The sequence below is a fragment of the Rhodococcus gannanensis genome, assembly GCF_042681175.1.
GTDB classification, from domain to species: domain Bacteria; phylum Actinomycetota; class Actinomycetes; order Mycobacteriales; family Mycobacteriaceae; genus Rhodococcus_G; species Rhodococcus_G gannanensis.
Map to the genome: position 1 here is coordinate 115,785 of NZ_JBHUFB010000007.1, position 48,793 is coordinate 164,577.

At 69.6% G+C, this 48,793-nt stretch carries 43 protein-coding genes (1 of these 43 running past the window's edge); 21 read left to right on the top strand and 22 right to left on the bottom strand.

Features of this window, described 5'->3' with window-relative positions:
• Both ACFSJG_RS04160 and ACFSJG_RS04165 read left to right on the top strand, forming a co-directional pair.
• Positions 1-803 carry the 3' portion of a glycosyltransferase family 2 protein gene (locus ACFSJG_RS04160; protein ID WP_378483945.1) on the top strand. 46 nt of this gene lie to the left of the window's left edge, so the window shows 803 of its 849 coding nt (coding positions 47-849); its start codon lies off the left edge, out of view; it ends in the stop codon at positions 801-803.
• Entirely contained in the window at positions 800-2,182 is a 1,383-nt protein-coding gene (locus ACFSJG_RS04165; protein WP_378483946.1) for a lipopolysaccharide biosynthesis protein, read from the top strand. Before ACFSJG_RS04160 ends, ACFSJG_RS04165 begins: the two co-directional genes overlap by 4 nt.
• Here the strand turns inward: ACFSJG_RS04165 and ACFSJG_RS04170 are convergent.
• From ACFSJG_RS04170 to ACFSJG_RS04195, 6 genes are all read right to left on the bottom strand, one after another.
• Positions 2,161-3,108, bottom strand: coding sequence for a glycoside hydrolase family 16 protein (locus tag ACFSJG_RS04170; protein WP_378483947.1), 948 nt, complete (start codon positions 3,106-3,108; stop codon positions 2,161-2,163). The genes ACFSJG_RS04165 and ACFSJG_RS04170 overlap by 22 nt on opposite strands.
• Positions 3,105-3,308 carry a hypothetical protein gene (locus ACFSJG_RS04175; protein WP_378483948.1) on the bottom strand — a complete coding sequence of 68 codons (204 nt, stop codon included), beginning with the start codon at positions 3,306-3,308 and terminating at the stop codon, positions 3,105-3,107. The genes ACFSJG_RS04170 and ACFSJG_RS04175 overlap by 4 nt, the downstream gene beginning before the upstream one ends.
• The gene (locus ACFSJG_RS04180) at positions 3,305-5,551 is read right to left on the bottom strand and encodes a hypothetical protein (RefSeq protein ID WP_378483949.1); all 2,247 of its coding nucleotides are present in this window, start codon (positions 5,549-5,551) and stop codon (positions 3,305-3,307) included. The genes ACFSJG_RS04175 and ACFSJG_RS04180 overlap by 4 nt, the downstream gene beginning before the upstream one ends.
• Positions 5,548-7,545, bottom strand: coding sequence for a glycosyltransferase family 2 protein (locus ACFSJG_RS04185; RefSeq protein ID WP_378483950.1), 1,998 nt, complete (start codon positions 7,543-7,545; stop codon positions 5,548-5,550). Before ACFSJG_RS04185 ends, ACFSJG_RS04180 begins: the two co-directional genes overlap by 4 nt.
• Positions 7,546-7,635: 90 nt before the next feature.
• Positions 7,636-8,868, bottom strand: a complete 1,233-nt coding sequence (locus ACFSJG_RS04190; RefSeq protein WP_378483951.1) for a hypothetical protein — start codon at positions 8,866-8,868, stop codon at positions 7,636-7,638.
• Positions 8,869-8,875: 7 nt separating this feature from the next.
• Positions 8,876-9,835 (bottom strand): NAD-dependent epimerase/dehydratase family protein, encoded by a 960-nt coding sequence (locus tag ACFSJG_RS04195; RefSeq protein ID WP_378483952.1) that lies wholly within the window; start codon positions 9,833-9,835, stop codon positions 8,876-8,878.
• Positions 9,836-10,192: 357 nt separating this feature from the next.
• On the opposite strand from ACFSJG_RS04195, the gene ACFSJG_RS04200 reads away from it, so the two are divergent.
• Both ACFSJG_RS04200 and ACFSJG_RS04205 read left to right on the top strand, forming a co-directional pair.
• The gene (locus ACFSJG_RS04200) at positions 10,193-11,446 is read left to right on the top strand and encodes a ricin-type beta-trefoil lectin domain protein (RefSeq protein WP_378483953.1); all 1,254 of its coding nucleotides are present in this window, start codon (positions 10,193-10,195) and stop codon (positions 11,444-11,446) included.
• 78 nt (positions 11,447-11,524) lie between these two features.
• The gene (locus ACFSJG_RS04205; RefSeq protein WP_378483954.1) at positions 11,525-12,463 is read left to right on the top strand and encodes a glycoside hydrolase family 16 protein; all 939 of its coding nucleotides are present in this window, start codon (positions 11,525-11,527) and stop codon (positions 12,461-12,463) included.
• A 32-nt stretch (positions 12,464-12,495) separates the two neighbouring features.
• On the opposite strand, the gene ACFSJG_RS04210 is transcribed toward ACFSJG_RS04205, so the two are convergent.
• Both ACFSJG_RS04210 and glpX read right to left on the bottom strand, forming a co-directional pair.
• Positions 12,496-13,908, bottom strand: coding sequence for a class II fumarate hydratase (locus tag ACFSJG_RS04210; protein WP_378483955.1), 1,413 nt, complete (start codon positions 13,906-13,908; stop codon positions 12,496-12,498).
• 93 nt (positions 13,909-14,001) lie between these two features.
• Positions 14,002-15,036, bottom strand: coding sequence for a class II fructose-bisphosphatase (gene glpX / locus ACFSJG_RS04215; RefSeq protein ID WP_378483956.1), 1,035 nt, complete (start codon positions 15,034-15,036; stop codon positions 14,002-14,004).
• Positions 15,037-15,251: 215 nt separating this feature from the next.
• Between glpX and ACFSJG_RS04220 the strand changes: the two genes are divergently transcribed.
• A complete protein-coding gene (locus ACFSJG_RS04220) occupies positions 15,252-15,818 on the top strand; it encodes a DUF4245 domain-containing protein (protein WP_378483957.1) in 567 nt (188 codons plus the stop codon).
• 21 nt (positions 15,819-15,839) lie between these two features.
• Here the strand turns inward: ACFSJG_RS04220 and ACFSJG_RS04225 are convergent, their stop codons facing one another.
• From ACFSJG_RS04225 to ACFSJG_RS04235, 3 genes are read right to left on the bottom strand one after another with little or no spacing between them, the layout of a single operon-like run.
• Positions 15,840-16,055 carry an exodeoxyribonuclease VII small subunit gene (locus ACFSJG_RS04225; RefSeq protein WP_378483958.1) on the bottom strand — a complete coding sequence of 72 codons (216 nt, stop codon included), beginning with the start codon at positions 16,053-16,055 and terminating at the stop codon, positions 15,840-15,842.
• Positions 16,052-17,332, bottom strand: a complete 1,281-nt coding sequence (xseA, locus tag ACFSJG_RS04230) for an exodeoxyribonuclease VII large subunit (RefSeq protein WP_378483959.1) — start codon at positions 17,330-17,332, stop codon at positions 16,052-16,054. Before xseA ends, ACFSJG_RS04225 begins: the two co-directional genes overlap by 4 nt.
• Entirely contained in the window at positions 17,329-17,946 is a 618-nt protein-coding gene (locus tag ACFSJG_RS04235; RefSeq protein WP_378483960.1) for a lipid droplet-associated protein, read from the bottom strand. The genes xseA and ACFSJG_RS04235 overlap by 4 nt, the downstream gene beginning before the upstream one ends.
• Positions 17,947-18,032: 86 nt before the next feature.
• Here ACFSJG_RS04235 and ACFSJG_RS04240 point away from each other — a divergent pair, with 86 nt between their 5' ends.
• On the top strand, positions 18,033-19,040 hold the full coding sequence (locus tag ACFSJG_RS04240; protein ID WP_378483961.1) for a 4-hydroxy-3-methylbut-2-enyl diphosphate reductase: 1,008 nt from the start codon (positions 18,033-18,035) through the stop codon (positions 19,038-19,040).
• On the opposite strand, the gene ACFSJG_RS04245 is transcribed toward ACFSJG_RS04240, so the two are convergent.
• Positions 19,031-20,119, bottom strand: a complete 1,089-nt coding sequence (locus ACFSJG_RS04245) for a DUF6542 domain-containing protein (RefSeq protein WP_378483962.1) — start codon at positions 20,117-20,119, stop codon at positions 19,031-19,033. The two genes, ACFSJG_RS04240 and ACFSJG_RS04245, sit on opposite strands and share 10 nt — an antisense overlap.
• Positions 20,120-20,307: 188 nt before the next feature.
• Here ACFSJG_RS04245 and ACFSJG_RS04250 point away from each other — a divergent pair, with 188 nt between their 5' ends.
• Together ACFSJG_RS04250 and ACFSJG_RS04255 are read left to right on the top strand one after the other, a co-directional pair.
• Entirely contained in the window at positions 20,308-21,489 is a 1,182-nt protein-coding gene (locus tag ACFSJG_RS04250) for a metallophosphoesterase family protein (protein WP_378483963.1), read from the top strand.
• Positions 21,486-24,467 carry an AAA family ATPase gene (locus ACFSJG_RS04255; RefSeq protein WP_378483964.1) on the top strand — a complete coding sequence of 994 codons (2,982 nt, stop codon included), beginning with the start codon at positions 21,486-21,488 and terminating at the stop codon, positions 24,465-24,467. The genes ACFSJG_RS04250 and ACFSJG_RS04255 overlap by 4 nt, the downstream gene beginning before the upstream one ends.
• Positions 24,468-24,479: 12 nt before the next feature.
• On the opposite strand, the gene ACFSJG_RS04260 is transcribed toward ACFSJG_RS04255, so the two are convergent.
• Positions 24,480-25,184 carry a CGNR zinc finger domain-containing protein gene (locus ACFSJG_RS04260; protein WP_378483965.1) on the bottom strand — a complete coding sequence of 235 codons (705 nt, stop codon included), beginning with the start codon at positions 25,182-25,184 and terminating at the stop codon, positions 24,480-24,482.
• Positions 25,102-25,407: a hypothetical protein gene (locus ACFSJG_RS04265; protein WP_378484266.1), complete on the bottom strand. Its 306-nt coding sequence runs from the start codon at positions 25,405-25,407 to the stop codon at positions 25,102-25,104. Before ACFSJG_RS04265 ends, ACFSJG_RS04260 begins: the two co-directional genes overlap by 83 nt.
• Positions 25,408-25,457: 50 nt before the next feature.
• Between ACFSJG_RS04265 and ACFSJG_RS04270 the strand changes: the two genes are divergently transcribed.
• From ACFSJG_RS04270 to ACFSJG_RS04320, 11 genes are read left to right on the top strand one after another with little or no spacing between them, the layout of a single operon-like run.
• A complete protein-coding gene (locus ACFSJG_RS04270; protein WP_378483966.1) occupies positions 25,458-26,525 on the top strand; it encodes an LLM class flavin-dependent oxidoreductase in 1,068 nt (355 codons plus the stop codon).
• Positions 26,526-26,569: 44 nt separating this feature from the next.
• A complete protein-coding gene (locus ACFSJG_RS04275; RefSeq protein ID WP_378483967.1) occupies positions 26,570-27,877 on the top strand; it encodes an NtaA/DmoA family FMN-dependent monooxygenase in 1,308 nt (435 codons plus the stop codon).
• A gap of 41 nt (positions 27,878-27,918) precedes the next feature.
• A complete protein-coding gene (locus tag ACFSJG_RS04280; RefSeq protein WP_378483968.1) occupies positions 27,919-29,526 on the top strand; it encodes an ABC transporter substrate-binding protein in 1,608 nt (535 codons plus the stop codon).
• A gap of 13 nt (positions 29,527-29,539) precedes the next feature.
• The gene (locus tag ACFSJG_RS04285; RefSeq protein WP_378483969.1) at positions 29,540-30,571 is read left to right on the top strand and encodes an ABC transporter permease; all 1,032 of its coding nucleotides are present in this window, start codon (positions 29,540-29,542) and stop codon (positions 30,569-30,571) included.
• Positions 30,568-31,461: an ABC transporter permease gene (locus ACFSJG_RS04290; protein WP_378483970.1), complete on the top strand. Its 894-nt coding sequence runs from the start codon at positions 30,568-30,570 to the stop codon at positions 31,459-31,461. Before ACFSJG_RS04285 ends, ACFSJG_RS04290 begins: the two co-directional genes overlap by 4 nt.
• Positions 31,462-31,464: 3 nt before the next feature.
• Positions 31,465-33,135, top strand: a complete 1,671-nt coding sequence (locus ACFSJG_RS04295; RefSeq protein ID WP_378483971.1) for a dipeptide ABC transporter ATP-binding protein — start codon at positions 31,465-31,467, stop codon at positions 33,133-33,135.
• Positions 33,132-34,319 carry an acyl-CoA dehydrogenase family protein gene (locus ACFSJG_RS04300; RefSeq protein WP_378483972.1) on the top strand — a complete coding sequence of 396 codons (1,188 nt, stop codon included), beginning with the start codon at positions 33,132-33,134 and terminating at the stop codon, positions 34,317-34,319. The genes ACFSJG_RS04295 and ACFSJG_RS04300 overlap by 4 nt, the downstream gene beginning before the upstream one ends.
• Positions 34,316-35,329, top strand: coding sequence for a ketopantoate reductase family protein (locus ACFSJG_RS04305; RefSeq protein ID WP_378483973.1), 1,014 nt, complete (start codon positions 34,316-34,318; stop codon positions 35,327-35,329). Before ACFSJG_RS04300 ends, ACFSJG_RS04305 begins: the two co-directional genes overlap by 4 nt.
• Positions 35,326-36,051, top strand: a complete 726-nt coding sequence (locus tag ACFSJG_RS04310; RefSeq protein ID WP_378483974.1) for an alpha/beta hydrolase — start codon at positions 35,326-35,328, stop codon at positions 36,049-36,051. Before ACFSJG_RS04305 ends, ACFSJG_RS04310 begins: the two co-directional genes overlap by 4 nt.
• The gene (locus ACFSJG_RS04315) at positions 36,048-37,421 is read left to right on the top strand and encodes an FAD-binding oxidoreductase (RefSeq protein ID WP_378483975.1); all 1,374 of its coding nucleotides are present in this window, start codon (positions 36,048-36,050) and stop codon (positions 37,419-37,421) included. Before ACFSJG_RS04310 ends, ACFSJG_RS04315 begins: the two co-directional genes overlap by 4 nt.
• Before the next feature lie 24 nt (positions 37,422-37,445).
• Positions 37,446-38,300, top strand: a complete 855-nt coding sequence (locus ACFSJG_RS04320) for a sulfurtransferase (RefSeq protein WP_378483976.1) — start codon at positions 37,446-37,448, stop codon at positions 38,298-38,300.
• A gap of 69 nt (positions 38,301-38,369) precedes the next feature.
• On the opposite strand, the gene ACFSJG_RS04325 is transcribed toward ACFSJG_RS04320, so the two are convergent.
• The 6 genes from ACFSJG_RS04325 to ACFSJG_RS04350 all read right to left on the bottom strand — a co-directional run bounded on the left by ACFSJG_RS04325 (position 38,370) and on the right by ACFSJG_RS04350 (position 45,827).
• Positions 38,370-39,599, bottom strand: coding sequence for an AI-2E family transporter (locus ACFSJG_RS04325; RefSeq protein ID WP_378483977.1), 1,230 nt, complete (start codon positions 39,597-39,599; stop codon positions 38,370-38,372).
• A 37-nt stretch (positions 39,600-39,636) separates the two neighbouring features.
• Positions 39,637-40,140: a methylated-DNA--[protein]-cysteine S-methyltransferase gene (locus ACFSJG_RS04330; protein WP_378483978.1), complete on the bottom strand. Its 504-nt coding sequence runs from the start codon at positions 40,138-40,140 to the stop codon at positions 39,637-39,639.
• Entirely contained in the window at positions 40,137-41,621 is a 1,485-nt protein-coding gene (locus ACFSJG_RS04335) for an AlkA N-terminal domain-containing protein (protein WP_378484251.1), read from the bottom strand. The genes ACFSJG_RS04330 and ACFSJG_RS04335 overlap by 4 nt, the downstream gene beginning before the upstream one ends.
• Positions 41,622-41,695: 74 nt before the next feature.
• Complete coding sequence (locus tag ACFSJG_RS04340; protein ID WP_378483979.1) at positions 41,696-41,866, bottom strand: YbdD/YjiX family protein; 171 nt, start codon at positions 41,864-41,866, stop codon at positions 41,696-41,698.
• The gene (locus ACFSJG_RS04345) at positions 41,866-44,163 is read right to left on the bottom strand and encodes a carbon starvation CstA family protein (protein ID WP_378483980.1); all 2,298 of its coding nucleotides are present in this window, start codon (positions 44,161-44,163) and stop codon (positions 41,866-41,868) included. The genes ACFSJG_RS04340 and ACFSJG_RS04345 overlap by 1 nt, the downstream gene beginning before the upstream one ends.
• A gap of 89 nt (positions 44,164-44,252) precedes the next feature.
• Positions 44,253-45,827, bottom strand: a complete 1,575-nt coding sequence (locus tag ACFSJG_RS04350) for an FMN-binding glutamate synthase family protein (RefSeq protein WP_378483981.1) — start codon at positions 45,825-45,827, stop codon at positions 44,253-44,255.
• A gap of 52 nt (positions 45,828-45,879) precedes the next feature.
• Here ACFSJG_RS04350 and ACFSJG_RS04355 point away from each other — a divergent pair, with 52 nt between their 5' ends.
• Together ACFSJG_RS04355 and ychF are read left to right on the top strand one after the other, a co-directional pair.
• Positions 45,880-46,461 carry a class I SAM-dependent methyltransferase gene (locus tag ACFSJG_RS04355; protein ID WP_378483982.1) on the top strand — a complete coding sequence of 194 codons (582 nt, stop codon included), beginning with the start codon at positions 45,880-45,882 and terminating at the stop codon, positions 46,459-46,461.
• Between the two features lie 68 nt (positions 46,462-46,529).
• Positions 46,530-47,609 carry a redox-regulated ATPase YchF gene (gene ychF, locus ACFSJG_RS04360; RefSeq protein WP_007532457.1) on the top strand — a complete coding sequence of 360 codons (1,080 nt, stop codon included), beginning with the start codon at positions 46,530-46,532 and terminating at the stop codon, positions 47,607-47,609.
• A gap of 84 nt (positions 47,610-47,693) precedes the next feature.
• Here ychF and ACFSJG_RS04365 read toward each other — a convergent pair whose 3' ends face one another.
• Both ACFSJG_RS04365 and ACFSJG_RS04370 read right to left on the bottom strand, forming a co-directional pair.
• Positions 47,694-47,897 (bottom strand): hypothetical protein, encoded by a 204-nt coding sequence (locus ACFSJG_RS04365; protein ID WP_378483983.1) that lies wholly within the window; start codon positions 47,895-47,897, stop codon positions 47,694-47,696.
• A gap of 207 nt (positions 47,898-48,104) precedes the next feature.
• The gene (locus tag ACFSJG_RS04370) at positions 48,105-48,359 is read right to left on the bottom strand and encodes a hypothetical protein (RefSeq protein ID WP_378483984.1); all 255 of its coding nucleotides are present in this window, start codon (positions 48,357-48,359) and stop codon (positions 48,105-48,107) included.
• Positions 48,360-48,793 lie beyond the last annotated feature (434 nt).

Below are 48,793 nucleotides of genomic sequence, written 5' to 3' on the forward strand. Positions count from 1 at the left end.
CGACCGTTGTTCCCCCCGTCGACGACAACGCGGGCCGTGGTGGCCGACCCACCGTTTCGGTCATCATCCCCGCCATGAACGAGGCGAAGAACCTGCCGTTCGTCGCCTCCCGGATGCCCGACGGCATCGACGAGATCGTCTTCGTCGACGGCAATTCCGTGGACGACACCGTGGCCGTGGCCCGCTCGCTGTGGCCGGCCGCCACCTTCGTCACCCAGACCCGCGGCGGCAAGGGCAACGCCCTGGCCTGCGGCTTCGCCGCGGCGACCTGCGACATCATCGTCATGATCGACGCGGACGGCTCGACCGACCCGGCCGAGATTCCCCTGTTCGTCGAGGCGCTGGTCGGCGGCGCCGACCTCGCCAAGGGCAGCCGCTTCGTCGGCCGCGGCGGCAGCTCCGACATCACCGCCCTGCGCAACCTCGGCAACAAGGGTCTCAACGGGCTGGTGAACCTGGTGTTCCGCACCGAGTTCTCCGACCTCTGCTACGGCTACAACGCCTTCTGGCGCAAGCACGTTCCGCTGATCGAGCTCCCCCCGATCGAATACCAGCGTGCCCAGTGGGGCGACGGGTTCGAGATCGAGACCGTCATCAACGTCCGCCTCGCCACGAGTGGCCTCAACATCGTCGAGGTCGGCAGCTTCGAGGGGCCGCGCCTGCACGGGCGGAGCAACCTCAACGCCTACAGCGACGGCATGCGGGTCCTGCGCACCATCGGGCAGGAGTGGAACCACTGGCGCGCCACGAAGGACATCCGCAAGGCGTCGGCCCGCGCCGACGTGCGTGAACTGACGCAGTGACCACCGGAGCCGCCCCCGCACCGGCCGACGGGGCCGCAGGCGGGAGCGGCTCCCTCGGTACCGACGAGGCGAGCGGTGTCGCCGGCGACGGCCCGGGCCCCACACCGGACTCCGGTGTCACCGCGAAGAGCCTCGAACGAAACAGCCTGGCGCTCACCGTCTCCGCCGCGCTCACCGGCATTCTCGGGCTGGGCTACTGGGCACTGCTCGGTCGCCATTACCCCGCCCGCGAGGTGGGGGCGGCCTCCGCCGTCATCACCACCGCCACCATGCTCTCGGCGTTCGGCAACATCAGCCTCGGCGCGCTGTTCGAGCGGTTCCTCCCACTCGCGGGCATCCGCGGATCGAGCCTGGTGCGCACCGGCTTCCTCGTGGGCGGCTGCGGCGGTCTGCTCCTCGGCGCGCTCTTCCTGCTGTGGGGACCGACCGACGAGATGTTCGACAGCCCACTGGAAGCCGCGTCGTTCCCACTGATCGTGCTGGTCTTCTCGGCGTTCGCACTCCTCGACCACACGTCGGTCGGTCTGCGTGAGGCCGGGTGGGCGGCCACCAAGAACGTCACCCACGCCGTCGTGAAGCTCGTCGCGGCGCTCGCGCTCGCGTTCACCGCGTCCCGGCTCGCCATCATCTGGACCTGGACCGTGCCCGCACTGATCGCCGCGCTCGTGCTCGGCGCCGCGGTGGCGCGGAGGCTGCGCAGGCCGGACCTCGCACACGCTGCATCCCAACTGCCGGGCAATCGCGAGATGGGGTCCTTCCTTGCCGGGTCCTACGGCATCTACGTCGTGGGATCGCTTGCACCACTGATGCTCCCACTCATCGTCGTCGCCAAGATGGGCGCCGACCACAACGCGTACTTCTCGATCGCCTGGTCCCTGGTGTCCGCGGTCCTCGTCCTGATGACCGTCCTGATGGGACCGTACGTCGCCGGCGTCGCCGCCGACCCTGGCCAGGTGCGGGAGCTGACGCGACGCTTCCTCGTCGTCCTCGCCGTGGTGACCGTCGCCGGTGTGGTGCTGTTCGCCGGCATCGCGCCGGTGCTGCTGCAGATCGTCGGAGACGAGTACGCGGACACCGGAACTCCGCTGTTGCGCCTCGCGGCGATCGCGCTGATCCCCGCGATCGTCGGATTCGCCTACAACGCGGTGGCACGCGTGCGGCGACGGCTGCGGTTGGCGATCGCGGTCCAGGTCGCCAACGCGGCCCTCGTCCTGGGCCTCAGTCTCGCCTTCATCGGAGACCACGGTCTGGTGGCGATCGGCTGGGCCTACGTCGTCGCCGAGACGGTGTCGGCGGTGGTGCTGATCGTTCCGCTCGTCCGGGCCGTGCGCGCGCTCGGGCGGGAGCCTCTCGACGCTCAGCCGGCCTCGGTCATCTGAACGGCGCCCGGTGCCGGCGCCGCCGCATCCAGCGCATCGAGCTGTGACCGGTCCGGGGCGTACACCGCCACCCAGTCGATCTGCACGTCCACGCTGTCCGGCTGATTCGGGCTCGACTCGGAGCAGGGCATCATCCCCCAGTCGGCGCGGCGCTCACAGGCGCCGGCCTCGGCCTGCAGCCCCAGCCACATCGGCTCGTCGGGAATCATGGCATCGGAACGAACCTCGGCCCAGACGGCACCGTCGAGCAGGTAGCGGATGACCCCCGGCGCCCACTCGACGCCGACAGTGTGCCAGTCGGAGAAGTCACCGCGGACGGTGGCCTGAGCCTTCTGCCTCTCTCCGGTCGCGTCGACCCAGTGCACCCAGCCGTCCATCTGCGTGCGTTCGCCGCTGATGGACTCGGCGAAGTCGATCTCCGGCGGCCAGTTCTCGCTCTTCGGCCACAGCAGCATGTGATAGGAGATGTCGTCGCTACGGTCGGCGCGCATGCGGATCTCCCAGCGTCCGTACTGCTGCGTGACCGGGTAGTTCGACACGCCACCGGTGACCCATTCGCCGCCGGTGCGTTCGGACTTCAGGGTCATGGCCCCGCCGGAGACGTCGACCATCGGCTCGTCCCACCGGCTGTTCGGGTTGCCGCCCGGCTGACCGCTGTAGGGGCCCCAGTCGGCGCCGAGGTCGCAGCGGTCGAAGTCGTCGGTGAAGATCTGCGTCCAGCCGGGCAGATCGCCGACGGGGACCGGCACGCCGCCGGGAACCCCACGTTCTCCACAGAGTTCGGGAACTGCCGCGGCACCCGCCCGGCCGGTCGGGTTGTCGGTTGGGATGGTGCACGCGGCGCACGCCGTGACGGCGAGCGCCGCCGCAGCCACACGCAACGGTCGAGCCGTCGCGAGGGCGGAGCGGGCCGAGCGAGGACTCATGCCGCCGCGAGGGCGATGAGACGCACGAAGGTCATGGTCGCCGCGGTCACGACGCACACGGCGAGCGCCACCGAGACGATCTGCGCGGACGGCTTCCGTCCGATGCCCCCGGTCGCGGGCACGTCGCGTTCGCGCAGTACGACGCTCACCAGCAGCAGGATCGCGGACAGGACGAAGAACAGGACGGTCACGTCACTCATGAGGCCTCGAATTCGATGGCGGGGGAGTCGAAGCGACGGAGGATGGTGATGCTGTCGCCGTCGACCATCGGCACGTAGATGCCGGACTCGACGAGTTCCGTCACCTGGGAGTCGAGGTACTCCTCGGACTGGCCGTACTGGAGCCGCAGCATGCCAGTGCCCTGACTCGTCGTGTAGAGGTACGACGGCCGGCGATCGAGCGCGCACTCCGCGAGCTCCTCCATGCACTCCTCGCCGTCGATGAACGAGAACTTCGGCCCGCGGGGGTCGAGGATGCGGCGCGTGCTGTTGGTGTGCGGCGCGTACGACCACGCCATCACCGTCGAATTGGGAGGCACGCCGGCGACGAACTCGTCGGACACCTCCACCTGCTCGCGGGTGGACGCCTCGAAAGAGGTGTTCAGTCCTCGGTTCGTGGTGAGCAGCGCGCCGAGCGCGACGAGGGCGAGGGTGCCCGCGACCACCGGAGCCCACCGCCCGGCGGGAGTGGCGGCGACGGTGCTCGCGCGGGCCCGGATCGCCCGGGCCACCGCGGCGACGGCGATCGCCGCGAAGGGGGCGAGCACCGGCGACGCGAGGACGAAGCAGCGGATGATCATCTCGCCGCCGTAGCTCTGCAGGACGACGAGGGTGAACGGGGCCGCGCAGATCGCGCCGGCAACCAGCCACGTCCGGCGTCCGCGTGCGAGCAGCCACCCGACGAACGCGACGCCCGCGAACAGGCCCGACGCACCGATGCGCAGGTACTGCATCTGCTGATACGTCGGGTCGCCCGAGAGTCGTTGGCTGACACCTCGGTTGACGGACGATCCGACCTGCCCGATCTCGGAGAAGATCGACTGGAGGTGGCCGAACCAGAAGTCGGTGGCGCCGTAGCTGAACCAGGCCGCGAACACGAGTCCCGAGGCGAGCCACAGCATCCGGTACCGCGTAGCACCGAACAGGGAGAAGAACGCGAGCGCGATGATCACCAGGATCGGAGTGATCTGGTGGGCGACGACGTTCGCGACGATCAGGAGCAGGAGAACCGCGCCGATCGCGAGGGTGCGGCCGGTGCCGAAGCCGGGAACCAGTCCGGGGGTCCGGCGCGGTGCGTCGACCACGAACCGCAGCAGGCCGGGTTCGATCCGGGGGAGCGGTGCCCGACGCAACTGCCACAGCAGCGTGGCGATGATGGTGGTGTAGAAGACCAGCGCGACGGCCTGCGGCGCGAAGTAGTCCTGCTGGTACCAGTTGAACAGCTGGTAGAGCACCACCGACAGCCACGCCAGCCGGGCGCGGCCGGTGATCTGAATGGCGATCGCGTACAGCGGGAAGGCGAGGAGCGCGCCCATGAACAGCGTCGACCACGACAGCAGCACGGTGATGTCCCGCAGGTCCGCGACCGTCACCAGATGCGCGGCCGCGGAGAAGAACCCAGCCCAGCTGAAGCGGGCGTCGATGCCGTTCGGCAGCCGGCCGGCCTCCGCGAGGGTGTCGACGAAGCCGCGGTGCACGAAGGCGGTCGGGACCGAGGTCTCGCCGCTGGCGGCAGGCACCAGCATGGTCGCGTAGGCGATCAGGACGAACGTCGACGCCGCCATCACGACGTGGTCGATGCGGCCGCGGGTGAGGGTGTGGACGATCGTGCCCGACAGGATCGCGAATCCGAGCCAGTAGGCCGCCCCGACCTGCGTGACGATGCCGTAGTGCCCGGAACCGAGGAAATCGAGCCGGGCCGCGGCGAACACGAACAGCGCCACCGCGATCACGAGCGCACCCAGCGACAACAGGCGAGTACGGGGCAGGGTGCGCAGGTACTGCAGTGATCCGCGCGGAACCGTGTAGCGGCGCGGGAGCGTTCGCGCGGTCGCGACGCAGCCGGCGAGCGATCCGACGGCGATCAGCGTCTGGACTGTCAGCGGAGTCCACCACTCCGAGACCATCGTGAACTGTGCCGCGACGATGAGCGTGGCCAGCGAGACCGACACGATCAGCGACGCGGCCAGTGCGCGGCCCGGGATCCGGAGTGCGACCACGACGGGCAGGCCCGGCACCAGGACTGCACCCGCGAGGGCGACGAGCAGTCGGACCGGTTCCGGCAGCACGTCCGCGACGTCGATCGCGACGAGCAGGTTCAGCACCAGCATCGCCACCGACACGCCGCCGCCCAGGAGCAGGGCGGCTCGCGGGTTCCAACCGAACGCGGTGGTGCGGGCGACGGTTCGCTGCGCGGTGTCGGTGTCGGTGTCGATGACGGTCACCGCGCACCTCCCGACCGGCGGCCGGCGAGGTGGCTGCGGACGAAGAGGAACGGACCCGTCACGTAGCCCCACGCCTCCAGCGCCCGAAGTCGCAGCGGCCAGTCGGTGGGGAGGTCCTCGTTCTTCGTCGAGTTCGGGGACAGCAACATGTGCAGGCCGCGCGGCAGTCGCCGGAGGATCGGTGCCGGGTTCTCGGACAGGACGAACTTCGTCAGTCCCGCTGCCATGCCGGTGCCGTACCCGTAGCTCTGCGCCCTCAGCTCCACCATGTTGTCCCGGTGGTAGTGGCGGACAACGGCGTTCGGGTTGTAGGCGATCGACCACCCGTGCAGGATCGCCGCCCGGAACGCGTCGAGGTCCTCGCCGCCGCGGGTCGGGGTACCGGTGCCGAGGCGTTCGTCGAACCCACCGATGGACGCGAGTGCGGAGGAGCGGAACACCATGTTGTTGCCCGAGCCGCACTCGCCTGCGGTGTAGGGGAAGAACGGGCCGCGTGGGCCGAACTCGCCGAGCTCCGGTCCGATCTCGTGCCGGTTCAGCGACCACACCGTCGGCACCTCGCCCTTGTCGAAGACCTTGGCCTCCTCGAACCACTCCTGGACGCGGTTCGTCGTCTCGGTGCCGAGTACCCGCCCGGTGACGACCCCGATCGCACCGACCGGATCGGCGCGGAAGCTCTCGACGGCGCCCGAGATCCAGCCGGGGTCGGCGAGGGCGTCGTCGTCGGTGAACGCGACGAGGCGGCCCGCGGCCATGCGGTGACCGAGGTTGCGGGCCGCGGACACACCGGGGACGGGCTGGTCGAGGACCGTCAGTCGTGGGTCGTCGATGCCCGCGACGATCCGGACCGCGTCGCCGCGGTGCGGGCGGTTGTCGACGACGAGCAGTTCGATGTGCTGGTGGTCCTGGGCGAGGATGGACCGCACGGTGTCGGCGAGCGAGTCGCGGCCGACGGTCGGGATGACCACGGTGACGAGTTCGTGTGCCGTGACCGAGGATTCTCCGGCAGCGAGGGCGGTCGCGGGGTCCCGCGATTCCGGGCGGTTCCCCCGGATGCGGAGAGTGCCCGCCGCGGTCGCCCCCGCCGTGACGACGAGGCCGAGCACGAGCACCGCGATCCGCGCCAGCGCTGCGAGGCCCTGACCGGTGACCGACTGGCGCAGGTAGCGCAGCACCCCGGTGGACAACGTGCGCACCACGAAACTGCGTTCGGCGGCCAGCCCGGCGTCGGCGCCGACCATCCCGGACAGCACGGCCTTGGACCGGCCCTCGTGCCGGCACCGGTCCGTGAAGTAGCGCAGCGTCGACCGGCCTGCAGGCACCACGTGGTCGACCGCGAACCCGGTGACCCGGATGATCCTCGACGCGGGAAAACGTTGCCGCAGTTCGATGCCCATGAGCGTCTCTTCGCATCCGGCGGGAACGGTGCCCACTCGGCCGAGGCGGTCGGAGAACCCTCCGACCTTCTCCAGTTCGGCGCGGCGCACCGCCATCGCGGCGCCGATCGGGTTGCGGATCTCGGCGCCGTCCGCGGCGAGCCCGCGGTAGTCGCAGCCGACGACCCAGCCGAACTCCTCGGGGAACCACGCGGGCGGGTGTCCCATCTCCCAGTTCGCGACGACCGCGCCGCCGACGGCGACGACGGAACCGTCCGCGAAGGCCGAGCGCGCTGCGGCCAGGGCGTCGGGGCGCAGGGTCGCGTCGTCGTCGAGGAAGACGACGATCTCGGCGGTCGCGGTGGCGACCCCGGTGTTGCGGGCACCGGACAGGCCACGCGTGCCCGTGTTGGCGACGAGGGTGATCGAGTCGGCGTATCGGCCGCGGAGCTCACGACGGAGTTCGTCGTTGTGGTCGACGACGACGATCAGCTGGTCACCGACCAGCAGCTGGTCGCGGGCCGCGTCGATGCCGGCGACCAGCAGGTCCAGTCGGTCGAGCGTGTAGCAGCAGATGATGATGGCGACCCCGGGATCGGGGCGGGTCGTCGAGGCCAAGGCGAAACTCCGGGATCGTCAAAGTTCAGCCCACCTAAATAGGGAAGGCTTGCCTATCCTACGGGAGGTGACGGCCGCAACGGAATCGGGTCACCGAAGCAGGCGAAGCGGGTCGGAGGTGACCGAATCGAGTGCGCGCTGGACTCGTCCGCGGTCGAACACGTTGCCGTGGAACGAGGCCGCGGTGAACAGGCTGTCGTCGATCACCGCCCAGGAAACAGTGATCCCTTCCGGGCCGGTCGGATCGTTGTGGACCATGTAGAACGGGTCCGCTGTGCCGCGCCACGGAATCGCGCCCTGCCTCGGAACCCGGCCGATGCTCGAGAAGAGCAGTCGGGCGCGGGCGGACCGCGGCCGGGTGGTCGGAACCGGCGGACGGCCGGTCCGCAGCCCGATCCGGGTGCGCAGCGAGTTGAGCGCCACGTTCGCCACCGGTCTCCCGGATTCCAGGGCGTCGGCGACGGTCCGGTGGATGACCTGCGGTGACGGGCGACGGCCCAATTCGAACTCCAGGCCGGAGACGAAGTTGGCGAGCGGAACGTGGCCCTCCGCCAGGTACTTGCGGACGTCGAGTGTCACGGTGGCGACGTCGTCGACGTCCAGTCCGGCATCCGCGAGCGCACGGTGAAGTGCTGAAGCGACCACCGCGAACATCGAGGTCCCCGGGGCGTCGGTGTCGCGCCAGGCGCGCAGCCGGGCCAGTGTCTCCGGCGACATCGGGGAGAATACGGCGGCGCGGTCCGGAGTCCACGGCACCTGTTCCTCGACGGGGGACGGCGGTGGAGTCCGGCGCGACGACAGAGAGTTGCGCAGCGCCCACAGGCGACGGGGGTCGGAGCCGAAGGTGCGCACCGCCGCTGCGGCGATTCCGTTGCCGCGGCGCAACGCCGGGCGCCACACGTTCGGATCGGCCGGATCGATCGTCCCCAGGATCACCCCGTGCAACAGGAGAGCGAACGCGACTTCCCCGAGGCCGTGATTGTGGTCGGTGCGTAGGTAGTTTCCCGCCAGGACGACGCTGGTCGGCCGGTCCTCCGCCGGGTCCGTCGCGTCGGGGAGGTCGAGCAGGTCCATCGGTGACGCAGGGGTGCTCGTCGTGGTGACCACGGGCCGGTGGGCGACGGGGTCGAAGGTCCACCGGTTCGACGTCGTCGACGGTCGCAATCCGAGTCGGGCCTTGGGTCCGATCGCCGTCATCGCGGCGAGTCGGTCGGCGACCACGTCTGCCGGGGGCAGCTCGACCGGGCCGACGATCGTGGTGATCCGGGCGTGACTGTGCATCACGTCGAGGTGCGCGACCCGGACTGTGGAGCGGTCGGTCACACGTGCCTCATCCGGCCACCGGCCGGGGCGATTCGAGCTGTCGGAAGTGTTCGACCGTGCGGGAGATGCCCTCGTCCAGACCGACCCGCGGCTGCCAGTCCAGCACCCGTCGAGCCAACCCGGCGTCGAGGGCGGATCGACGGACGTCGCCCGGCCGCGCGGGCTTCCAGTGGGGTTCGGTGGTCGCCCCGGTCGCCGCCGCGACCAGGCGGTTGAGCTCGAGATCGCTCGTCTCCGTGCCGGTTCCGATGTTGAAGCGCAGGCCCGAGCCGAGCGGACCGGAGGCGGCGACGAATGCGGACACGACGTCGTCGACGAACACGTAGTCGCGAGTGTTGCCACCGTCGCCGAACAACGTCGTCGGCCGGCCGGCCAGCATCTCGCGAGCAAAGATTGCCACCACGCCTGCCTCTCCGTGTGGGTCCTGGCGAGGACCGTACACGTTGGCCGGAGCGATGTGCGAGCAGTCCAGGCCGTGGAGGACGCGGAAGCTCTCCAGGTAGTTCTCGCCCGCCACCTTGCCGACCGCATACGGGGACAGCGGGCGAACCGGGGCCGACTCGGAGACCGGCAGATCCTCGGGGGTGCCGTAGATCGACCCGCCGGACGAGGTGAAGACGAGTTTCCGCGCCCCAGCGCCGACCGCCGCCGTCGCGACACGGATGGTGCCGAGGATGTTGACCTCGGCGTCGCGGATCGGGTCGGCGACACTGTGCCGGACGTCGATCTGGGCGGCGAGGTGGAACACGACCTCGGGGTCGAAGAGTCGGAAGGTCGGCGTGAGGTCGTCGCGGCTGACGTCGAGCGTCTCCAGGTCGACGGCATCGGTGGCGAGCGCGCCGGCGAGGTTGTCCTCTCGGCCTCGGCTCAGATCGTCCACGACGAGGACGCGGTGTCCGTCGCCGCGCAGGCGGTCGACGAGGGTTGAACCGATGAAGCCGGCGCCGCCGGTGACCACCACTCGCACAGGTATGCCTTCCCTAACTAATCTGCAGTGCTCGGCAGTCTAAGCGCACGTGACCAGCGATGGTGTGAGCGGGGCGGTCGGGTATCCGGCTCCGGCCTTCGAGGTGAATCCATATCGGAAGCCCGACACCCCCATGTTGCGGAGATATGACGCAAATCACGTGTTAGCTTTATTCCTGAACACGTTTACAGCTTTCGCATGCGAACCCCTCACCCCTCTTTGTCGAGAACGAGGTACGAAATGGTTCGTTTTCGTGTGCGCAAAAATCCCGTCGAGGCGCATTCCGTCCAGACATTTCCCATTCGGCCGCCGACTTCCCGGCGTCGCGTTCCCTCACGCGCAATTCTGTCCCTGGCCGTGGCGGCGGTCGCTGTCGCCGGAGCGCTCGTTGCGGCACCGGCGGCCGTCACCCCGCAGGCGTCCGCACTCACTCTCGGTCCGGTCCGCACGGCAGGCGGTCTGTGCCTGGACAACCGATGGGGTGTCACATTCGAGGGCAACCCCGTGCAGGTCTACCAGTGCAACGGCATGCCCAGTCAGAGTTGGAGTATCGAATCCGACGCCTCGGTCCGGGTTCAGGGCCGCTGCCTGACTGCTCGATCGAACCGGACCGGTACGGTCCTGACCACCGGTGCATGTGTCGGTTCCGCAGCGCAACGCTGGACCGCGGGATCGAACGGAACGGTGTTGTCGCAGGCCAGTGGGCTGTGCGCCGAGAACAGGGGAGGGCGTGAGGTGAACGAGAACCCAGTCGTGCTCCAGCGGTGCAACGGAAGCGCCGCCCAGCGCTGGACCTATGCTGCGGCGCCGCCGACCACCACGCTGCCGCCGACCACGACTGTGCCCCCAGCGACCTCGCCATCCGGGGTTGCGGCGCCGCGTGGGAACCTGCCCGGCTGGCGACAGATCTTCGTCGACGACTTCACCGCGAACGCGGCGGTCGGGTCGTGGGCCAACACGTGCGAGCCGGATCGAATCGTCTACACGGGCGCCGAAGGTCAGAAATGGCGCACGTATCCGAGCTGCTATCTCGACACCTATCAGAAGCGGCCGTATCGCCCCGACCGTGTCCTCAGCGTTCAGAACGGCGTCCTCAATTTCCACCTGCACCGGGTCGACGGAATTCCTGCCGGCGCCAATCCGTCACCGTTGATCGACGGGCAGAGCCAGTATCAGACCTATGGTCGCTATTCGGCTCGGTTCAAGGTGGACAAGCCGAACCTGAACGAGTACTACGTCGCCTGGCTGCTGTGGCCGCAGTCCGAACGGTGGCCGGTGGACGGCGAGTTCGACTTCCCGGAAGGCGGGCTCGCGGGAACCGCTCGCGGGTTCCATCACTACTCCGGAGCGGGGTCGTGCGTCGGGGGCTGCCAGGACATCGCGGCGGACATCGGGGCTCGGTTCACCGACTGGCACACGTACACGATCGAGTGGTCGCCCGGCCGGATCCGCTACCTGCTGGACGACAGGGTCGTCCTCGACAGCACCGCCTGGGTGCCGTCGACGCCGATGCGCTGGCAGCTGCAGACCGAGACGAACGGCAACGGAAACAGCGACGGGAACCTGCTCGTGGACTGGGTTTCCGTGTGGTCGTACGCGCCGGGAACCTGACCGAAACGTAAGATAACCGGCAAACCGTCCAGGCACTTAATGTGAGTAATGAATTCCCACTCACGTCTGGAGCCATGGATGCCTCGCTCTTCCCGTCATGTCCCACGTCGCGCAGGCGTCGCAGTCGCCGCGATCACCGCACTCGGGGTGGTCGCGGCGCCTGCTGCGTCGGCGCAGATCACGCTTCCCGACGGGCTCGAATGGATTGGCAGTGCGGACGTCGGCAGCGACGTGACGGGCAGCCTGAACACGCCGGTGTCCGGAACCCAGTCGGCCCCACGGACGTCGCTGCCGGGGTGGAAGGAGATCTTCGTCGACGACTTCACCACCGACGCGCCCCTCGGCAGCTTCGCGAACGAGGGCTGCAACAACCCGCGCAAGGTCGTGTACACCGGAACCGAGAACACCCGCTGGACTGCGTACCCCGAGTGTTACGTGGACACCTTCAACCAGTTCCCGTACCGGGCCGACGAGGTGGTCAGCGTCCACGACGGCGCCCTCGACTACCACCTGCACGACGTCGACGGGAAGCGCGCGGGCGCGAACCTGTCCCCGCTGGTCTCCGGTGACGCTCAGGGTCAGACCTACGGTCGCTACTCGGCCCGGATCAAGACGAGTCATCCGTTCATCACCGGCTACCGGCTGGCGATGCTGCTGTGGCCCGAGTCCGAGGTCTGGCCGACGGAAGGCGAGCTCAACTTCCCCGAAGGTGAACTGACCGGGCCGATCCGGGGCTACCACCACTTCGCCGAACCGACTGCCACGGCGAACTCCCAGGCGATCTCGCAGTACGACTACTCCGGCTTCACCGACTGGCGCGTCGCGACGATCGAATGGACCCCGACCGTGGTCCGCTACATCCTCGACGACAAGGTTCTGCTCGAGTCCCGGCGGGGCGTCCCGAACACGCCGATGCGGTGGCAGCTCCAGCTCGAATCCAGTCTGTATCCGGAGCTGGGAGGCGGGAACTTCTACGTCGACTGGGTCACGGTGCACGCCTGGGACGGCGCCGCCTGACTCCGCCGAAGCACAGCACGGTCCCGCCCGCCTCAGTCCGTCGTGGGCGGGACCTTCGCCATCGCGAGGACGTCGAGGCGGCGGTCGAGTTCCTCCTCGGACAGCCGGTCACCGATCAGTCCCCGGTCCACCACGGTCTGACGAATCGTCTTGCGCTCCTTGAGCGCTTCCTTCGCCACGGCCGCCGCCTCCTCGTAGCCGATCGCCGAGTTCAACGGCGTCACGATCGACGGGGACGATTCCGCGAGCGTGCGCAGGTGCTCGACGTTCGCGGCCAGCCCCGCGACGCAGCGATCGGCGAACAGTCGTGAGACGTTCGCCAGCAGTCGGATCGACTCCAGGACGTTGCGTGCCATCACCGGGATGTAGACGTTCAGCTCGAAGGCGCCGGCCGCCCCGCCCCAGGCGACCGCGGCGTCGTTGCCGACGACCTGCGCCGCCACCTGGGTGACTGCCTCGGGGAGAACGGGATTGACCTTCCCCGGCATGATCGAGCTGCCCGGCTGCAGGTCCGGAAGGTGGAGCTCGCCGAGTCCGGTCAACGGGCCGGACCCCATCCACCGGATGTCGTTCGCGATCTTCGTGAGCGACACCGCGACCGTGCGCAGCGCTCCGGACAGTTCGACGAGGCCGTCCCGCGCCGCCTGCGCCTCGAAACTGTTGCGGGCCGGCGTCAGCGCGTCGATTCCCGTCGACTTCACCAGGTGGGCAACAACTTTCGGGCCGAATCCGTCGGGGGCGTTCAGTCCGGTGCCGACGGCCGTGCCGCCGATCGGCAGTTCCCCGAGGCGGGGGAGTGTGGCCATGACGCGCTCGATGCCGGCCTCCATCTGGTGGGCGTACCCACCGAACTCCTGACCCAGGGTCACCGGAACGGCATCCATCAGATGAGTGCGCCCGGACTTGACGACCGTCCGCCACTCCGTGGCCTTGTCGAGGAGGGCGAGCCGCAGGTGGTCGAGGGCGGGGACCAGGTCCTTCACCGAGGCTTCCGTCGCCGCGACATGAGTGGCGGTCGGGAAGGTGTCGTTCGACGACTGCGACATGTTGACGTGGTCGTTCGGGTGCACCGTCACGCCGTTCGCCTGCGCGATCGACGCGATGACCTCGTTGGTGTTCATGTTCGAACTGGTCCCGGATCCGGTCTGGAACACGTCGATCGGGAACTGGTCGTCGTGGCGCCCGTCCGCGATCTCGGTGGCTGCCGCCACGATCGCGTCCGCCTTCTCCCGATCGAGGAGACCGAGGTCGAGGTTGACCTGCGCGCACGCCGCCTTGAGCAGTCCGAGCGCTCGGATCTGTGCCCGCTCGAGGCCCCGGCCGGAGATCGGGAAGTTCTCGACGGCACGCTGCGTCTGCGCACGCCACAGGGCGTCGACCGGAACCCGGACCTCGCCCATCGTGTCGTGCTCGATACGGAACTGCGGTTCGCTGTTCTCGGTCATGGATCTCAGCTTGCCACCGAAGCGGCTTCGCCGCCCGTGCGTGCTTTTCACCCCGGTTGGGGTGAGAAGCACGCACGGGCGCGTGGCGCGAGATCAGGGGAGGGGGCGCTGAGCTCCGTCGACGCCGTCGAAGTTGATCGACGAGAACGTGTGCAGCTTCTCCAGGCGGTGGTACGCCTCGATCATGCGGACCGTGCCGGACTTGCTGCGCATCACGATCGACTGCGTCGTCGCGCCGCCGCCGTAGTAGCGGACGCCCTTGAGCAGGTCGCCGTCGGTGACGCCCGTCGCGCAGAAGAAGATGTTCTCGCCCGTGACGAGTTCCTCGGTGCGCAGGACGCGGTCCAGGTCGTGGCCGGCGTCGAGGGCCTTCTGGCGCTCGGCGTCGTCCTTCGGGGCCAGCTTGCCCTGCAGCGCGCCGCCCATGCAGCGCAGCGCGGCCGCGGCGATGATGCCCTCCGGCGTGCCGCCGATGCCGAGCAGCATGTCGACGCCGGAATCGGGGCGGGCGGTCGCGATGGCGCCCGCGACGTCACCGTCGGAGATCAGGCGGATACGGGCGCCCGTCTCCCGGATCTCGCGGATGATGTCGGCGTGCCGCGGACGGTCCAGGATCGTGACCGTCGTGTCGGAGACGGCGCGGTCCTTGGCCTTCGCGACGCGACGGATGTTCTCGGCGACACCGGCGGCCAGGTCGATGACGTCGGCTGCCTCGGGGCCCACAGCGATCTTGTCCATGTAGAACACGGCCGACGGGTCGAACATGGCGCCGCGCTCGGACACCGCGAGCACCGCGATGGAACCGGGGGCGCCCTTGCTCATCAGCGTGGTGCCGTCGATCGGGTCGACCGCGACGTCGCACAGCGGGCCGTCGCCGTTGCCGACCTCCTCGCCGTTGTAGAGCATCGGGGCCTCGTCCTTCTCGCCCTCACCGATGACGACGACACCCTGCATCGAGACCGAGCTGACCATGTGGCGCATGGCGTCGACGGCGGCACCGTCGCCGCCCTCCTTGTCGCCGCGCCCGACCCAGCGCCCGGCGGCCATCGCGGCAGCCTCGGTGACCCGCACCAACTCGAGCGCGAGGTTGCGATCCGGTGCTTCGCGGTGACTCGTGCTGGCCGTCATGGGCGGTGCCTCCTCGCTGGCGACTCGTGGCCGCCGTGGGATGTGTCGATGGCGAGAGCAAATCTCGCCGGCTGATTGTCGCATTCCCGCCCGGGTGGAAACACAGCCGGTCCGGCCGACGAGGCGGCCTCGCCGCAGGTCCTGTCCGGTGTGACGGCGCCCTCACCTCGGGTCCGGACGTCGACTCCGAGCAGCGAGCTGGGATACTGGCTGTCGTGGCCGGCGACAAACCCCGTTATCTCCAGGACAACCGCGACATCATCTGGTCGTTGATCCCCCTGGTCCTGTTCATCGTGATCATCGCGGGAATCGCCAGGTCGTGTTCCTTCAGTCCGGGCGGTCCGACCTCCGGCCCGGTGCCGCAGTTCGACATCAACGCGGCGCTCACCTTCGACGCCGCCGAGCTGGACTTCCCGATCCGCAACCCCGTCGTGCCGGACACCTGGCAGCCGAACTCCGGCAGCCGCGGCACCGCGTCGGGTGACGGCGGCGGCGACGTCAGCACCGTCGGCTACATCACCGACACCGGCACCTACCTGCAGCTGAGCCAGTCCTCGGCGACCGAGGAGGCGCTGGTTCCGTGGGTCGCCGGCGACCGCCGCGCATCGACCGGCGCCGACTTCTACGACGGCAACTCCTGGGTCCACTACGACGAGGAGGGCAGCGAGCCGATCTGGGTGACCGACCTCGGTGACGTGCGGGTCCTGGTCACCGGCAGCGGGTCCACCGACGAGTTCGCCACCCTCGCGACGGCGGTCGGGCAGGCCGAGCCGATCGACTGAGTTCGGCTCGGTTCTGCTCGATCAGCCCTGCTCGTCGTCGGCGTGCGCGAGCGCGTTCTCGACCCGGGCCCGCGCACCGGCCAGGTGTTCCTCGCAGCGCTTCGCCAGTGCCTCGCCGCGCTCCCACAGCGACAGCGAGTGATCGAGGTCGAGCCCGCCCTGCTCCAACAGCTTGACGACCTCGGCCAACTGGTCGCGCGCGGCCTCGTATCCGAGTTCGGACACCGGTTCGTTCACTTCTGCTCTCCTGCCTTGTCCCTGCCCATGACCGCCGCGATCACGGCACCGTCCGCGACCCGTACCCGCACCTGTGTGCCGGGCGGCGCGTCGTCCACCGACCGCAGCACCTCCGGGTCCGATCCCGCGACCACCCGCTGCACCACCGCGTAGCCGCGGGCCAGGGTCGCGGCCGGACCCAGCGTGGTCAGCCGGGCCGACAGATGCTCCAGGGTGGTTCCCTGCCCGTCGAGCAGGCGACGGATGTCTCGCAGCGCCGCCTCCCTCAGACGGGTGACGTCCTCGGCGCGCCGCTCCACCGCGGCCAGCGGATCGGCGAGCACCGGCCTGCTCCGCAGGTCGGCGAGCGAGCGCGCCTCCCGCGACACCCAGTTCCGCAGCGCCGCCGCGCCGCGGGCCCGGTACTCGGCGACCAGCGCCTGCTCGGCGACGGCGTCGGGAACGACCCGCTTCGCGGCATCGGTCGGGGTGGCGGCGCGGACGTCGGCCACGAGATCGCACAGCGGGGAGTCGGGTTCGTGCCCGATGGCGCTGACCACCGGCGTCGTGCAGGCCGCGATCGCCCGGCACAGGGTCTCGTCGGAGAACGGCAGCAAGTCCTCGACGCTGCCGCCGCCACGCGCGAGGACGATGACCTCGACATGCGGGTCGGCGTCCAGCTCGGCCAGCGCCGCGACGATCTGCGCGGTCGCGGTCGGGCCCTGCACCGCCGTGTTCCGGACCTCGAAGTGCACCGCGGGCCAGCGTTGACCGGCGACGCTCAGCACATCCCGTTCGGCCGCGCTCGCGCGCCCGGTGATCAGCCCGACCGTGCGGGGCAGGAACGGAAGCGGCCGCTTGAGCCGCGGGTCGAACAGGCCCTCCGCGGCGAGAAGCCCACGGAGCCGCTCGATCCGGGCGAGCAGCTCACCGATCCCGACCGGCCGGATCTCGGTGACACGCAGCGACACCGATCCGCGCCCGGTGTAGAACGACAGCTTGCCGAACATCACCACCCGGCTGCCCTCGGTCAGCGGCACCGGGCTGTCCCGGATCAGGTTCGGCGAGCAGGTCACCGACAGCGACATGTCCGCGGCGGGATCGCGGAGGACGAGGAACGCGGTCCGGGTGCCGGGTCGGACGTTGATCTGGGTGATCTGACCCTCGACCCAGATGCTGCCGAGCCGGTCGATCCACGCCGCGACCTTCGTCGACACCGAGCGGACCGGCCACGGGTTCTCGGCAGAGTTCGACGTCTGCGCCGACGGACGGGGTGCCTGGGATTCGGGCGCGGTCACTTGGCGGTGGCGGCGGTGATCCGGTTGCCGAGCATCGTCTGGAACGGTGCCCGCGCCCGGGTGCCGTCCTCGTAGTCGAGCAGCGCTGTCAGCTCGTCGACCGACAGGCTGCGCAGCCGCGCGCGCAGCTGCGCGAGGGTGAGGTTGTCGTAGTCGAGGTAGTCGGCGATCTCCGGGCGGTCGGCGGTCGCCGCCGCCGCGGGTGCCGGTGCCTTGCCGTCCGTTGCGGGTGCCGTCGAGTACAGCTCGAACCGCCCGTTGTTCGTGGGGGCGTCCGCGACGGCGTGGCCGTTGTCGCCGTCCGCAGCCGGTGCGACGGGGTCGGCCGCGACGGGAGTGCTGCGCTCCTCACGGACCTCAGGTGCGGAGTCGTCCTCGTCGAAGGTCGCCCACGACGGCTGTTCGTCCGACGGCGGGAACAGGACCGCGAGCGCCTCGTCACCCTTGATCGCCAGGGCGGTCACGGTCTGCTGGACGTGCATACCGGTCTGCAGCACCTGGCTGACCGCGGTCATCGGCAGCGTCAGCGCCGTAGACGGGAGTTTCTGCACCTCTTCGACGAGCGTCACTGCGATTCCGGCGGCCACACGGGCGGCGAAGGGAGGACGGAACATGGTGTCCAGCGTGCACTACGACGCGGGTATTTGGTAGCTGGGACGCGGACCGAACCCCACCGCGCGCGCCCCCGTACCCTGGAGCCATGACTTCCGCTGTGCCCCTCAATCTGGGAATCACCGGCTCCGGCGCGTCCGAGGCCACCGGGAAGCGGGTTCTGCTCGCCGAGCCCCGCGGCTACTGCGCCGGCGTCGACCGCGCCGTCGAGACGGTCGAGCGTGCCCTCGAGAAGCACGGTGCGCCGATCTACGTGCGCAAGGAGATCGTCCACAACCGGCACGTCGTCGACACCCTCTCCGAGCGCGGTGTCGTGTTCGTGGACGAGACGGACGAGGTGCCCGAGGGGTCGGTGCTGGTGTTCTCCGCGCACGGCGTGTCCCCGGCGGTGCACGAGGCAGCTGCCGAGCGGAGCCTGCACACGATCGACGCGACCTGCCCGCTGGTGACGAAGGTGCACCAGGAGGCGAAGCGCTTCGCCCGCGACGACTTCGACATCCTCCTGATCGGCCACGAGGGCCACGAGGAGGTCGAGGGAACGGCCGGCGAGGCGCCCGACCACGTGCAGCTCGTCGACGGCCCGGAGTCGGTCGACGCGGTGACCGTCCGGGACGAGAACAAGGTGATCTGGCTGTCTCAGACGACGCTCAGCGTCGACGAGACGATGGCCACGGTCGCGCGCCTGCGGGAGAAGTTCCCCAAGCTGCAGGATCCGCCGAGCGACGACATCTGCTACGCGACGCAGAACCGCCAGGTCGCGGTCAAGGCGATGGCGCCGGAGTGCGACCTCGTGATCGTGGTGGGCTCGCGGAACTCGTCGAACTCGGTCCGGCTGGTCGAGGTCGCGCTCGGCGCCGGAGCCAAGGCGTCGTACCTGGTGGACTACGCCCGCGAGATCGACCCGACGTGGCTGGACGGCGTCCGGACCGTCGGTGTCACGTCCGGCGCATCGGTGCCCGAGATCCTCGTTCGCGGTGTCATCGACCTGCTCGCCGAGCACGACTTCGCGAACGTGCAGACCGTGACGACGGCCAACGAGACGCTGGTGTTCTCGCTGCCCCGCGAACTGCGCAAGCCCGCCGCCACTCAGCGGTAGCGGGAGGGCGGGTCCTGCTCGCCGCGGTCCCGGTAACGCACCTGGGGAATCGGGTGCAAGGGTGTCTCTGGATCGCGGTGCCGACCCTGCGGCCGTCCCGTTCCCATCCCGTCGGGGGTACCGAGGTTCGGTCGCGCGCGGTGCGGTGCGGACCCGGGGGCGGAGCGATCCTGCATCGACTCGTAGCGAGGCAGTTCCCGGCTCGGCGGCTCGTGCCGGGGCGGTTCCCGCCGCGGGGGCTCCTGCGGCTGAGGACGAGCGGGTCGCATGTCCACGTCGGGCCGGGGCGACCGGCCGGACTGCTGCGGACGATCGAACGTCGCGGTTTCCTCTTCCGGCGGTCCGCTGTACCGGGCCCGGGATGGGTAACGGCCGGTGGGAAAGCTGCCCGGGGCGTGCGCCGGACGACCCGGAGGCACATCGGCGCGACGGGCCTGCTGCTCGGCGACCCGGGTGTCCGGACGGTCGGTCTCGGCGAGGGGCGTGCCGGTCGCTGTGACGTCGTCGCGGCGTGACTGTGCGGCGTCGTCGCGGCGTGACTGTGCGGCGTCGTCGCGGCGTGACTGTGCGGCGTCGTCGCGGCGCGACTGGGACGCGCCGGGGCGTCGGGAGGATCCCGACTTACGGGCCTGTCGGGCGACGGCCCCGGCCTGCCTGCGGATGTACATGCGCGCCGCGCCGATCACGACGACGGTGGCGGTGGTCAGGGCCATCAACGGGAACCGGTTCACGAGCGGGATCGCGACGTTGAACGCGAGGTCCTTCAGCCCGGCGCCGCCGGGAGAGAAGAACTGATAGGCCAGTGGGACGGCCACGACGAGCAGCAACGGAGGCTGCACCATCGCGGTGAACAGCCCTCGGTTGCGGACGGCGAGGACGGCGGCGAGGCAGCCGAGAAAGTAGAAGACCGAGAACGCGGAGGTCAGTTCGGTGCCGCGGACGGCGTCGATGAGGAACCCGAGGAGCATGGCCACCGCCGCGATCGCGACGGCGCCCCAGGCCGGCACACCCGGGATCGTGGGTAGCGCGGACCTTCGTGCGAGCGGCACCCCGGATCGAGCGCGTTGGGTTCCAGACACGCCTAGACATTAACGGTTCGGGTCGTGAATCCCGCGCTGGCGGGACCGTTTGTGGGAACGATCTCGCGCAACACGCGGCGGGTGGTGGGCATTGCCGGGGGCCGGCGGTGTGTCGCTGCCGGGGCCCGGCGGTGTGTCGCCGCCGGGGGCGCGGGGCGTTGTCGGTGGCCTCGTCTACGGTCGCCCCTATGCGAATCCTGCACACCTCCGACTGGCACGTGGGCCGCACGTTCCACGGTGTCGACCTGCTGGCCGATCAGGCCGCGGCACTGGAGGCGGTGGCGCAGCTGGTGGCGGACGAGGGCGTCGACGTCGTCGTGGTCCCTGGCGACGTGTACGACCGGGCGGTTCCCTCCGCCGATGCGGTGACGGTGTGCAACCGGGCGTTCGAGGAGATCCGCGCCGCCGGCGCTGTGATCGTCGCCACTTCCGGCAACCACGACTCGCCCGCACGCCTCGGAGCAGGCGCGGCCTTCGCCGCGGCCGGTGGCCTGCACCTTATGACCAGGGTGTCCGAGGTGGCGACGCCGGTCGTCCTGTCGGATGCGCACGGACCTGTCGCGTTCTACGGCATTCCCTACCTGGAGCCGGACACCACCCGCGCCGAGCTCGGCGTCCCGACGGCGCGTACGCACGCCGACATCCTCGACGCCGCGATGACCCGCGTCCGTACGGATCTGTCCGAGCGCGCGGATCAGGGCGCCGCGGTGCGGTCGGTCGTCCTGGCGCACGCCTTCGTCGTCGGGGCCGAGGCGACGGGATCCGAGCGGTCGATCTCGGTGGGTGGCGTCGAGACCGTGTCGGCGTCGGCCTTCGACGGCGTCGACTACGTGGCGCTCGGCCATCTGCATTCACCGCAGACGGTGACCGACCGGGTTCGGTACTCGGGTTCGCCCCTGCCCTACTCGTTCGGTGAGCGAACCCATCGCAAGGCGGTGTGGATCGTCGACCTCGATGCCGACGGGCTGGCGGGGGTGACCCGGCACGACCTGCCCGTCGTACGTGGCCTGAGCCAGGTCTCCGGAACCGTCGACGAACTGCTCGGCGACGATGCGTTCGAGGCCGCAGTCGGCGACTACGTGTCCGCCGTGCTCACCGATCCCGTTCGCCCGGTCGACGCCATGCGGGTCCTGCGGGAGCGGTTCCCGCACCTCGTTCACCTGGAATGGGCGCGCCCGGCGGGTGACACCGACCTGAAGTACCGCGACAAGGTCCGGGGCCGGACGGACCGGGAGATCGTCACGAGCTTCCTGACCGACGTGCGGGCCGAACCGACCGCGAGCGAGCTGCGCTGGGTGGAACAGGCGCTGGGCGCCGCGGCGCGTGAATCCGACGGCGAGGCAGCCGGGCGCGGGGAGGCGGTGGCGTGAGGCTGCACCACCTGGAGGTCACGGCGTTCGGCCCGTTCGGTGGCACGGTGGCAGTCGATTTCGACGAGCTGGGTGCCGACGGGCTGTTCCTCCTGCACGGGCAGACGGGCGCGGGCAAGACCACGATCCTCGACGCCGTTGCGTTCGCGCTGTACGGGCGCGTGCCCGGGGCGCGGCAGGACGGCAAGCGGTTGCTGTCCGATCATGCCGCGCCCGGCACGCCGCCGAAGGTCGTGCTCGAGGCGACCATCGGCGGCAGGCGGCTTCGGTTGACCCGCAGTCCCGAGTACCAGCGTCCCAAGCTGCGAGGCACCGGTACGACGACGGAGAAGGCCAAGGCCAGCCTCGAATGGGTGGACGGCACGGGTGAGAATCTGACGCGCCACGAGGACATCGGCGAAGTCGTGGGGCGACTGCTCGGCATGAGCTCCGACCAGTTCTTCCAGGTCGTCCTGCTGCCGCAGGGCGATTTCGCGCGCTTCCTGCGCGCCGACTCGGATGACCGCGGGAAGCTGCTCGAGCGATTGTTCGACACCGGCAGGTTCGCGACCGTCGAGGAGTGGTTCGCTGCCCGCCGTCGAGCCGACGAGGCCGCGGTGTCCGGCAAGCGGGCCGCGGTGGATCGGGTGGCCGCGCAGGTGTCCGCGGCGGCCGGGATCGAGGCCGGCGCCGACGCCGACCCGGTCGAGTGGTCGCGCAGGCTCGTCGAGGACTCACGGGAGGCCGCGGACGCGGCGGCTGCCTCGCTGGCGACCGCGAAGCAGGTCGCGGCCCGGGCCGAGGCGACGTTGCGGTCGGCGCGGGAGACGAAGCAGCTTCAGGACCGCGCGGCCCAGGCTCGGGTGCGACTCTCGCAGATCGACGAAGGTCGCGAACAGCGGGACGAGCTTGCGGCGGAACACAACCGCGCGGTGCGCGCGGTCGCGGTCGCCGCCGCGGACGGTGCAGCGGAGCGCGCGCGGCGGGCGCTGGAACGGGAACTCACCCGGGTAGGCGAGCTCACCCAGATCGTCGCCCGCGAACCCGACGGTGCCGCGCTGCTGCAGCGCGTCTCCTGGCCCGACGCGGAGGGCGACGCCGCGACCCTCGCCGACGCGGTGCGCGGCTGGGGCGCCGACGTCACCCGGCTCGACGAGCTCATCGGTCGGGACGCGACTCGACGTCAGGCCCGTGCCGACCTCGACTCGGCCTGCGCCAGGCACGCCGAACTCTCGGGCGCGGCTCGGGTGGTGGCTGATCGCCGGGGCGGCCTGCCTGCCGAGGTCGAACGGTGCGAAGCCCGGCTGAGTGGACTGCGGGATCTTGCGGCGACCGTCCTGCACCGCGCCGACCTGCTCGACGCCGCACGTGAGAAGGTCGCGGCTGCAGACGAACTGGACCGGATCATGGCCCTGCACGCGGCCGCATCGGAACGGAACGAGCGGGCGCGGGGCGCGCACCTCGACGCGCGGGAGTCACTCGCGGACCTGCGGGAGCAGCGGATCGCCGGCATGGCGGCGGAGCTGGCGGCCGGTCTCGGCGTGGACGACGCGTGCCCGGTGTGCGGGTCCGCGGACCATCCCTCGCCCGCTCAGCCCGCGGACGGCGCCGTCACCAAGGCGGACGAGGACACGGCTCGGGTCGCCGAACAGTCTCGCGCCCGTGACGCCGAGGTCGCGGCCGCGGCACTCGCCGAGGTGGAGCAGCGGGTGCGGGAACTCTCCGCTCGGGTCGGCGGCGGGGGTCGCGAGAGCCTCGCCGCCGCGCTCAGCGCCGCTGAGCAGGCGCACGCCGAGGCGTGCGGTGCCGTGGAGGCAGAACCTGCCGTGGCGCAATCACTGTCACGACTGCGCGCCGAGGGCGAGGAACTCGCGGCGCGTGCGCAGGAGTTGTCCGCCGACCTGGCGGCCCTCGACCAGCGCATCGCCGGCGACGCCGAGAGGCTCGCCGAGCTGGATCGCGAGATCGAACTGGCCGTCGGGTCGGAGACCGACCTGCGCGCCCGCCGCGACCGGATCGACGCGCTCGCGACTGCCGCGAACACGCTGCGCGACCAGCGCGCATCGGCGTCCCGCGCCGCGACCGCAGCAGTGGACGCCGCCGCACACGCCGAGTCTGCCGCCGCCGACGCGGAATTCGCGAGCCTCGACGATGCCCGCGCGGCCGTTCGGACGCAGGCACGCGTCGACGAGATCGACGCCGTCCTCACCGCGGCCCGCGAGGACCGGGTGCGTGCGGAGGCGGTGCTGGCCGATCCCGCCGTGGCCGCCGCCCTCGCTGCCGAACCCGTGGACACCACCGCGGCGGAAGCGGAACACGCCCTCGCCTCCGCGTCGCGGGACGAGGCGATGCGGATCGCGACCGCCGCCGACGACCGCGCCGCGAAGGTGGAGCACTACGCGGACGCCCTGCACGCCGAAGTCGAGGCACTCGGCCCCGCGCTGCGCCGCTTCGAGGAACTCGCGGCGCTGGCGGAGGTCGTCGCCGGCCGCGGTCAGAACGCGCGGAAGATGTCGCTGCGGTCGTACGTCCTCGCGGCGAGGTTGGAGGAGGTCGCACTGTCGGCGTCCGTCCGGCTTCGCCGGATGTCCGGTGGCCGTTACGAATTCGTCCACGAGGACGGCGCCGGGCCGCGCGGGAAGCGCGGTGGGCTCGGCCTCGACATCCGCGACGACTACACGGGCGTGGTGCGGTCCGCGAAGACGCTCTCCGGCGGTGAGTCGTTCCTGGCCTCGCTGGCGCTGGCGTTGGGTCTTGCCGACGTCGTCGCCGCCGAGTCCGGTGGGCTCGTCCTCGACACGATGTTCATCGACGAGGGGTTCGGCACGCTCGACGCGGACACCCTCGAAGCGGTGATGGGCGTGCTCGACGAGCTCCGCGAAGGCGGGCGGGTGGTCGGGATCGTCAGTCACGTCGACGAGATGAGGCAGCGGATTCCGAGCCGGCTGCACGTACTGCGCGGCCGGAACGGGTCGACGCTCGACGCGATCGCAGGCTGACCCGGGGCTCGTCTACGCCGGGCTGCCAGTGGTGGCGCGCTGCCTCGCTCGGTAGCTGGCCGAACTCGCCTTCTCGCCACATGCGGCCATGGAGCACCAACGGCGACCCCCGCGACGGGACCTGTCGACGAAGTACAGGGAGCAGTCGTGTCCCAGACAGCGGCGCACGCGGTCACGAAAGGTGCCGCTGAACAAGTCGATGGCATCGCGGGCGACGATCGACAGGATCTGCTCGACCGGAGCGGGTGGCGCGGGCACCGCGGTGGTGCCGTCGATCGACAATGTCTGGTGCGGGGGGCCGAAGACTGCCGCGCGGTTGATCACGTCGATGCATGCGGGCTCCGGTCGGTGGCCGTCCACGCGAGCGCGGGTTACGTGGTTGATGGCCTCACGCAGCTGTCGGGCCGACCCGAGTTGGTCTCCGGTGACCGGCCCGAGCGTCGGGGACAGGCCGGCAACGTACAGCCAGGTCTGCAGATCGTCACCCGTGTTCAGGAGTTCGACATCGCCCATGTCACGCTTCGCGACGCTGGCGACGAAGTCGAGGCACAGCTGGTCCGATCTGAACGGAAATCCCGATCTACGTCGGTCTTTCGTCTCGACAACCGGTGACTTCAACAAGAACGCGCCCCTCTCACGTGCCCAGCCTCTCCCCGTCGCGAATCCGCTCGCGATCGGGCCGACGACGGAACTCCCCACTGTGGCCGAGGTCCGCATCGGTGTCAGGACTATAAATCAGGTTGATCGCAACGAGGTGATTGGATTGACACCTCACTTGCCCCGGCGGCATGGTTGTCCCCATGCAGTCGAAGGAAGCCGGCGGGTTCGCAGATGCGGCCGACATCCGGTGCTGCCCGACCGACTGCCACTGAAATTTCCGCGCGTGGTGCACCGGGTCGAGACCCTGCAAGTCCTCGGCACGCTGCGCGTCGATCCCCATCGCCAGCACCTGCGGGCCGCCCAGTCGCGCTCGCGAACACGGAGACACACATGCCTGTCGAATTCATCAGTCAGGTGCACGTCCGCGACTCGTCGGACCTGTACCCGAAGCCCGGCGCGGACATCGACGTCGACTTCCTGCGCCGCTACGCGGGCGCACTCGAGGAGGCCGGCTTCGACTACACACTGGTGCCGTACGGCTCGAAGGGATTCAGTGCATTCGGTGTCGCCGATGCCCTGAGTCAACTCACCGAACGCATCAAGCTCGTTGTCGCACTGCGTCCCAACATCATCCATCCGGTTGCTGCCGCTCAGGCGCTGAGCACGCTCGATCATCTGAGTCGGGGGCGAGCGGTTGTGCACATCATCTCGGGCGGAACCGACGCCGAGCAGGCTCGGCAGGGCGACTACCTGAGCAAGTCGGAGCGTTACGAGCGGTCCGCCGAGTTCATCGAGATCCTGCGCCGGGCGTGGACGGAAACCGAGCCGTGGAACCATGCCGGAAAGCACTACCGGTTCGACGACTTCGTGGCGGACCTGCGCCCTGTTTCGGGCACCATTCCCATTTCGCTCGGTGGATCGTCCGCGGACGCGTACCGCGTCGGCGGTTCGTCCGCGGACATCTTCGGGTTGTGGGGTGAGCCGCTCGCTCAGACACGGGAACAGATCGCCTCGATCCACGATCAGGCCGAACTGTCCGGCCGCGCCGACAAGCCGCGTATCTGGGTGACCTTCCGCCCCATCATCGCCGCGACGGAGGAGAAGGCGTGGGAGAAGGCGCACACGATCCTCGGTGCACTGCAACGCAACAACACGGCAGCGAGCGCGGGGAACGTACCCGAGAACGTCGGGTCGCGCCGCCTCCTCGAAGCCGCAAAGGCCGGGGAGCTCCACGACCGGGCGCTGTGGACCCCCACCGCCACCGCCACCAACGCATCGGGCGCGTCCACCGCGCTGGTGGGAACGCCGGAGACGGTGGCGCAGGCGATTCTCGACTACGTCGAGCTCGGCGCCGACCTCATCTCGATCCGCGGCTACGACAACCTCAACGACGTCGTCGACTACGGCAAGTACCTGCTCCCGATCCTGCGCGAGGAGCTCGCGACGACCTCGGTGTGAGTCACCACCGCCCATCAGTGCCGAAAGCGAAGTGAACGAACGCAATGTCCGACAACAGATCTCTCGTCCTCGTCCTGCAGATCCTCGGTCTCGGGACGAACTCCCAGGCATGGCGGTTGCCCGACAGCCCGGCGGAGCGGCTCTACGACCTGGACCTCTACTCGGAGATCGCGCAGGCCGCGGAGGCCGCGAAGATCCACTCCCTGTTCCTGTCGGACGGAGTCGGAACCGGTCTGGAGCGGCCGAACGGGCACTTCGAGCCGTTCACCTTCCAGACCGCACTCGCGGCGCGTACCTCGAGAATCGGTGTCGTCGTGACCGCGTCCACCACGTTCAACGCGCCGTTCAACCTGGCGCGGATCACCGCTTCACTCGATCACCTGTCGAAGGGGCGTGCAGGCTGGAACATCGTGACGTCCTCGGCGGGCGAGCGGAACTTCGGCACGGACCCGTTGCCCCCGCACGACGAACGCTATGCGCGTGCCGAGGAGTACGTCTCCGCAGTGAAGGCACTGTGGGAGAGCTGGGACGCCGACGCACGCGTGATCGACCGTGAAGCAGGGGTGTTCGTCGATCCCGGCAAGGTGCGCCGCACCAACTTCGTCTCCGAGCACTACAGCGTCGAGGGCCCGCTGAACGTCGACCGGTCCCCGCAGGGAGTCCCCTTTCTGTTTCAGGCCGGGTCCTCCACCGCAGGAGTCGATTTCGGTGCCAGGCATGCGGACGCGATCTTCACCTCACAGCCGGACCTCGACGAGGGCATGCGGTTCTACAAGAACTACAAGGAACGGGTCGCCGCCGCCGGCCGCAACCCGGACGATGTGAAGATCCTGCCCGGGCTGTACACCGTGATCGAACGGACAGAGGCGCACGCGCGTGAGACGGCGGGCAGGCTCGCCGAGCTCGCCGCCGGTGCGGACTGGAACGTCATGCGAAAGAACTTCGAGAGCACAGGTTTCGGCGGCGTCGACCTGTCGGACCTCGACCCCGATCGCCCGATCCCGCTGGACCGGCTGCCCGCCGTCGAGGACGTCCAGGGCAGGCGATCGCGGTACGAGCTGTACCGGCGGTGGGTTCTCGCCGGCGACCGCACTCTGCGTCAGCTGGTCGAGCACAACAATGCCGCTGCCTCTGGGCACTGGGACCCGGTCGGCTCCGTCGAGCAGATCGCGGACGAGATCCAGGAGCGCTTCGAGGCCCGCGCGCTCGACGGTGTCGTCATCTCACCTCAGCACTTCGGCGGCTACCGCGTGATCACCGATCACCTCGTGCCCGAACTCCAGCGACGAGGACTGTTCCAGACGGAGTACGCAGGCGACACGCTCCGCTACAACGTCCTCGGCCACCACTGACATTCCCGATCAACTTCTCCCACTCCGAAAGGCCTTCTGCAGTGTCTGCAATCCGACGTCCCGGACGGTGGCTCGCCACGACCGCACTCGCGGCCGTGGTGCTGAGCGCATGCTCCTCCGGCTCCGCGTCCACCGACGTGTCGGCCGCCGGTGACCCGGTCTCCGGTGGCACCCTCGTCTACGGAACCTCCGCCGACCCGATCTGCGTCGACCCGAACCAGACCGACCTCACTGCGACCCGGGACATGGTCCGGCAGGTCGCGGACTCGCTCGTCGACGCCGATCCGGAGACCGGCGAGATCGTGCCGTGGCTCGCCACGTCCTGGGTGGTGAACGACAACGCCACCGCCTTCGACTTCACGCTCCGTTCCGGAGTCACCTTCAGCAACGGCGAGGCGTTCGACGCCGCCGCGGTCAAGTCGTATCTGGACGGGGTCCGCGATCTCGGCGGCCGTGCGGTGAACGCGTCGAGCTACCTCGAGGGCTACGTCGGCACGGAGGTGACCGGCACCGATCAGGTCCGCGTCACGTTCGACGTGCCGAACGCGAGTTTCCTGCAGGCACTCTCGACCGTGAACATGGGCATCCTGTCGCCGTCCACCTACCGGCTTCCGCCCGAGCAGCGGTGCCTCGGCCAGATCGTGGGAACAGGCGCGTTCGTCCTCGACCACTACACCCCGACGCAGGAGGTCGTGCTCACCAAGCGTGCCGGCTACGACTGGCCGAGCGCCAATGCCGCGCACACCGGTGAGGCGTACCTGGACAGTGTCGTGTTCCGGGTGATCCCCGAGGCGAGTGTCCGGGTCGGCAGTCTCCGCTCGGGTGACGTCGACATCATCAATCAGGTGCCGACCCAGGACGAGGAGAACCTGGAGGCGTCGGGCTTCGGCCTGCTCACCACCAACAATCCCGGCACGGTGTCCGAGTACCTGACGAACAACGCGTCACCGGTGCTGAAGGACGAGGCGGTCCGGAAGGCCATCCAGCTCGGCATCGATCGCGAGGAGTACAAGGCGACGATCCTGTTGCCGCGCAACAACGTCGCCACCAGCATCCTCTCGTCGACCACGCCGTACTACACGGACTTCTCCGAGTACATCCGGTACGCGCCGGACGAGGCGGAGAAGCTGCTGGACGACGCCGGCTGGAAGGTCGGATCCGACGGAATCCGGGCGAAGGACGGGCAGCGGCTCAGCGTGACCCTTGTCAACGGGCAGTCCGGTGGCACCGCGGCGTACGAACTCGTCGCCCAGCACCTCCAGCGGATCGGCGTCGAACTGGTCATCAAGAACGTGTCCCGCGCCGAGATGCTCGCCGCGCTCGACACCGGCGACTACGACTTCGTCCCGTACGGCTTCACCCGCGCCGACCCCGCCGCGCTGACGATGCACTTCTCGACCAAACGCAACAACCCGCTGCACCTGCAGCCGTCCGAGCTCGAGACCTATCTGGACGCTCAGGCCGCGGCTCCCGTGGCCGCGGATCGTCAGGCCGCCGTGGACAAGGCCGCCGAGTACATCCTCGAGCACGCCCTCGTCATCGTCCTCGCCGAACAGTCGATCGCCCATGCGCACGACAGCACGGTCCATGGTGTGGCATGGGAACCGGGCGCGCAGATCTCGCTGTACGACACGTGGATTCAGGGCTGAGAGGAGACAAGCGATGACACGCGGCCCGGTGCACTCGACTGAAGTACGCGGCTGGCTCGCCTTCCTCGGACGCCGTCTGCTGCAGGGACTGTTCGTGCTCTGGGCCGCGTTCACGCTCGTGTTCGTCGTCCTGTACCTCCTGCCCAGTGACCCGATCAAACTGATGCTCTCGGGCAGTGGGGCGGAGTTCGCGTCCGTCGACGACGCGACTCTCGAACGGCTACGCATCCAGCACGGGATGGACAAGCCACCTCTCGTCCAGTACCTGAACGCACTGTGGCACGCGGTGCAGGGCGACTTCGGAACGTCCATCCAGACGGGCCGTCCGGTGGTGGACCTGATCGGTGACGCCCTCTCACAGACCGCGGCACTCGGGTCGCTGGCGCTGGTGCTCGGTCTCGTGCTGGGGACGGGGATCGCGCTCGCCAGTACGCTCACCCGATCTCGTGCACTGCAGCAGCTGCTGCTGTCCTTGCCCGCGGCGGGCGTCTCGCTCCCGTCGTTCTGGGTCGGACTGCTGCTGGTCCAGTACTTCGCCTTCGAACTCGGCTGGTTTCCCCCACTCGGTGGGAAGGGACTGAACGGACTCGTTCTGCCGGCCGTGACCCTGGCGATCCCGACCGCTGCCTTCGTCGCCCAGATCCTCGCCAAGAGCCTGGCGACCACCATGCACGAGCCGTACATCGAGGTCGTGCGCGCCAAGGGTGCGTCCCGCGCGCACGCGATGTTGACGGACGCGGTCCGCAACGCGTCCCTTCCGCTGCTCACGATGATCGGCATGATCGTCGGCAACATTCTCGCCGGCTCGGTGGTCGTGGAGACGGTGTTCTCCCGCATGGGCGTCGGGAGAATCACCTACGAAGCCGTGAACGCCCAGGACATCCCCGTCGTTCTCGCGGTGGTCACGTTCGCCGCCGCCGTCTTCGTCGTCATCGGCATCGTCGTCGACATCCTGTACCCGTTGCTGGATCCGCGCATCGGCACACAGATCCGGCACAGGCGAACCGTCGCCGTCAGGTCGACCCAGGAAGGTATCGCGTCATGACCGCACTCCTCGTCGACCCCGAGAAGGCGACATCCGGACCGGAGTCGGCGGCCGGGACCGATCCCGGTCGCAGGCGCGTTCGGGACGGATTCTGGTACAGCCTGTTCCGCCGGCCGGGACTGCTGCTGTCCTTCGCCGTCATCGCCCTGGTGATCGCGTGGGGATTCTTCCCCGAGGCGTTCACGTCGACGGACCCGATCAACGGTGTTCCGGCCGAGCGACTGTCGCCGCCGAGTGCCGAGCACTGGTTCGGCACCGACAACCTCGGCCGCGACACGTATGCGCGGGTCGTCCACGGCGCCGCGCTGACATTGCAGGCGACGTTGGTCGCCGTCCTCGTCGGAATCGTGGTCGGCGCGGGCGTCGGCCTGATCGCCGGTTTCGTGCGCGGCCGAGTCGAGGACTGGCTGATGCGCCTCATCGAGGTGATGCTCGCCGTTCCCGGACTGCTGCTCTCACTCGCTGTGGTCACCGCGCTGGGCTTCGGCACGATCAACGTCGCCATCGCCGTCGGCATCGCGAACATCGCCAGCTTCGCCCGGGTGATGCGTGCGGAGACTCTGAAGATCGGCGCACTGCCGTACATCGAGGCATCGAAGGCATCGGGTTCACACTGGTCGTACACGCTGTTCGCACACGTGCTCCCGAATGCCCGCGGCCCGGTTCTGGCGCTGACCGCTCTGGAGTTCGGCACCGCGATCCTCTCCGTGTCCGCGCTGTCGTTTCTCGGGTTCGGCGCGCAGCCACCGACACCCGAGTGGGGCGCGCTGGTCTCGGACGGCCGGGACTATCTCGCCTCGGCGTGGTGGATGACCACCTTCCCCGGTCTGGTCATCGCCGTCGTCGTCCTGTCCGCGAACCGCATCGCCCGCTTTCTCGAGGATCGGTGACCCATGACCGGAACAACACGCCCGCTCCTCACCGTGTCCGACCTCGACGTGCACTACAGGGTCTCGCGCCGGGAGAGCTTCCACGCTGTCTCCGGGGTCGGATTCGAGGTCGCTGCAGGAGAACTCGTCTCGATCGTGGGTGAATCCGGGTCCGGCAAGAGCACTACCGCGCACGCGATCCTCGGGCTCCTCGGGGAGCGCGCCGAGGTGACCGGTGGCAGCATCCGGTTCGACGGGACGGAACTGACCGGCCTGCGCGACAAGCGGTGGCGCAGTGTGCGCGGAGCCCGCATCGGGTTCGTACCCCAGGATCCGACCGTCTCCCTGAACCCGACCCGCCGGATCGGCGACCAGATCGCCCAGTCGATCACCCTCCACAGCGGCCGGATCCCGAAGGAGGCAGTCCGGCATCGAGTGGTCGAGCTTCTCGGCAAGGTCGGCATCGACCGCCCCGAGTTCCGGGCCCGCCAGTATCCACACCAGCTCTCCGGCGGGATGAAGCAGCGCGCACTGATCGCGAACGCACTCGCCAACGAGCCGGAGCTCATCGTCGCCGACGAGCCGACCAGCGCGCTCGACGTGACGATCCAGAAGCAGATCCTCGATCACGTGGACGAGTTGCGCCGGGAACTCGGCGTCGCGATCCTGCTCATCACCCACGACATCGGTGTCGCCGGGGACCGGTCAGACCGCATCGTGGTACTCGAGTCGGGCCGCGTCGTCGAGGCGGGCACCCCGGACCGGGTGCTCACCGACCCGGCCGAGCCCTACACCCGCCGGCTGCTGTCCGCGGTCCCGGATGTGTCCGGCGGGCGGCTGGTGGTGAACACCGCGGCCTCGCGCCCTCCCGAGCCGGACTCACCGGGATCGGCGGCACACAGCCGCGCGATCCTCGTCGCGTCCGACGTACAGAAGATCTTCCGGGACAGTGGTTCCGGCGGTGAGGTGCACGCGGTGCACGACGTCAGCATCGCCGTGCCCCGCGGCGGAACCCTCGGTGTCGTCGGTGAATCCGGCTCCGGCAAATCCTCTCTCGCGCGGATCGTGACGCGGCTGACCGACCCCGACGACGGGACCGTCGAGTTCGACGGCCGCGACGTCACCGGGCTGCGAGGCCGCGAGCTGCGGGATTTCCGCCGTCACGTGCAGATGGTGTACCAGAACCCGTACGCGTCACTCGATCCGCGGTTCACGATCGAGCGCACCCTCGCGGAGCCGCTACGGGCCTTCGGGATCGGGAACCGGGCCTCCCGGCGGGGACGGGTGTCGGAGCTCCTGGACCTGGTGGGTCTGCCGACCTCGTTCGCCGATCGCCTGCCGACCGAGATGTCGGGCGGGCAGCGTCAGCGGGTGGCGATCGCGCGGGCACTGGCCACGAAACCCGCGCTGGTGGTGCTCGACGAGGCCGTCTCGGCACTCGACGTGTCGGTACAGGCACAGATCCTCGACCTCCTCGTCCGCGTCCAGGCGGAACTCGGGGTCAGCTACATGTTCATCTCCCACGACCTCGCAGTCATCCGGCAGGTCAGCGACGACATCGTCGTGATGCGTCGCGGGCGCGTCGTCGAAGCCGGGACGGCCGACCGCGTCTACGCCACCCCTGCCGTCGACTACACCCGTGCACTGCTCGCCGCAGTACCCGGAACCCGCCATCCTCGAAAGGTGATCTCGTGACCGTCGCGTCCCCACCACGCGCCTACGACCCGGCGGTGCTGCCCGCCGTCACCGCCGCGCTCGCGGAGCACGCGGCCGACCACGACCGCACCGGACTGTTCCCGTCGGACAGCATCACCGTGTTGCACGACGCGGGCATCCTGACGTCGACCGTCGGGCGACGTCACGGCGGAGTCGAACTCGGGCACGCCGGCACGTTCGACCTGATGCTCGCACTCGGTGAGGGCGATCCGTCGGTGGCGCTGATCACGGCCATGACCCTGGCCTTTCACACCAGGCAGGCCACCGAGGACGCGTTCCCCGCCGAGCTGTACCGCAGCGTCCTCGCCGACTCGGCCACCGAGCCGACGCTGCTGAACGCGCTGCAGGTGGAGCCGGCGCTCGGCACGCCGTCGCGTGGCGGTGCGCCGGCGACGACCGCGCGGCGGGTGCCCGGCGGCTGGCGCGTCACCGGCCACAAGATCTACTCAACCGGCGCGGCGGGTCTGCGTTGGATGATCGTGCTCGCCACCACCGACGAACCGGAGCCGAGGGTGGGGTCCTTCGCCGTCGACGCCCGATCGGACGGCATCGACGTCGACGACACGTGGGACAACACCGGAATGCGGGCGACCGGAAGTCACGGGGTGCAGTTCGACGGGGTCTTCGTTCCGGAAGGTCACGCCTTCGGTCTGCAGGAGTTGGCGAACCGGCGACCGCAGGACCAGAACCTCGGGCCGGGAACCACCCTGCCCGCGATCTACCTCGGCGTCGCGAGCGCCGCGCGGCGCTGGTTCATCGGGTTCCTCGATTCCAGGCGTCCCGCGAACCTCGGTACCTCGCTGCTCGAGCTCCCGCGCTTCGAGGCCGCGCTCGGCGAGATCGACGTCGAACTGACGGCGAGCGTGGCTCTGCTGAGGGCCCTCGCGGAGCAGGCCGACCGGGGCGAGGCCGTGCCGAAGGAGGTGGCGTGGAGTGCCAAGACCGTCGCCAACCGCGCAGCGGTCGGGGCGGTCGAGCGAATGGTCGGTCTCATCGGGAATCCCGGACTCAGCCGTTCCAACCCGCTCGAACGGCACCTGCGCGACGTGTACTCGTCCCGGGTCCACTTCCCGCAGGAGGACACCGTGACGTCCTTCCTGGGCCGGCAGGCGAAGGCCTCGATCGGTCCGTCCTCGAACACCCTCACATCGGAGAAGTCATGACACGCTATGTCGTCGTCGGCGCGGGCGCTGTGGGCGCAACGCTGGCAGCCCAGTTCGAACAGCACGGCATCCCATACGTTCTCGTCGGACGCGGCAGGCAGATCGCGCACATCGCCGAGCACGGGCTGACCTACCATCGCCGCGGTACCGCGACCACGATCCCGCTCGCCACCGCCGCCGCGCCGGACCAGGTGGCCCTCACCGAGGACGACGTCCTGATCTTCACGACGAAGGTGCAGGACCTCGACGCAGCGGTCCGCGAGTGGGCGTGGCAGCCGATCACCGGCGGGACCGGACGGACCGCGTCGACGCTGCCGGTCGTCACGCTGCAGAACGGCCTCGACGCCGAGCGCATCGCCCTGCGCCGCTTCGCCGAGGTGTACGGCGCCTCGTTGCTGACTCCGGCCCGGTTCACGGTGATCGGCGAGGTGGTGTCCGGTGCTGCAGGCCCGGTCGGTGTCCTGACCATCGGTCGATTCCCGGCCGGCACGGACGACGGACCGACCCGCATCGCACAGGACCTGCGGTCCGCCGAGTACATCGTCCAGATCGCCGACGACGTCGTCCGCTGGAAGGCCGCGAAGATCGTCCACAACGTGCGCAACGCCGTCGAGGTCCTGGCCGGGACCGACGACGAGAAGTCCCACGTCGAAACGGAACTCGTCGCGGAAACACATGCCGTGCTCACCGCTGCGGGTGTCGCGGTCGCGGACACGGCGGCCGAGCGCACCGAGGACCTGTCGACGTTCAGGGTCGCCCCCGACTCGGGGATCCTGCCCGGGCAGCAGTCCACGTGGCAGAGCTTCGCGCGCGGCGCCTCCTCGGAAATCGACTACCTCAACGGCGAAATCGTTCTCCTCGGACGTCTGCACGGCGTCTCGGTCCCGTTCAACGCGGCGATCCAGTCGGTGCTCGGCGCCTCCGAGTCCGCGGGCGAGAAGCCGGGCACCCGCACGGCCGCCGATGTCATCGCTCTCGCCTCCACCGCTCACCGAAAGGCACACTCGTGACCACCACCGTCGCAGATCGCACCGCCGTCCGCTGGGAGGAACCCGCCGGACTCAACCCACGCGGCACCCTCGCCGTGTTCCCCGGTCGCGGTGAATCGGCCGACGTGTACCGCCGTTTCGCTGCCCGCATCTCCGCCGACGCCTACCGCGTCACCGTTCTGGAGGCAAGCGACGAGGCCGACGCCGTCGCACAGCTCCGCGCGCTGGTCGCGGACGAATGGGCAGTCGCGCCCGTCGTCGTGGTCGGGTCCGATACCGGTGCGCTGCGCGCCTTGTCCTCGGCCGCCGTGGTGCCAGACGGCGTCGCCGCCGCGATCGTCGCGGGGCTGCCGGTCGGGGCGGACCTGCCGGAGAGGTCCTGGGAAGCCGAGATCGAACTCCGCACAGGGTGCCCCACCCACCAGGGAGTGTTGCGGTCTGCCGCCCGGGGCATCTTCTCCGTCGGCGACGCGATCGAGGCCGCCGATCTGGTGCTGGCCGCACCCGGCGTCCCGGTCCTTGCCGTGCACGGAAGCGCCGACGAGATCAGCCCGCTCGACGAAGTGCTGGAGCGGTACAGCGCGCTGCCGCAGGTCACCGTCGCGGTGATCGAGGACGGACGCCACGACATCCTCAACGACGTCACCCACCGATCGGTCGCCGCGACCGTGGTGCTGTTCCTCGAGCGGCTTCGCCTCGGCGCCACGCTGCCGGTGATCGTGCGGGACGCGTCCGGGCGATGACCGCCACCGCACCGCCCGACCGTGTCGCCGAACTCGCTGCAGCGGTGACGGATTCGTCCACGAGTCCGGCCGATCTCGTGGCGGCGAGCACCGATCGCTCGGGCCTGATTCCGGCTGGCGTCCCCGACCTCGTGGTCCGCGCCGTCACGGTCGACGACGTCGTCGCGACCGTGACACATGCGAGCCGCACGGCCACCCCCGTGGTGACGCGCGGTGCCGGAACCGGGCTGTCCGGGGGAGCGGTCGCCGGTACCGGGGAGATCGTCCTCGACGTCTCGGGTATGAACCGGATCCTGGAGGTGGACCCCGGCAACGGCACCGCTCGCGTCGAACCCGGCGTGATCACCGCGGACCTCGACGCCGCCGCGGCCGTCCACGGACTTCGCTACGCACCCGACCCCGCGAGTGCCGCGATCTCCACCATCGGCGGCAACATCGCCACGAATGCCGGGGGCCTGCGGTGCGTCAAGTACGGCGTCACCCGTGACGCCGTACTCGCCCTCGACGTCGTGCTGGGTGACGGCAGGCGACTCCGCACCGGCCGGGCAACGGCCAAGGGTGTCACCGGTTACGACCTCACCGGGCTGTTCGTCGGCTCCGAGGGCACGTTGGGCGTCGTCGTGGAGGCGACCGTCCGTCTCACCCCGCGTCCCGTCGGCACGCAGACCGTCACCGCCGCCTTCGCCACCGTCACCGACGCCGCGGACGCGGTCGCCGCGTTGCTGCGGGCCGGACTCACTCCGTCCACCCTGGAACTGCTCGATCATGCGACGTTGATCGCGATCGACGACGCGCACGGAACATCGCTCGGCGCAGCCGGGGGCGCGTTCCTGCTCGTGCAGACCGACGGCGTCGGCGCCGAGCGGGAGATGGAACTGATCCGCGGCATCCTGTGCCGGACGGCGACGCGGGTGGAGTCGGCGGCGGACGACGCGGAAGCCGAGAAGCTGCTGCAGGTTCGGCGACTCGCGCTGCCGTCCATCGAACGCCTCGGCCGGGTCCTCATAGAGGACATCGCCGTCCCGCGAACGCGGCTGTCGGACGCGGTCGACGGCATCGCGGAGATCTCCGATCGCACGGGGGTGAAGATCTTCACCTTCGCTCACGCCGGGGACGGCAATCTGCATCCCATCGTCGTGGCCGGTGCCGGGCCGACCGAGCCGATCCCGGAACCGGTCCAGACTGCCGTGGGTGACGTGTTCGCGCTCGCGCTGCGGCTCGGTGGGACACTGACGGGTGAACACGGCGTCGGAGTTCTCAAACGTCCGTGGCTGTCCGACGAACTCGGTGACGTCGGCCTCGGCGTCCAGCATTCGCTCAAGACAGTGTTCGATCCGGCGGGAATCCTCAACCCCGGCAAAGCCATCTGACCGTCCGTACCGACAGGAACTTCGATGACACTCGTATCCGCCTCCGAACTCGCGGAACTGCTCGACTCCGACACTCGCGTCGTCGTGCTCGACGTCCGATGGTCCCTCGCGGAACCGGACGGGCGCGCTGCGTTCGCGGCCGGGCACGTTCCGGGCGCCCTGTACGTGGATCTCGAATCCGAGCTGAGCGACCACGGCGTGTCCGGGCGCGGCAGGCATCCCCTGCCCACCGGCGCCGACCTCCAGGCCGCGTTGCGGCGCTGGGGAGTGAACGACGGCGACACCGTCGTCGTGTACGACGACTGGAACCGCGCCGGTTCCGCGCGGGCCTGGTGGGTGTTGCGGACGGCCGGACTGGCCGACGTCCGGATCCTCGACGGCGGCTGGCCCGCCTGGCTCGCGGCGCACGGCAGCACGGAGACCGGCGAGGCCGCCGCGGTGGCGGAGGGCACGGTCACGGTCCGGTACGACGATCTCTACGCCGGCGCACTGCCGACCCTCACCACCGAGGCGGCCGCGACGCTGGCGGACGACGGAGTACTCCTCGACGCGCGGGCTCCCGAACGGTTCCGCGGTGAGGTCGAGCCGGTGGACGCCGTCGCCGGCCACATTCCCGGCGCCGTCAACCTTCCCTCAGTCGCCGTCCTGCGTTCGGACGGCACCTTCGCGGATGTTCCGGAGCTGACGACACTGTTCGCCGAGGTCGGCGCGGACAAGGCCGCGACGGTTGGCGCCTACTGCGGGTCCGGCGTGACCGCGTCGGTTGTCGCCGCTGCGGCGGCACATGCAGGCCTGAACGTCGCCGTGTTCCCGGGATCGTGGTCGCAGTGGTCTTCGGACCCGTCGAACCCGGTCGAGACGGGCGACGGATCCGACTGACGAGATCGGCACGTCGGCGGATGGCTTGTGCCGACGATGCCGCCCCGGACGCCGGGGACGGCCGTGCGGTCAGGAGGTCTCCGGGTTCGGGTCGGTCGGCCGGGTGTCGACCGCAGTAGTCCCCGGGGGGGTCGGCACCTCGGGGGACGGCACGTTCGGTGGCGGCCCCTCGGAGTTCTCCGGTCTCGGTTCCTCGAGTTGCCGGTCGATCTGCTCGCCGATGTAGCGGATCACCACGGCAGCGCAGGCGGCGACGGGGACCGCAAGGAAGGCGCCCACGATGCCGAACAGGGAGCTACCCGCGGTGACCGCGAGCAGCACGACGGCGGCGTGCAACTTCATGGACCGCGACTGCAGAACCGGCTGCAGGACATTGCCTTCGAGCTGCTGAACCGCGAGCACGATGATGAGGATGATGAGGGCCGTCGTCCAGCCCTTCGTCACCAGTGCGACGAGCACGGCGAGCGCGCCCGCGACGAAGGCACCGACGATGGGGATGAAGCCGCCCAGGAACGTGAGGACGGCGAGCACCGGGGCCAACGGAACCCCGAGGATCACCAGGCCGAGACCGATGAAGAACGCGTCCACGAAGCTGACGAGTGCCTGGGTGCGGATGAATCCGCCGAGGGTGTCCCAGACACGAAGGGAGACGGCCTCGAAGTGACGGCCGGCGCGGCCGCCGCTGACCGAGTGCAACCACGGCATGAACCGTGGGCCGTCCTTGATGAAGAAGAACGCGAGGACCAGTACCAGGAAGGTCGCGATGAGTATCGAGCCGGCCGCGCTGACGCCGGAGAACACGCCGGTCGCGATGGACTGGGCGCTGGACTGCAGCTTCGAGGTGATCGCATTGATCGCGGAGTCGATCTGGTCGTCGCGCAGGTTCACCGGCGGGCCCTGCAACCAGTCCTGCACCTGGTGCAGGCCCTCGGTGGCCTTGTCGGCGATCTGCGGTGCCTGGTCCACCACCGACGGGACGATCAGCGCGATGATTCCGGAGAGGACGGCGAAGAATCCGGCGATGGTGATACCGGCCGCGGCGGCCGGGGGAACACCGCGGTTGGTCAGTTCGCGCGTCGGGGGCCACAGTACGGTCGAGACGACGAGCGCGAGCAGGACCGGCAGCACCACCACCCACAGTTCGCCCAGCACCTCCCACACCACCCAGGCGCCCGCGGCGATGGCGACCAGGCACAGCGACCATTTCGCCAGCCACAGGCCGCCGACGCCGATCACCTCGCCGCGGTCGGCGAATCGTCGGCGTCGTGTCGGTGGGGTGTTCGGTGGTGTTGCGGTCACAGGCGGTCCCTTCCTGGCGTGGCACTCCGGAGCGAATCTACCGGGCGGAGTCCTCGTGGGAGAGGAGCCAGCGTTTCACCGGCAAACCCCACCGGAATCCGCCGAGTGCGCCGCCGACCCGGAGGACCCGGTGGCAGGGCACGAACAGGGCGGCCGCGTTGCGCGCGCAGGCCGACGCCGCGCCACGAATAGCGGCGGGCCGGCCCGACAGCGACGCGAACTCCGTGTAGGTGATCGGCTCGCCCGCGGGCACCTTCCGCAGCACCTCCCACGCTGTTTCGAGGAACGGTCCCGAATGTTGTGTCACGGGAATCGGGTCGATGGCGGCCAGGTCACCCGCGTGGTACGCGGTGATCGCCCGCGTCACGTCGCCCAGATCGGAGCGGACGTCGAGGGCGGCCGGCCGCAGTGTCGGGTGGATCAGCGGCACCAGGGTGTCGGCATGAGGCGTCCACCCGCTGGCGAGGACGGCCCCGTCGGCGTCGACGACGGCGCTGAACGGGCCGAGCGGGGTGTCGACGGTGCAGTGGTACGCGGTCATGCGGGATCCTCCTGATCGGATGTGAGGGAGTGGGTTTCGCGCGCCGCGAGTGCGACACGCCACAGATGCACGGAGACATAGGACCGCCAGGGCGACCAGTGGTCGGAGTCGGCGAGGTCCAGGCCGAGCAGTCGGGCGCCGCGGACCGCGACGAGGTCGGTGTCGAGCAGCACGTCCGGGTCGGGCAGTGTTCGCATCGCCACGTAGTCGGCTGTCCACGGTCCGATTCCCCTGTGGGAGAGCAGGTCCGAGCGAAGGTCGGCCGACGTCCGGCCGGCGTGCAGGGTCAGCGATCCGTCGGCCAGGGCGGCCGCGACACCGACGACCGCGTTGACGCGGGCGGCTGGGCCGGTGAGCACCTCGCGGCCTCGCTCCGCGACGGTCGCGGCGTCGGGGAAGAGGTGCGTCAGGTGCATGTCACCGGGGGCGGTGACGGGCTCGCCGAGGGCGGCGACCAGCCTGGCGGTGTGGGTCGCGGCCGCCCCGACCGAGACCTGCTGTCCGATCATGGTGCGGAGCAGCAGTTCGTCGCCGTCGACGCATCCCGGGACGCGGATCCCCGGCGCGGCGGACACCGCGGACGCCAGCGTCGGGTCGGCGCGCAGTGCGCCGTCGACGGCTTCCGGGTCGGCGTCGAGGTCGAGCAGGTGTCGCAGCCGGGAGACGGCGGTCGCGAGGTCGCGCATGTCGTGCAGGGTCAGGGTGGCGAGAGCGTGGGTTCCGTCGAAGCGGACGGTCGCGGTGCCGGGTCCGTGTGGGAGCCGGAGCGTCCGGCTGTAGGTGCCGTCCTCCCAGTGCTCGAGCCCGGGTACGGCATGGGCGGACAGGAACCAGGCCAGCCAGGCCCGGTCGAGCGGTGCGCGGTGGGGGAGTCGCAGTGACACGGTGCCCGCGCCGGACGGTGCCGGAGCGCCTCGGCGTGCGGCCCCACTACGCAACTCGGACGGCGTCGTGGCGAACACCTCCCGGACGGTGTCGTTGAACTGCCGGATGCTCGCGAAGCCGGCGGCGAAGGCGATGTCGCCCATCGGCATCGCTGTCGTCTCGATCAGTGTTCGGGCGGTGTGTGCGCGATGGGCGCGGGCGAGGGCCAGCGGCCCGGCGCCGAGTTCGGTGGTGAGGGTGCGGGTGAGCTGGCGTGTCGAGTACCCGAGCGACTCGGACAGTCCCGCCACGCCGCCGCGCTCGACGGCGCCGTCGCGGATCAGGCGCATCGCGCGCGCGGCCAGGTCGGAGCGGACGTTCCACTCGGGCGAGCCGGGCGATGCGTCCGGCAGGCAGCGGCGGCAGGCCCGGTATCCGGCCTGCTGCGCTGCTGCCGCGGTGGGAACGAACGTCACGTTTCCCGGTTTCGGTGTGATCGCGGGACACGACGGCCGGCAGTAGATGCCGGTGGTGCGGACGGCGGTGTAGAACTGCCCGTCGAAGCGCACGTCCCGCGACGAGACGGCGCGGTAGCAGCGGTCGAAGTCGAGGTCCATGCCGTCCAGCGTGGCAGCCCCCGCGGGCATGCGCTAGCGGAAATCGGACACGACCGTCGACGGTTGTTCAGGCGTCAGCAGCAGCGGGCGCCGGGGTTGCGGTCGGCGTCGGCGTACCGCGCGCGCCAGTAGTCGCGCTCGGTCGGGACCGGCTCGCCCGGATGTGCGCGGGCCCGATGTGCGACGAACCGCTCGTAGTCGTGGTCGCCCATCAGGGACCGCACCCACCACAGCACGCCGCGCATCAGTGGTGCTCCACCGTGTGTGCGGCGCCGGGCGCCCGGACCTTGCCCTCCGCGATCAGTTCGTCCCACTGCGCCTGGATCTGCTTCTCGGCCTTCGTCGGAACGAAGCCGGCAGGACCGAAGATCTTCGACGGAACGGACGGTGCCTCGGTGTCCGGCAGTCCGCCGGCCCGCCACGCCCGGATGCACACCCACACCCCGACGACGGCGACGATCAGGACCAGGACCGCGAACACGATCGACAGGGTGCCCTGGATGAAGGTGTTGCGGATGACCGCGTCCATCGCTTCGGGTGTCTTCGCCGTCCCGAACGACGTCTGCCCGGCGTCCTTCGCGTCCTGGAAGGCGTTGTGCTGCGCCCAGTATCCGATCGCCGGGACGTCGGAGAAGATCTTCTGCCACGACGCGGTCATCGTGACGACGAGATCCCACACCAGCGGGACCGCGGGTATCCACACCCACTTGAACAGGCCGCGTTTCATCACCACGACCGTCACCACAGTGAGCGCGATCGCGGCGAGGAGCTGGTTCGCGATGCCGAACAGGGGGAACAGGGTGTTGATGCCACCGAGCGGGTCGGTGACACCCATCAGCAGGACGCCGCCCCACAGGCCGACGACGACGATCGAGCACAGCCACGCGCCGGGCCGCCACGACGGGTCCTTGAACTTCCTGGCGGCGCCGCCGAAGTTGCCCAGCGAGTCGGAGAGCATGAACCGCGCGACGCGGGTGCCCGCATCGACGGTGGTGAGGATGAACAGTGCCTCGAACATGATCGCGAAGTGGTACCAGAACGACTTGAGCGATTCGCCGCCGATGAACTGGTGCATCACCTCGGACATGCCGAAGGCGAGGGTCGGGGCGCCGCCGGTGCGGGAGACGATCGACTCCTCGCCGACCGCTTCGGCCGCCGCGTTCAGTTGGTCCGCGGTGATGTCGGCGCCCGGCAGCCCGAGGTTGTTGAGATAGTCGGGGGCCGACTCGGCGGTGCCGCCGGTCAGCGCGGCGGGTGCGTTGAGCGCGAAGTACAGGTGCTGGTCGAGGATGCATGCGGTGACCAGCGCCATGATCGCGACGAACGACTCGGTGAGCATGCCGCCGTACCCGATCATCCGGGTCTGACGTTCCTTCTCCAGCAGCTTCGGGGTGGTGCCGGACGCGATCAGTGAGTGGAACCCGGACAGCGCGCCGCAGGCGATGGTGATGAACAGGAACGGGAACAGCGACCCGGCGAACGCAGGCCCCTCGCCGTTCTTCGCGAACTCGGTCATCGCCGGCATCTGGATGGCGGGCTGCGCCACCAGGATCCCGGCGGCGAGCAGTGCGATGGTGCCGATCTTCATGAACGTCGACAGGTAGTCGCGGGGCGCGAGCAGCAGCCACACCGGCAGCACGGACGCCGCGAATCCGTAGGCGATCATCAGCCACGCGATGGTGACCTTCGACAGGGTGAACCAGTTGGTTCCCCACTCGGTGTCGGCGACCCAGCCGCCGCCGACGATGGCGAGCAGCAGCAGGACCACGCCGATCAGCGACACCTCGGACACCTTGCCGGGCCGCAGGAAGCGCAGGTACACACCCATGAACAGGGCGATGGGGATGGTCATCGCGATGGAGAAGACGCCCCACGGGCTCTCGGCGAGTGCGTTCACCACGACCAGCGCGAGGACCGCGATGAGGATGATCATGATGACGAAGACGCCGATCATGGCCGCGACGCCGCCGACCAGGCCGAGTTCCTCGCGGGCCATCTGGCCGAGGCTGCGCCCCCGGCGCTTCGACGAGATCCACAGCACCAGGAAGTCCTGCACACCGCCGGCGAAGACGACGCCGATGATGATCCACATCGTGCCGGGCAGGTAGCCCATCTGTGCCGCGAGGACGGGCCCGACCAGTGGGCCCGCACCTGCGATCGCCGCGAAATGGTGACCGAACAGGACCCGGCGGTCCGTCGGCATGTAGTCCTTGCCGTTCTCCAGGATCTCCGCCGTCGTCGCCCTGTCGTCCCGGGGTTTGACGATCTTGTTCTCGATGAACCGGGCGTAGAAGCGGTACGCGATGAGGTAGGTGCAGATGGCCGCGATGACGAACCAGACCGAGTTGATGTCCTCGCCGCGGACGATCGCGATCATCGACCAGGCCACCGCGCCGAGCACGCCGATGGCGGCGAAGATCAGCTTCTTCGCCGGCGTGATCGGGCTGCGGTCGACCACGCCGACCGGGGGCAGGTCCGGGTCCGTGTAGAGGTACTCGACGTTCGGGTCGGGGCTGGGGGTGGGACTTGTTGCGGTCGTCATGTGCCGGCCTCCCTCCGTGCGTGGATGTGGCTCACCTCACACTAGAACTCGGTGGAGGTCGGTGCCCGACGACAATCGGTCGGCCGTGCTCAGAACCGGTCGGCGGACGCGTCGATCCAGTCGCTGCGCCAGGACTCGGGCGGATCGTCGAGGAGTTCGCCGTCCTGCAGCCATTCGTACAACTCGGCGTACGTCTTCGTGGTGTGCGCGTCGACGCGGCGGTTGAGCATCGACGGCCGCAGCTCGTCGAAGCCGGCGGCACCCATCGACGCGACCATCTGCGCCGCGCTGGCGACCGTCGACTTCTGGAACCGGTACACGCGTGCCGACTTGTCGGGGACGTCGAGGGCTCGCGTCCGCGCCGGATCCTGGGTGGTGACGCCGACGGGGCAGTGGTTGGTGTGGCAGGCCTGCGCCTGGATGCACCCGACCGCGAACATCATCGCGCGCGCCGCGAGCGTGAAGTCGGCGCCCTGGATGATCCGTTTGACGATGTCGCTGCCGCTGGCGACCTTGCCGGAAGCCCCGATCCGGATCCGGTCCCGCAGGCCCGACCCGACGAGCGAGTTGTGCACCAGCATGAGGCCCTCCGTCAGCGGCATGCCCATGTGGTCCTCGAATTCGACCGGCGCCGCGCCCGTTCCGCCCTCGGAGCCGTCGACGACGACGAAGTCCGGCGTCACGTCCCGCTCGATCATGGCCTTGCAGATGCCGAGGAACTCGACCCGCGACCCGGCGCAGAGCTTGAACCCGACCGGCTTGCCCCCGGACAGGGTCCGCAGCGTGACGATGAAGTCGATCAGCTCGTTCGGGGTCTCGAACGCGTTGTGCGCGGGTGGTGAGATGACGGTCCGACCGACCGGCACGCCGCGCGTCGCGGCGATCTCCGCGGATACCTTCGCGCCGGGCAGGACGCCGCCGAGTCCCGGCTTCGCGCCCTGCGACAGTTTGATCGAGATCGCCTTGACCTGCGGGTCGACGGCCTTCGCGGCGAACTGCTCCGGATCGAACCGGCCGTCCTCGGTGCGGCACCCGAAGTAGGCGGAGCCGATCTCCCAGATCAGGTCGCCGCCGTGCCTGCGGTGGTACGGGCTGATCCCGCCCTCACCGGTGTCCTGTGCGAAGCCACCTCGGGCCGCGCCCGCGTTCATCGCCTCGACCGCATTCGCGGACAGTGAACCGAAACTCATCGCCGAAACATTGAGCAGCGCAATGTCATACGGCTGGGTGCAGTGCGGGCCGCCCAATCGGACGCGGGGGTCGAGTTCGGTGGCGTGCCGGGCGCGCAGCGAGTGGGTCATGAACTCGTAGCCGGGCGCGTGGACGTCACGTTCGGTGCCGAACGGCTCCGCGTCCTTCGTCCCCTTCGCCCGCTCGTAGACGAGGTCTCGGGTCTCCCGGTCGAAGGGTGTTCCGTCGGTGGATGATTCGATGAAGTACTGCTGGATCTCGGGCCGGATCCGCTCCAGCAGGAAGCGCGCGTGCCCCAGGATCGGGTAGTTGCGCAGGATGCTGTGACTGCGCTGGAGCAGGTCGTACATGCCGGTCGCGGCGAGAAACGCCGCGAACGCTGCCGGGATCCACCATCCCCACCCGGCAACCGCCGCCGACGCCGCCAGGGCGCCGGCCACGATCCACACGGCCGCGACAATCAGCCACCTCACCCGTGAACTCCCCTCGTGAGAAACCAGATCCGACAGGCCTAGTCTGGACCAGGTGACGAGATGGGAGCGGGAACGCGACGAGGACGCTTCACGCGCCTACGTCGCGCGGTTCGAGGAGCTGGCCGAACAGGGCGCCGATCTGCACGGCGAGTCCCGGATGGTGGACGCGCTGCTGGCCCGCGGGTCACGGGTGCTCGACGCCGGATGTGGGACCGGACGCGTCGGGGCCGACCTCGCGCGACGGGGACATCGGGTGACCGGCGTCGACCTCGACCCGGTGCTGCTCGACGCGGCACGCGCCACAGGGCTGCTCGAGGTGGTTCGCGGTGACCTGTCCACGCTGGACCTGCCGGGGGAGCGGTTCGACGCGGTGGTCGCGGCGGGCAACGTGATGATCTTCGTGGAGCCGGGCACAGAGCGCGCGGTGTGCGAACGGTTCGCGGCGCACCTGGCTCCCGGCGGCGTGCTCGTGGCCGGGTTCGCGACCGGCCACCGCTACACGCCCGACGACTTCGACGCGGATCTCGCCGCCGCCGGGCTGGTGCGCGAGCACCGGTTCGCGACGTGGGACCTGCGGCCGTGGCGAGAGAACGCCGACTGGGCCGTCACCGTCGCCCGGAAGCCCCTGGACTGACGCGCGAGACCTGCGTGACCTGCGGTGCTGCACGTTGCGCCGCGGGCGTTCCGTAGACTCTGCTGATCGTGAGCCTTACCCTCGGAATCGTCGGACTTCCCAACGTCGGCAAGTCGACCCTGTTCAACGCCCTGACCAAGAACGATGTGCTCGCCGCGAACTACCCGTTCGCGACGATCGAGCCCAACGTCGGCCTGGTCGAGTTGCCGGACGAGCGCCTCGTGAAGCTCGCCGAGATCTTCGGTTCCGAGCGGATCCTGCCCGCGACGGTGTCGTTCGTCGACATCGCGGGCATCGTCAAGGGCGCGTCCGAGGGCGCGGGCCTGGGCAACAAGTTCCTCGCCAACATCCGTGAGGCCGACGCGATCTGCCAGGTCGTCCGCGTGTTCGCCGACGACGACGTGGTGCACGTCGACGGCGTCGTCGATCCCGCCTCCGACATCGAGGTGATCGAGACCGAGCTCGTCCTCGCCGACATGCAGACCCTCGAGAAGGCGGTGCCGCGCCTCGAGAAGGAAGCGAAGAAGAACAAGGAACTCAAGCCCCAGCACGAGGAGGCCGTCAAGGCTCAGGCGTTCCTCGAAGAGGGCAAGACCCTGTTCTCGGTCAAGGACAAGCTGGACTTCGGGCTCCTGAAGGAACTGCACCTCCTCACCACGAAGCCGTTCCTCTACGTCTTCAACGCCGACGAGGCCGTGCTCACCGACGAAGCCAAGGTCGCCGAGCTCCGCGCCTCCGTCGAGCCCGCCGATGCCGTCTTCCTCGACGCGAAGGTCGAGCAGGAACTCCTCGAACTGGACGAGGAGGACCGGCAGGAGATGCTCGAGTCCATCGGCCAGACCGAGCCCGGCCTGCACGCCCTCGCCCGCACCGGCTTCCACACCCTCGGCCTGCAGACCTACCTGACGGCCGGCCCCAAGGAGTCGCGCGCCTGGACGATCCACAAGGGCGACACCGCCCCGCAGGCCGCAGGCGTGATTCACACCGACTTCGAGCGCGGCTTCATCAAGGCCGAGATCGTCTCCTTCGACGACCTCGTCGCCGCCGGCTCCATGAACGCCGCCAAGGCAGCGGGCAAGGTGCGTATGGAGGGCAAGGACTACGTCATGCAGGACGGCGACGTCGTGGAGTTCCGCTTCAACGTCTAGAACTCACTTCGCTCGGGTGAACAGACGGTCGTTCGTCACTGCACCCGGCAGCGGGCTCGATCACGATGCGCGAGCGCTGCGCCGTCATCTGCCGGCCGCGGCGCTCCGGCGTTCCGGCGCGGCATGGTCGGTGAGCAGCGGGGCAGCACCAAGGGTGGCGTCGTTGTCCATCGCCCTGATCGTGGCGCGGGTGAGCGCCCCGACGGCGCGGGCCTGCAGTTCGATCGCGGCGTCCGCGGCCGCGAGTGAGATCACGATCGGGCCGCCGATCCACAGTGGAAGTCGCATCGAGCCTCCCTGGTTGGTGTGGGTGGCCCGCCGGATGAGGGGTCCGACGGGCCCGCGTCGCTCCGGAGGGGGCATAGGAGCGACGCGTCAGCGAACTTAACTTCTGTCCCATGTGACTCGCGAGTACCAGACCAACCAGGCGCTTGGTGGTGGGTGGCTCTTGGTCGGCAGGGTGGGGAGTCGAACGCGGTCGACCTGCAGCAATGATCAGGGCGGGCTGATGTGTGCAGGCCGCGTGACGTTCATCTCGGCGGCCGGGTTGATTGTTCGGTGGGCCTTCATGGGGTCCGAGTCCTCGCTCGGGTGGTTTCCGGCGAGTAGCGCGAGAGACCCACCGAGAATTCCTGCCGCCCAGACGAAGGCGCCCGCGAGCAGGTCCGTTCCGGCGACGCCGATGACGGTGAGGGCCACCGTGATGGCCGCTGCCCATGCGACTGCTGCGATGTACCGACGTTGATCCACGCACGAATTCAATCAGACAACCCCGACATGGCAAATTGCTGGCAAAGCTCAACATTGCAGGCTGCCAGGCCTGGAGGGGTTGCTGGCGAACCGAAGCTGTTCGCGGTGGGCCGTGAGCGAGAGTGCTCGCCGTGTCGGTGCAGCCCAGTCGCGTCCGGGTTGTTGCCGCAGTGGGCGCGTGTCCCTCGGCGGGTGCGTCGATCGCTACCGGTCGGACTCTCGATGTTGGACATTTGTTCAGGTAATTCGGCCCGCGGGGCGGTACGGGCCCGTACTGTTCTGTTCGCACACGAAACGTAAGAAGGAGCAGTCATGGGTAGCGCGGAAACGATCCTCATCGGTGTTCTGTCGCAGGTTCTGACGAACCTGGTCAAGGACGCGTTGGGCTCCTAGTAGAGCGAGTCGTGGGGGCCCGTCACCTCAGGTGACGGGCG

Excerpts from the sequence above, each read along its gene's own strand:
- ACFSJG_RS04170 (WP_378483947.1), bottom strand. The coding sequence starts at position 3,108 with ATGAGTCCTCGCTCGGCCCGCTCCGCCCTCGCGACGGCTCGACCGTTG.
- ACFSJG_RS04175 (WP_378483948.1), bottom strand. The coding sequence starts at position 3,308 with ATGAGTGACGTGACCGTCCTGTTCTTCGTCCTGTCCGCGATCCTGCTG.
- ACFSJG_RS04205 (WP_378483954.1), top strand. The coding sequence starts at position 11,525 with ATGCCTCGCTCTTCCCGTCATGTCCCACGTCGCGCAGGCGTCGCAGTC.
- ACFSJG_RS04210 (WP_378483955.1), bottom strand. The coding sequence starts at position 13,908 with ATGACCGAGAACAGCGAACCGCAGTTCCGTATCGAGCACGACACGATG.
- glpX (WP_378483956.1), bottom strand. The coding sequence starts at position 15,036 with ATGACGGCCAGCACGAGTCACCGCGAAGCACCGGATCGCAACCTCGCG.
- ACFSJG_RS04235 (WP_378483960.1), bottom strand. The coding sequence starts at position 17,946 with ATGTTCCGTCCTCCCTTCGCCGCCCGTGTGGCCGCCGGAATCGCAGTG.
- ACFSJG_RS04240 (WP_378483961.1), top strand. The coding sequence starts at position 18,033 with ATGACTTCCGCTGTGCCCCTCAATCTGGGAATCACCGGCTCCGGCGCG.
- ACFSJG_RS04250 (WP_378483963.1), top strand. The coding sequence starts at position 20,308 with ATGCGAATCCTGCACACCTCCGACTGGCACGTGGGCCGCACGTTCCAC.
- ACFSJG_RS04260 (WP_378483965.1), bottom strand. The coding sequence starts at position 25,184 with ATGCGGACCTCGGCCACAGTGGGGAGTTCCGTCGTCGGCCCGATCGCG.
- ACFSJG_RS04265 (WP_378484266.1), bottom strand. The coding sequence starts at position 25,407 with ATGGGGATCGACGCGCAGCGTGCCGAGGACTTGCAGGGTCTCGACCCG.
- ACFSJG_RS04270 (WP_378483966.1), top strand. The coding sequence starts at position 25,458 with ATGCCTGTCGAATTCATCAGTCAGGTGCACGTCCGCGACTCGTCGGAC.
- ACFSJG_RS04275 (WP_378483967.1), top strand. The coding sequence starts at position 26,570 with ATGTCCGACAACAGATCTCTCGTCCTCGTCCTGCAGATCCTCGGTCTC.
- ACFSJG_RS04285 (WP_378483969.1), top strand. The coding sequence starts at position 29,540 with ATGACACGCGGCCCGGTGCACTCGACTGAAGTACGCGGCTGGCTCGCC.
- ACFSJG_RS04290 (WP_378483970.1), top strand. The coding sequence starts at position 30,568 with ATGACCGCACTCCTCGTCGACCCCGAGAAGGCGACATCCGGACCGGAG.
- ACFSJG_RS04295 (WP_378483971.1), top strand. The coding sequence starts at position 31,465 with ATGACCGGAACAACACGCCCGCTCCTCACCGTGTCCGACCTCGACGTG.
- ACFSJG_RS04305 (WP_378483973.1), top strand. The coding sequence starts at position 34,316 with ATGACACGCTATGTCGTCGTCGGCGCGGGCGCTGTGGGCGCAACGCTG.
- ACFSJG_RS04315 (WP_378483975.1), top strand. The coding sequence starts at position 36,048 with ATGACCGCCACCGCACCGCCCGACCGTGTCGCCGAACTCGCTGCAGCG.
- ACFSJG_RS04320 (WP_378483976.1), top strand. The coding sequence starts at position 37,446 with ATGACACTCGTATCCGCCTCCGAACTCGCGGAACTGCTCGACTCCGAC.
- ACFSJG_RS04330 (WP_378483978.1), bottom strand. The coding sequence starts at position 40,140 with ATGACCGCGTACCACTGCACCGTCGACACCCCGCTCGGCCCGTTCAGC.
- ACFSJG_RS04335 (WP_378484251.1), bottom strand. The coding sequence starts at position 41,621 with ATGGACCTCGACTTCGACCGCTGCTACCGCGCCGTCTCGTCGCGGGAC.
- ACFSJG_RS04340 (WP_378483979.1), bottom strand. The coding sequence starts at position 41,866 with ATGCGCGGCGTGCTGTGGTGGGTGCGGTCCCTGATGGGCGACCACGAC.
- ACFSJG_RS04345 (WP_378483980.1), bottom strand. The coding sequence starts at position 44,163 with ATGACGACCGCAACAAGTCCCACCCCCAGCCCCGACCCGAACGTCGAG.
- ACFSJG_RS04365 (WP_378483983.1), bottom strand. The coding sequence starts at position 47,897 with ATGCGACTTCCACTGTGGATCGGCGGCCCGATCGTGATCTCACTCGCG.